The following is a 47064-nucleotide window of genomic DNA, read 5'->3' on the forward strand; positions in this document are numbered from 1 at the left end:
GCGCCTGTTTTCTCGCTCATGAGTTGAATTCCCATATTAGATCTCCGGGGTTTTCGATTCGATCCCAAAATATGAAGTTGTCACCACTTGAATTTCTTTCGCACATGGATGCGCAGCAGAATGGACGTCAGCGCAATCAGCATCACGATGAATAAAAAGACAAACGCCGAGCCATATTGCACTTTTTCGGTGTATTCGTTTTGCGGTACGCGGGCGCTGACCACGAAAATATGGTAGGGCAGCGCCATGACTCCGCTGAAGAAAAAGTCCGTCCATTTGTCCACTTCCCACGGGAGCTTGTCCCGCACCACATACGCCGCGGTGAACATGATGGCCGCCGTTTCCCCCGCAATCCGCGCCACACCCATAATGGACGAGGTCAGGATGCCCGGCAACGCGTAGGGGAGCACGTTCTCATAAATGGTCTGCCATTTCGTAGCGCCCAACGCGAGGGATCCTTCACGAAAGCCCTGGGGCACCGCCCGCAGCGATTCCTCGCTGCCGGTGATCACGATGGGCAACACCATGAAGGCCAGGGTAAACCAGCCCGAAAGCAGCGAGACATTCCATTTGAAGAGAAGGACAAACATCGCATAGCCCCACATGCCAAAAACAATCGATGGCACGCCCGCCAGATTCATGATTGAGAGGCGGATCAGTACAATCGCCCGTCCGCCGCGGCTGTATTCGCTCAGATAGGTTGCGGTAATGACGCCCAAAGTCATGGCGATGACCATGGAACCCGCAACCAGCAGCACCGTGCCGACAATCGCCGGGAAAATGCCGCCGGCGGCATAGACTTGCGACTTTTCATCCGCAATGGAGTCGCTGCCGTTTTTATTCAAATAGTCGCGGTACGCCCTGTCTCCGAGCTGGAGAGTTTCGCCATTCTTCAGGGTCAGGACATGGAGGGATTCAGGCGATTCGGTCAGGAACGGCACATTGACAAAGGGGGCGGTGCTTTGAAACACCACGCGTCCGCCCTTCCATCCAATTTCCAAAAAGATAAGCCCGGCAAAAGCGATGATCAGATAGGTTGCGAGGCGGAACACCCAGAAGGAAGCCGCTTCGAACCTTTTGCTCAAAGTGGCCCGCTTGATAAATGGATTGGCTGCGGTATGCATAGGTTAGCCCACCGAAATCTTGAATTTACGAACGAAAACCTGCGCGATGTAATTGATCAGCAATGAAATCAAGAACAGCATGATGGCCAGCATGAACAAGGCGCGGTATTGCAGGCTGTTTTTCACCACTTCCGGGATTTCCTGCGCCACAAGCCCTGTCATGGTATGCACCGGCTGGAAAATAAAACCCAGACCCTGGGTAAAGTCGGGGATTTGAATGCGGTTGCCCGCGCACAACAGCACCACCATCGTCTCTCCGATCACCCGGCCAAAGCCCAGCAGCACCGCGGATATGATTCCGGAAAGGCTGGCGGGAATCAGAATGCGCAGGATGGTTTGAAGCCGGTTTGCCCCCAGCGCGAAGGAGGCCTCCTTGTACGACTTGGGGACATTGTTCAGGGCGTCCTCCGAAAATGTAAAGATGGCCGGCACACCCATCAGAGCCAGCAGAATGCCGGCCGTGATGATGTTCAATCGCTCAGAAATCGGAAAAAAGGGAACCCAGGATGTTAGCGTCCTTGCGGCTGCATTCAAGCCGGACGGCAGCCATTGGATGAATGCCGGAAGATGCGCCACCCAGGCCGGATCGAAAAGGATGCCGTTTGAAAAGTCGCGTATGGCTGTTCCAAGAATCGCAACCCCGAAAAACCCCAACACCACGGATGGGATAACCGCGATAAACTCAATGAACGGCTTGATCAGGTTCTGTTCGTGAATATTGGCGACCTGGTTGATATACACCGCCGCCCCTACCCCCAGCGGCACGGCGATGACCAGAGCCACAACGCTTACGGCCAGTGATCCGACAAACAGGGGAACCATTCCATACCAGTCCTGCCAGAAACTCTGCGTCACCCATTGCGGCCCGAAAAGAAAGCGGGTCAGGGTTTCATGGACCGGGATCGTCGTATCATAGCTCCAATTCGCGAGCTTTCGTTCGGTATCCGGGAAGGCATTGATGTATTTTCCGGCAGCGGCCTTAAAATGCACGGCCTGGCTTTTTAGCTTTGGATCGTCGGATGCTGGAAATTCCAAAAGCAATAAACCCAATCTCTTCTTCAATGTTTGGTTGATTTCCACAAGCCGGGGAATTTGGGCTTTCAGCGCTTCCGATTCCTTTCTGAAATCCACGGTTTCAACTTCCAATTTCGCAGCTTCATCCTTGGACCCGGCCTTGAGATACTGTTCCCTTGCAATGGAATTTTCCTTCGCCACACCCCAGCGCTCTTTTACGGCCGCCGCCTGCTGGGTTAACTCTCTAACGAAATCCTGAAGCGGAATGCTGGATTCATCAAAATCCTTCCGAAATTGCGCAAGCGGCGCGGTGGCTTCTGCGATTTTTCCCTCATCCATCCCGCCTTTCCTGAGCTCGCCGTTTTTACGGTCCAGCATTTTATCGAGGTATTGGGTGAGGGCGGAGTGCGCCTCCGCCTGATCCTTGATGATATCCACGAACTCCAGGCCACACTGGCGGTACATCTGGAGGTTTTCGTAATTTTGAGGAAAGAAACCCAGACCTTCTCGAAACAGTGAAAACGTGATCAGGCCCAGGACGAGGATGGCGATCCATGCGTTGCCAAAGAAAAAATAGTGGATGATCTGGTCCATCGACAGGCCCAGAATCCTGAATTTATTTTTCGACAGAACGGCCTCGTGCATGGGCCGTTGGTCGAGGCGCTTGATATCTGTTTTGGCGGACATAGGGGATCAAATTGAACCAGGTTCGCCGCAGAGAACACTGAGGAAAAGCAAATTTAAGTTTTAAGCTCCACGTCCTTTGCGATCTTCCTGTAATATCGTTTTACTTCATGCCTTAGTGTCTTCGTGTTTCCAGCTCAAGTTTCCACACAAAAAAGCCCGCCGAGTATCGAACTGCAGCGGGCTTCCTAATAATGGCCTTACCAATAGGGTTATTTCATGGGAACAAAACCAACCTGATCCACAATCTTGGAGCCGTCCGCTCCAAGAACAAAGTGGATGAAATCAGCCACGAGTCCGGTCGGAGCGCCTTTGGTGTAGAAGAAGGTCGGACGGGCCAGCGGATAGGAATGGCTCTGTACGCTGGCTTGGGTCGGAAGACCGCCATCGACAGAAACAGCCTTGATACCCGGGGCTTTCAGATAGGCCATCCCGACGTAGCCGATGCCACTCGGGTTTTTGCCCACTTCAGCCGCGATCTGTTCGTTGCCCGCCATTTTCTGGGCGCTGCCGGCATAATCATGCTTGCTCATCGCCAGTTCCTTGAAGTCAGCGTAGGTGCCGGAAGCGGTATTACGGGTGTAGATCGAAATCTTTCCCGCTTTGCCACCCACAGCGCTCCAGTCGGTGACCTCACCGGTGAATATCTGCTCAACCTGGCGTTTGCTCAGCGCGCTGATCGAATTGCTGGTGTTGACAATCACCCCAATGCCGTCCCACGCGACCACGGTGGGAAACATTTTGACGCCGTTTGCGCCGGCTGTCGCAACTTCAGTGGGCTTCGCGCGGCGGCTGGACATGCCGATATCAGCAGTGCCATCAATGATGGCGGCGATGCCGGTGGTGGAGCCTTCCGCTGCGATCTCAAACGTCACGCCGGGGTGCTGGGCTCTATAAGCTTCCGCCAACTGGGGAACCAGTTTGGCGCCGAGTGTATCCGAGCCTTTGAGCACCAGTTTTTCCGCTTTGACAGCGGGAAGCAGCGCCAGCGAGGCAAGGATCAGGGAGAGAATGGATTTTTTCATGGTTTTTGTAGGGTTATACTTTGGGGTTATCCCATCCCAGGAAGCCCCGCATAAACGGGGCTTCCATCGGATGAGAGATTAGAACTTAGAACTTCCATATCAAGTCAACTTGCACGAGATCGGTGTTGGAAAAGTCGCTTTTTGTGACACCAGCGGTCGGTAGAACCTGGGTAACATCGGTAACGTTGTTGTCAATCTGCCCACTGTGGCGCCAGTTCACGGAACCTGTGATGTTCTCAGTGAAGTTATAGCTGGCTTTCAAGCCGAAACCTGCGCCGTTGAGCGAGCCACCATTCCAGTCAGAGTCGATGAGAGCGCCGGTCCAGGAATAGGTTTCATAGTAGGCATATGTGCCGTCCAAAGCCCAGCCGCCTTTGCCTTTACCCTTGGTTCCACCGCCACTGATCTGGTAACCGAGCAGGAAGAACTGATTGCGCCCATCCTGGCCCACGCTGTTCGCGCCATCCGGGTTGCGGTAATGCGCCGCCATTTCCTGGCCCGTCAGATTGACGCCATATTCCCCGTAGAACCTGCCTTTGCTGTTATCGAGGAAGAAAGGCGTGTCCAGGCTCGCGTCCACCATAAACACATTCAGGTAGTTGATGTCAAACGCAGCCGGATCGCTCCAACCTGGGTTGACGTTGTTATTGGTTCTTACTGAGCTGTCGCCCGCTCCGTTTACGAAGGCGGGAGATACGCGCAGGTTCCAGCTCGGGCTGAACTTGTAAGCCATGTCCAACTGGTTGACAAACAAGAAAGGGTCGCTGGATGTGTTGAGGGCGTTACCGGAGATACTTGTAGAGGTATATGAGTTATCGGCCGTAGATTGATCACCCCAGACATAAATGCCATGTGTGGAACCAATGGTGAAATCCTTGCAGAAGGGATGGAAGTCGCCGATCTTGATCGAGCCGCCGTCCGGATTGATGTCGCTGTCCCAAGTCCAGCCGTTGACAATGTTGTGGGGCTGCAACTGGCGTCCTGCAGTCATGCTCAGCCAGTCCTGATCGAAGGCCTTTGTCCATGTCAGGTAAGCCAGATCCACAAACACGGTATTGTTGGCCGGCCAGGATTTTGCTCCCGTTCCAAAGTCGGCATTGGTACTGTTGTGATCGCCGCCGCCGCCGTTGGTGGCCAGACGGACTCCCGCCTTGAAGTTGTCGCTGAACAGATACTCGGCGCCCAAGCGGACCCGGAAACGATTGCGATTGCGCTCCTGAATGTCATTGACCACGCCGCCCGCACTAGAACCCGTCATGCCGGTATTGATGGCGCGTTTGTCCCATTCATAACGCAGACGCACATCTCCGTAGAGTTTGAGACCTTTGACCGCGCTCGAACCGACGCTTAGAAAACCGCCAGGCGTTGCCGTGTAATCAGACAACATTTCAGCGCGAATTTCTTCGCCTTCCTGAGCATTCAAGAGACCCTTTTTGACCAGTGCGTCCACCAAGGGACCACCGTCGCCACCATCAGCCCGAACCAGAGAAGCCGCGCCCATCAGCGCAACACCCATCGCGAGACTCCATTTCATGAGATGAAGTTTCATTTTTTGTATTCCTCCTTATTAAGAATAATCGTTTTTATTTTAGAATTTTCCTTTGCCGGAAACCTGTAAACCCGAGCCACAGCCCTTCCAGACCGCAAAAAGGTGAGCGTCAATTGTTACAAATAGGTGACGATAGGGTTACTTTTTGTATTTTTTAAAAACCGGTCAAGGGGGTCTATTTTACTGAAAATCGCGTAAGATGTGGCGAGTGCAGAAGCAATCTGGGCATGCCTTCTGCTCGTTCGCGCGACGAACAAGGGATCTGCAATAATATTAAAGGCGAAGCTTCCCCAACTTTACGGATGGGGTCTCTTCACATTCTTCGGCGCGAAACCACGCCGAAGCGTATCCGCCGCTGTCCGACGGCTTGCCGGACTATGGCGGGATAACCCAGTGATCTGTACGCCGTGAGATGATGGGTTGGCCGTGCTGGGATTTGCGCCGTTGGCAAGGCGCGAACGCAGTCCTCTTCTATGCAAAAAAAAACGGCCCCGTTCAACGGGGCCGTTTCGCAAGGCAATACTCGTTACGCTTGAGTCGATTAGGAGCCGCCGTTGGCGCCGAGCGTATTGGTAATCGTGTTGAAGATGTTCTTCAACTGATTGCCCAAGAGACCCAGGACAACGATGACAACGATGGAAACCAGCGCGAGAATCAGGCCGTATTCCACGAGGGTCTGGCCTTTTTTGCTCTTCAGGTATACCATGCGACTGGCAAGTTTGGTGTAGAGTTTAGTTAGCATTTTGTTTTCCTTTTTTTTGTTGGGGTTAAGAAGCAACTGGCCGAAGGGTATTTGTCACCGCATTGAAAAAGTTAGTGATATTGTTTCCCAAAACACTCAGCAGCACCAATACGACGATTACGACCCAAAACACGATAAGGGCATATTCCACCAAGGTTTGTCCCTTCTTCGAGCTCGCAATTGCGTTTATGTTGGCACATATGAGTCTGCTTTTGATCCAATTCGAGAGCCTCCCAATTCGAAACCTATACCCTTCGGCTCTCATCATGTAGTAAGAGTAGCCTAGACTGTGCCAAACTTGAAATCAGGCGAATCCAAGTGGTTCTTCAGAGTAAAGCCAAGAGAACAGGAGATATTAAAAATTTACGATAAGGCAAATTATGCCTAGTTGGGCAAAATTTACCTATGGCAAGGCAATGTTTTCAAGCGCGAAAGGAATCGTGACCTCCTGCGGATCGATCGCGATGAAAATCTTTGCAACCGTGTCGGGCGGCAATGGCGTGTCCGACTGCTTTGTAAAGTTTGCTGTCCTGCCCGCGCTAAACGAACTGGCGCGTGTGGGAATTGGCTTGTCGTCCGGAGTCTGAAGTTCAACGCCGCTGACTTTGTCCTTTTCGCCACTAATCTCGATGCAAACGGCCCTTTGGCGGAGAGATTCCGCTTCGTCATCGCTGGCTCCCGGCAAGGCTTGGCGCGGATCCACCACCCGAACGGCAAACTCATGCGCCTTGAAAAGCGGGTTATCGATGTTTTGGTTGATTTTTTTCAGGACATTATCAATCAAAACCACCTGGTGCCGGTAGGTGCGGATTTTAAGGGTCCCCGCCAGTTTTTTGATGGATTCCGCATTTCGTCCGGGAGCTCCCAGATCCAAATTCAAGGTGCCGCTGTCATCGCCAGTAAGCCGTTTCCCCAAGGGTGCAAATTGCTCATTGCTGGTCTTGACCGGCAGCTTGTTGCCGAGATTATCCACGGCCTCGGCAACTTCGATATCCCCCGCCTCCAGGGCAGTTTTAAGGGCTTCGCCCTTGAGACTCAACGTGACCGTAAGCGTGGAATCCCCCTTGCTGGCACCGTTGTCCCGCACCCGGTATTCAATCACACGGGCCACATCAACCGATGGGGAATCCCCGGCGAGTAAAATTCCCGTCCAACTCCACAACAGAAAAAAAGTAACGCAAGCGCGCTGGATCATGAAACAGCGTTAGCGTGAACTACCGCACTTTCCCATGATATTTTTTGGGAATTGGCGTCGATTGTCATAATACTGTAACAATTGCCATCCAACGTGCGCGGATTGCATGAAATTCCGCACTTGGACCCTCATCGCAGCGTTAGCCGGCCTGTCTGCTGCGGCTTATGCCGGCGACATGGTGCGGTTGTATGAGTTTGGGGCGGATGACGTGGCCTACCTGGCGTTGCCGAAGCAGGCACCGAAGGCTGCAATCCTGCTGGTTCCCGACTCCCTGGGCTCCCTTGAGATCGTCAGCAAACGCTGTGATCTGCTTGCCAAATTAGGTTACACGGCCATGGCCCTGGATCTTTACGGCGGCACGGAGGCCGCGAGTCCGACAGATGCGAAACAGATACAATCCAAAATTTCAAAGCAACTGGCCAAACAAACCGTGGCTGCGGGCTTGAAATTGTTGTGCGAAAGCCCCCGATACCGCGCTGAAAAGCTCATTCTGGCGGTCTGGGGCGATAATATGCCCGTTGTGCTGGAGGCCCTGAAGGACGCAGGCCCAGGAGTCCATTTGACGGCCGTCAGTTGGCTGGAAGCCGCTGGAGGCGGGCAACCCCGTGAGTTGGCTTCACTGCCGTGCGCCTTCCAGGTGATCTACGCCCCGGAACAAGCCCAGTCGGAGCTTGGGAAATATCTTCAGGCCCTGGGCGAACTCAGAGGAGGGAAAGATGATATTGAAAAAGTGGAATATGATGCCGGCTTTTTATTGAAGCCCGAGATCTCCGGCGCCTGTGCGGATGTCTGGTCCAATATCATCCGGTTCTGGGGAGTCCAGGCCCAGGGTTTGGCCCCGGGGCTGACTGACAAATCAGAATCGTTAACATCCGAGATGGCGGACGCCCGTCCCGTAAAAAATTCCTCTTACTCCGACAGGTTCGGGCGTTAGGAAAGTGATTTTTTCACGCGTTCGCGCAGATCGGCGGTGAGGCGGTTGACTTCATCAAAAGCCGCCAAATCAAATTTGGCCGGGGCCGACAGCAATTTGCCTTTTAATCGTTTGATTGCGTCCAGGGCCGGTTGGAGGCGGTCGGGCTCCATTTCGCAGAGCGTGTCCCAGGCGATCTCAACGCAAGCCGGATTATGGCAATAAAGCATCAGGTGTTCGCCGGCATCAATGGCCATTTTCGTGGCCTGCTTGCTGCCGTAGCGGTTGGCAATGGCCCCCATCTCAAGGTCGTCCGTCATGATGGCGCCTTTGTAACCCAGTTCCCTGACCAACAGACCGCTGACGATTTCGCGCGACATGGAGGCCGGGAACGGCTCCGGATGCCAGGCCGGGAAATGGCCATGCCCGATCATATAGCAATCCGCTAACGATAGAAAGGCGCGGAACGAACGCAGTTCGTCCTTTTCGATCTGCGCCCGGGTGCGGTCGATCCGCGGTAGTTCGCCGTGGGGATCGAGCCCGCAATGTGTGTAACCCGGAAAATGCTTGGCGGTGCCGAGTACGCCGCGGGATTTCATCCCTTCCAGAAACGCGCCGGCCTTGAGAATGACTTCCTCGGGCGTGGAACCGTAGCAGCGTCCGCGGAGGGAATTGTCGGCGTTTTCATCCAGGGAATAATCGACAACCGGGGCCAGGTTGAGATTGAAACCGAAGAGGGCCAGCAGCCGTCCGGTGAGTTCGCCGTGTTCGCGGCACCAATCCACGCGATTGGCCTGGCGCAGCATGAGGCCGCTCGGCGGTTCCTCCCCGACCATCTTCAGGCGGGAGACGCGCCCGCCTTCCTGGTCGATGGTGACGATCGGCGGCGACTGGCAAAGCTCGTTAAATTCATGGATCAGGTCGAAGACCTGCCGGGGGGATTCGAGGTTCCGCGCAAAAAGAATAAAGCCGCCCGGCTGTACCTTGCGAATAAGGCTGCGAAGCCCGTCGGTAAGCTGCGGGCCGGGTACGCCCATGATGATCGGCTGGCCGGAAGAGGAAGACGAATTTGCCATGCAGATAATCAACAGATTTTTTTGGGCAAAACAATCACAACATCGGGATAAAAATCAGGCTTCCATGGAATGGCTTGACTTCTGCGGTGACATTTCCACCATTGGACTGTCATTCACCCCGATGATTGCCGATCAAACCCGCCCGTTATTACCGTCAGCGTTTTATAACCCGCTGAATCTACTGTGGATATCGGTATTTCCCCTGCTGCTTCTGCTGCTGATCGATTTGCAATCAATCTGGCTGGCCTATGGGGAAATGCATCCAGAACAGCAAAGTTTCGCGAAATACGCCCTGTCGGCCAATGCCGGACTGCTCGCCTTTGTGGCGGCGCTGGCACTGGTACTGGGGTGGCGCAAAAAAAATCTGAACGGCGGATGGAGCCTGCTTATTTTTGTTTTGCATGCCGGGTTTATCTGGCTGCAGTTGTGTCTGTTGGCGAAGGCATTGCCTTTTTCCGTGCCAAACTGGATTTTGGACCGTGACACGCTGATTCTGGCGCAACTGGCCTGTGTGATGGGCGGCTGCTTTTATTCACTGCTGGGCATTGCCTGTTGTCCTTTGCGCATATCCCGAATGCGCGACTTTTTGTACAGCGGAGGCATGCTGCTGGGAGTGCCGTTGCTTTGGTATCTGATGATCCAGGTCATGTTCCATATTCATGGCTTTGATCCCAATGTTTATTTGATGGTGACTTTTCTCATCCTCAGCACCGCGGTCATGTGCATCGGGTTGCTGCGCCTGCTGGTTTATCTTCATGCCTGGCTGAGGCAATATGAGGCGGTGTTGGTGTTGTTGAGCGCCTTGATCATGCCTCTGGGCGGACTGTGCCTCAATCGCGCCATGCCGTTCCCGGTGAGTTTTCAGGTCACGGGCGTTTACGTATTGACGGTTGTGAATGCGGGCGTTCTATTGTTAGGTTGCCTGCCCCGCCTGCGCTCCAATCCCTGGCTCTGGCTGCTCCAGGCGGTGACATTTCCGTTTACGGTGTATTTTTTTGTGGTCTTTCTGCCTTTCCTGCCGCTGTTTCTCCCGGCCATGCTTGCTTGTGGCGCGGGATTTTTGATTCTGACACCAACGGTTTTGTTCATGGTTCACGGCCAGCGGTTGATTGGGGGGTTCCACGGCGCCCGCAAACAATGGGGACCGGTCGCTGCAGCCTGCGGACTATTGGCGGCCCTGTTCCTGATGCCCGGTTGGTTTGTGACACAGGCCATGCTGGACAGGGCATCGCTCCGCCAGGGGCTGGATTATGTGTACAGCCCGCAACTCCAGCCGCGTCAGGCCTTTTCAGGCAATCCCAAGCGCGTTTGCCATACCTTGGAAAATTTGCAGACGTTCAAGCAAAGTTTTTATCTGCCGATATTATCCAACCTCTACAATTGGGCCGTATTCGACAACCTGAGCCTGCCTGATGCCAGGATCGACGAGGTTTATGAAACCTTTTCCGGAACCAAAGCGCCACCCCCGGCCGTGGATCGGGCCAATGGCCTCGCAACAGGCTTTTTCGAAACCAACCGCCAGGCAAACCGCGGCATGGGACGCCGTCCCCTAAAACTTCCATGGGATCAGGTCTCGGTAACATCGCATGCCACCACCGAAACCGCTGACGGCGATTGCGTGCGCGCAGACGCGGTGATCTGCATGAAAAACAGCGCCACGGTTGCCAACGAATTTATCGGTACATTTGAAATTCCGGATGATGTGCTGGTTTCCGGGTATTGGCTCCACATCGGGAACGAACGGGCGCCGGGCAGGCTGTTTGAAAAAAAGACCGCCCTCTGGGTTTACGAACAAATCCGGGAGACGAGGCGCGACCCGGGAATATTGCGCTATATCGGTCCGAACACGGTGGAGATGCGCGTGTATCCGATTGCGCAAAACGAAACCAGGACGGCGGAAATCCAATTCCTATATCCCCGGACATCGCATCCGCAAATCCTGCTAAACAAGGAACCCCTGTTGCAGGCGGCGCAGGAAAAACCCGCCGCAGTGTCCGAGGCGGTTTTGCCGCCCGGGAAAAGTGTATTGCTGGTGAACGGCGCTGCGGAGGGGCTTCCAAGAACAGGGCAAAAAGCGTATTTGCATTTTATCGTTGACCGGTCTGTCAGATCGAAAGAGCAAACCCCATCGGAACTGGTTGCGCGCTTGAAGAAGCTGGCGGCTTCGCCCGAATTCGCGGGCATTACGCAATACAAGGTGTCCGTGGCCAATTATGAGTGCCTGCTTTTGACCCCAAAACCGGTTTCCTGGGCCGGCGTCGAGCAGGCAATTTCCGCGGGCGCTTTGTCAGCAGTGCCGGCACGGGGAGGCTTCGCCGCGGTAAAGTCATTGAAGGAGGAAATTCTGGAGTATGAGTCCGGCATGGATTGCGCGAAACCGGAAACATTTTCCAGCTATCCGGTCTTTGCAATGGTTGATGACGGCGTTGACATGCCGCATGCGGATGAAGCGCTGCCGTTTTTGTTGAGGGCGGGGACTTATCCTGTGTACCGCTCATCTCCGGACGGCAAGCTGCAGGCATTGTGGAGCGGCAACAACGAAAAACAATCCGCGCGCAAGGCAGTGGTATTGGCTGCGGGCAGGAATGTGCGCGTGTTCCCGGATATTTCCCCGGTCCATGTCTGGCTGGAGTTTGTGCCGGACACTTCTCCGATCCGGGTGTTTGATCCGGGTTCCGGGACGTTTCCCGTGGAAGTTCAAACAGCCCATGTGGGGAACCCGGCATACCAGGCGGGCTTGGAAGCCCTGGCGTTGCAGCGGGACATGGACCGCAATCCATCCAAGACTCCGAAGCTTCTGCCGCTGATCACGCGGCAAAGCAGGGATTCGGGCATTCTGGCGCCGTCAACCAGCTATATTGTGGTGGAAAACAGCGCCCAATGGAAAATCCTCCAATTGAAGGAACGCCAAAAGCTTGGGGCGCACGAGGCCTTGGAATTGGAAGACACGCCGGAACCTGCGACGTGGATGCTGTTGGCCGTATTTCTCCCATTCCTGTTCTTGTGGCGCCGGTGGCAGGCCAAAAGAATGGTGGCTTCTGAGCTGTGAGTGAAAAGTTTTAATGTTGCAAGAAGCGCACAAATATGTTCTTTTTGTGTCATGCCGCAAACAGCCATCCTTCGCACCCGGATTGACCCGCGCCGTAAGGCCCGTGTGGAAAAAATCCTCTGCCGCCTCGGCATGACACCCACCCAAGCTGTGAACATGCTTTTCGCGCAAATCGAAAACCACAAGCGCTTTCCCTTTTCCGTGAGCATTAAAGATAACAGCGACATCCTGCCGCCCATAGCGCAGATCGCAGCCACATGGGACAGTCTCGATCAGGAAAACTATTCCCACCTGGACAAACGGTGAATGCGAAGCCCGGCGAAATCCATCTGGTAGATCTCGGCATGATCGGCAAAGTACGGCCAGCCGTGGTGGTTTCGCGGTATGACGACAATGCCCCGCGAGCCATATCCATCTGTGTGCCGCTTACGTCCCAATATCGCGGATCGGCCTATGAAGTCATGCTGGGTAAATTGCGCTTTCTCGACAAGGAATCCTGGGCCAACGTTCAGGGCATTGCCGGCTTGGGAAATGACAAACTCCTGCGCCGGCTGGGCCAGGTGACACCGGAACAACTCAGCCGGATCAAGGTTGCCCTGCGTTACACGTTCGAACTGTAAAGCTTTGGATTCCTGGCGGGTTTTGAGCCCTTGTCGCGAAACGCGCTGAAAGCCAAACAACCCCTGATCCCATCGATTCGCGGCTTTACATCGAATCCCCGCTTCGGTTGTAATGAATGCAGCACTATGTTTCAGATTATTTTCACGCCGGTCAGTACGGCCGAGATGTCCGCGCTGCCCAAGCTCCTGCAACTGGAAATCCTGAGCGAGTTCCAGGTGTTGACGCCGGATTTTGTAAAAGAAAATCCCGAAAAATTCGGCGTCATCAAGCAGGAAGGCCGCGAGCTGTACCGCTATCGCACCCGCGAATACCGCCTCTATTTTGAGAAAAAAGACGAAGGCCTCCTGATTCACCGCGTCTTGAACAAAAATTCGTTGAAGGACTTTTTCTACCGCTCGCAATTGCCCGTGTCAGAGGACGAGGAACTGCAATCCAACCCGGCGTTTTGGGCCATGATCGATTCGCCGAATCAAAAGCCGCATTAGATGCCGGCCTGGATCGAATGGGCCAGGGGTGTTGCCGCTCACCCGTTTTTCAAGAAACATTCCACCGCCTTGATTTGGGCGGCATCGGTTGCCTTCCACTTGATTTTGTTGGCGATGCTCAGCAGGTTGGTGGTGCATTCCGGCGCGAGGCTCGGAGGCATCCAGGGCTTTCAATTGGCCAATGTGGATCCGAAATTTCTTGAGGGCCACTTCGCCAAAATCGAAAGCAAAGGCGAAAAACTTTACCTGGTGCCGACTGAAATTCTGGCCGCTGCACCTTCGGTACCGCCTGCTGCGCCCGACCCCCCGATCCCGGCATCCCAGCCTTTTGACGAAGAAAGCCCGGCCGCCATCGAGAAAATTTTGGCGCGGGGAGCCGGAAAAAAACTGAATTTTTTCGGCCTTCATCCCGCCGGACAGACGGTGATCTTTGTGATTGATGTCTCCGGCAGCATGTATGAAAAAACGGGGCCGGTGACGCGGTTGAAACGGACCTTTGACGAGATCAAGCAATCGGTGGCGACGCTCGCGCCGGAGCAGCGCTTTGACATTGTACTGTTCGCCAGCCGGGTTGCCTCTATGTCTGAAAAACCGCTGCCGGCCACGCAGGAAAACAAAATCCGGGCCATCCGATTTTTGAACAGCGACGTCGATGTGGGCGGGACGACGGACCTCGGGGCCGGGTTGTCAACCGCGCTTGGCATGTCGCCCGACATTGTTTTATTGCTGACCGACGGCGAGGCCAACACGGGCAGCACCACCATCCTGGCCGAGACACGGTATCTGCGCCGGAAATTTTGCCCCAATGTGGAGATAGATGCGGTGGGATTTTATCTCGAGACCGGCAGTGTGCCGGAAAAGCTTTTGCTATCCCTAACGAACGAGACGAAAGGGGCCTACACCAGGTATCTGCCTTGAAATGGCGACGACACGGCATTGCCCCAAATTCTGTGCATCCAGTTAAAAAATATTTTTCCCTTTCTCCCCGCTCTTCGCGATCTCTTTGTAAAGAATGCCTTTGTTTTATTTTTTGCGGACAACCTTCAATGTTTTTGTGGCGCCTTCGCGCGTTCGTGGTTACATAGCCCTATGTTGCCTGAGTTAATAACGGAAATACCCGGGCCGGAATCCCGGCGGCTGGCCGTCCGCCTCCGTGCGCACGAGTCGCGCAATGTGACGTACGTTTCCAAGGCATTCCCGATATTTTGGGAATCTGCCGAGGGCTCAAACGTCCGGGACGTGGACGGGAACCGCTACCTGGATTTTACAAGCGGGTTTGGCGTGGCGACCGCGGGTTTTGGCAACCCGAAGCTGAAAGAGGTTTTCCTGGATCAATCCAACCGGCTCTATCATGGAATGGGGGATGTGCATCCGACCGAATTAAAGGTACGGCTTTGCGAATTGCTGAGCTGGGCAACCTTTGAGCGCTGGGGCGCCGGCCCGGGCAAGGTTTTGTTAGGCAGCGCCGGGTTTGAAGCGGTGGAGGCGGCATTGAAGACCGCATTCCTCGCCACCCGGAAACGCGGCGTGATTTGTTTTGACGGGGCTTACCACGGTCTGGGTTATGGGGCCATGACCGTCACCGGCAGGGAGGAATTCCGTTCCCCGTTCCGTTCCCAGCTTTCGGACTTTGCTGTGCTTCTGCCGTATCCCGATTGCGCGCATTGCCCCTGGGACAAAGGCCCTGGAACCGCAACCCAGGCCGATGAGTCGTCACATTGCGACCCGGGTTGTTTGGTTCTTTTGGAAAAACAAATCCGGGAAGCGGTGTCGGCGCGGGAGATAGGAGCGATTCTCGTGGAACCGGCACAGGGACGGGGCGGGGAAATTTTTCCGCCGAAAACTTTTCTGCCGCTCTTGAGGCGCTTGGCGGATGAACTCGGTTTGGTTTTGATATTTGACGAAATCTATACGGGCTTTTACCGGACAGGCCCGCTTTTCGCCTGTGAATCCACCCGCACGGTCCCGGACCTGATTTGCCTGGGCAAGGCGCTGAGCGGCGCCTACCCGATATCCGCCTGTGTGGGGCGCGCGGATTTGATGGATGCCTGGCCGGAATCCCCTGGCGAGGCGTTGCATACGAGCACATTCCTAGGCAACCCCGTGGGCTGCGCCCTGGCTGTTGCGAGTGTGGAACGCTGGCTGGCAGAACCTCCGGATCTTCAAATTCAAGGCATCGCCGATTCCATGCGCCGGATGTTGGTGTCGTTGCAGGATGATTTTGAAATTTTCAAGCACGCGCGTGGATCGGGTTTGATGTGGGGCGTGGAACTGGTGGACAAAAAAGGAGTGCCGGACCCTGCCTTGACGGCGCGTTTGATTGAGCAAGGCCTGGCGCAGGGCGCAATCCTGTTGGGCGGAGGAAAACGGAACAATGTGTTGAGCCTTGCCCCAAACCTGGCGGTGCAGCCTGCTGAAATCGAGTGGCTGGGGAAGATGTTAAAGGCTATCTGCTCGGGTTTGTAAACAAGCTTACGAGTAGGTCACATCTTTGCCAGGTTCCATCTCGTAGTCGAGAACCGTGATGGCATCCACATGATGATCCAGAATCTTGTGCTTGAATTGAACGTAAATGGCGCTCTCTTGGACAATTTTCAGCTTGTTCAGGTTTTCGCAATCCATGGAAAAGAAAATGTCGTGCGGGTTGCCTTTGGTGTCGATTTTTTTTCCAACCCTCAAATTAATTACTTCAGGTATCTTAAGCAATCGAATCCGGGTCTCTACCATGAGGGTTTCGACCTGTTCCGCGCTGACCCCGTGCTTCAATTTTAAAAGGCAAATGTGATGGACCATATTTCCCTGTTCTTGGGTTCCAATAACAGAGATGCGCGGGCGCAGTGTCAAGCATGGGTTCGTTGCACACTTGCAAACATCGGTGTTCAAGAAAGCGGGTGGCTCGAAAAAAATGAATTTCGAGATCGAATGGTCTCGACATTATGCGCTGTTGGGTTTGAATCGGGGCATGTTATCGGACGTGTTCAAGCGGGTTGGTGAAGCAACCGGCACTGAAGAAAGAGTGACTCAACTCAAACCTTTGGAATATATGGAGCAGAATCGCAGTACAAAATCTTCCGGCAATGCCATCATATCCGAGGACGTGGAATTCAAGGGCACATTGTGTTCCTCCAGCCGCCTCGAAATTCACGGACGTTTCGAAGGTGAAATTTTCGCCGACGGCCCGTTGGTGATCGGGGAAAGCGCCGTTGTCAAAGCCGATATTGAATCCGAATCCAGCGTTACAGTGCGCGGCAAAGTCCAGGGCAACATCAATGCCAAGGAAAAAGTCGAAGTGTCCGGCAATGCGCAGCTCTACGGGGATGTCAGTGCGCCGCGCTTTGGCCTGGCTGAAACCGCCACGTTCGTCGGCAAGACCGATACCTTGGGTGGCAAACCTCCGGCAAACGATTTTTCCAATATTTTCACACGCCTGGACAAAAGCAAGTCGGCCAAATAACCCGTCAGATTTCGGGCTCGTCGGCAGCCGGCCCGGCCAGCGGATCTGTAATTGCCGTCTCCGATTGAAGCGTCAGGCAACGCGTGAGCAGTTTTCCGCCCGGCTCCACCACCAATCCGTTGACTTCCAGCAAATTCGCCGTCAGATGGCCGCCCGGATAAATGGCCAGTTGTTCGGTCACCCGGACTTGCCAGGCTTGCACATGCCCGCGAATTTCAGCGCTGCGAAACGCCAAAAGGCCTTCCGAGTAAAGTGATGCGGAGGCGGGAACCAATAAATGCCCGCCCGCGGCGCCTGCTCCAAGTTTGGCATGGCCCTGCACTACGAGGATGTTCCGCGAAACCAGCCTGCTGGTGGATCTCCCGGCGATCCGGATGTTCTCGGCCTCGGCTTTGCCCCCCGCAAAAACGCCCTTCGGGCCAATCGCGATGTCGCCATAAGTCAAAATCGCCGTGTTGAATTCCCGGTCGATTTCATGGTTCCGCAAATCGATAAAGGCGGAACAGGCATTGCATTGCCAGGTCATCGCCTCGGCATGGATCAACAGCTCATGGTGGCATTGCAAACAGCGGACCTGGCGTTGTTCAACCGGCGCCTTTTTCTTTGTGCGCGTTTTGGTTTTGGTTTGCAGCACAATGCGATGGCCGCATTTCTGGCAATAGGTGACGTTCGCGTTCGGGTAATCCCTCTGCTCATGGCCACAGGCCGTGCAGGTCACCAATTCTTTTGCGGGGCTTTTACGGGAAAATCGCATGGCATTCCTTAGCGTTTGCTTTTCAGGTTCAAGGCCAGTTCTTTTTCAGTGCCGCCGATGACAAGCTTGCCGCTGTATTCCACCCCGGATTCGGTCTCAAAGGAATGTGCCGTGATGTTGCCCTTGACCCGGGCCGGTTGTTTCAGGCGGACGCCGAGACTGGCTGCAATATTGCCCTGGACCATTCCCGCCACTGAAAAATCGAGCCCGTGCAGATTTCCTTCGATTTTGGCCGGAGCAAAAATGACAAGCTCCTGTTCGGCAAAAATGTCGCCGATCAATTCACCGGCAAAATTGCCGGCCCCTTTTGTGTGTAGGTTGCCTTTGAGCGTGGGACCGTGCGACACGAGATCGTGCAGCTTCTTTTTCGGAGCATGCGACTTGAGAAACGCAAAAAATTTGGCGGGCGACAGCATAGGGCTGGCTCAAAACATAACTGTTTCTCTGGCGAGCGAAATGCTAATTTGCGGTGTGTTTGAGAATTTCTTGAGTGCCATCCGGAGCGATTTGACGGATGCGGAATTTGACCGCACTGCCCTGTCGTTACTTCGTTTCCAATCGGAAGCCAACCCGGTTTACCGGCGTTTTGTGCTGGGACTGGGCCTTGACCCGGACCGGCTGGGCCAATGGCGGGAATTCCCCGCCCTGCCGGCTGCGGCCTTCCGTGACCAGGCCGTGGTCACGTTCCCCTCCGACCAAGCCACGCTGGTATTCGAGACCAGCGGGACCACCGCCGCTCAAACCGGGAAGCATTATGTAGCCGACCCCCGCTATTATGAGAAGGCCTTGCTGGAAGGGTTTCGTTTGTTCCTGCCCGACTTATGCGGTCATCGCTGGGTTTCCCTTATTCCGCGCTTTGAGGAACTGCCGCATTCGTCCCTGGCCTATATGATCCGGCATTTGGGCCGGAACATTCCCCAAACGGAACCGGAATATTTTTGTGATGGAAAATATCGGATGGATTGGGATGGACTGCGGCAGAGCCTGTCGTGCGACATGGACCGGCCGGTCGCATTGTTCGGGACTTCGTTTGCCCTGGCATCGGCTGCAGAGCATTTTTTGGAACAAACAATGCAATGGCAATTGCCGGAGGAAAGCGTGGTGTTTGACACGGGCGGTTACAAAGGGCGCCGCAAGGAGCTGGCTTGTGAAGATTTAGCCGATCTTATCGGGCGTGCCTTTGGCATACACCCACAAAGGATTTACAATGAGTATGGCATGACGGAGCTTTCGTCGCAGGGCTATGCCTGTTTGGATGAAGGAATCCATCGCTTCCCGCCGTGGCTGAAAGCGGTGATCCGGGATCCGCGAACCGGAAAGGCCTGCGAGCCCGGTGAAATGGGATTGGTACAATTCTATGACCTCGCCAATGTGGGAAGCGTAATGGCGCTCGGAACACTCGATCTGGCGGTTGAAAAAGGCAACGGCATTCGTCTCATGGGCCGGATGCCGGCTTCCGAATTGCGCGGGTGTTCGCTCCCGTACGAGGCATGAACACGGCTGAACGCATTCAAATGATCGGCCAGGCCTTTACAGGCCGGGCAGACCTTGGCTTCAAATCGGAACAGGATTTGTGGGCATTGGTGGAAGGCGAACTGGGAAGCCGCTACATTCTGGATTGCCCCGTCCGCTTGGGCGGGGCTGTTTTTCACGCGCGTGCGCCGGAGCGGATTTATCATGTCTGCGCTTCAAATCTCGCCGTCTCAGCCGAGACCAGTCTGATGTTAGGATTGTTGCTCGGAAGCAAATTGGATTTTAAATTGCCGTCGTCCGGGTTGCCTGCCTTTGAAAAAAGTTTCAGCCTGCTGCCGCAACCCTTGCGCGAAACGGTTTCCATTTTTCATGAGCATGACATCCAGCGGATGGCCGGAGCGGATGCGGTGGTGGTTTACGGCAGTGATGAAACCATTTCGGAAATCCGAAAACAAACCGGTGCGCGCCAGCGTTTTCTGGGCTACGGACATAAAATCAGCCTGGGCGTGGTTTTGGACCGTGATCTTTCACAGTCCCTGGCCTCGAAGGCCGCGCATGAAATTCTGGCCTACGAACAATTGGGCTGCCTTTCTCCGCAGGCTTATTTCTGTGAAACCCCGGAAAGCGCTGCGCAATTCGCCAGGCTGTTGTCTGATGAACTCGGCTTGCTTCGCAATCACGATAGGCAGCCGCTTCCAGAGCAAAGCCTGGAGCAGGCGGCGTTGCGGCGGAATTATTTGGAACGCACTCTCGCACGGGGCGAACAGGTTTTACAGCGCAGCCAGGAGGATTACATGGTGGTTTCAGGTGCCAATGTGCTGGAGACAGGGCCCGGTCACGGTTGCGTGCAGGTTCTAAGCGGTTTCAATTTGATCGACCCCGCGCGGTGGAAAGGCAGGATTTCATCCGTCTCGTTCAGTTCCGAACCTGACAGGTCCTTGATCGAACAATTCTGCTCACTGGGCGCCAGCCGCTTTTGCAAAATCGGCGAGCTTCAAAATCCGCCCCTGCTCTGGCGCCATGACGGAAGGCCACGGCTCGGCGACCTCGTGACCTGGGTCACGTTTGAGTTTTAAAACCAAAACAAAATTTGCTGAAGTGTCCCCTGCCCTTGTGTAATCTGCGGTTAAGCCTTACCGTTCTTTGCGAACTTCCTGTAATAATGTTCTGGTTTTACACCGTTATTCTCTGTGCCCTTGTTTTTTATCATCATCCGATGCACACTACCGGGCATGAAAGTTTCTCCAGAGCCCGGAAGGATTTCAGACCTGCGCCGTGAATACACGGATCGCGGGCTTCACCGCGCGGACCTGGACCCCGACCCCGTTGCCCAGTTCCGTAAGTGGTTCCAGGAGGCCCGGGCTGCCGATTTGCTGGAGCCAAATGCCATGGCGCTGGCCACGGCGGACGCCAAGGGCCGCGTCACGGCACGCACGGTTCTGCTGAAGGCTTTCGACCAAAAGGGGTTCGTGTTCTTCACCAACTACAACAGCTTGAAAGCGGCTCAAATCGCGGAAAACCCACAGTCGGCACTTTTGTTCAACTGGTTGCCCCTCGAACGCCAGGTGTCGATTAGCGGACCGGTGGAAAAAATCTCAGCCGCCGAATCTCTTGCCTACTTTGCGAGCCGCCCGTTCGGCAGCCGCTTGGGCGCCTGGGTCTCACAGCAGAGCCGCGTCATTCCGACCCGGAAATGGCTGGAGATCAAGTTCGAGGAAATGCGGAAAAAATTTGCGAGTGGCGAAGTACCGTTGCCGGATTTTTGGGGCGGCTACCGCGTCGCGCCGGAAACCCTCGAATTCTGGCAGGGTGCCGCCAGCCGCCTGCATGACCGCTTTCTATACAGCCGCGCGGGCGCGGAATGGAAGATCGAGCGACTGTCGCCTTAATCTTCACGGAGTCTCGTGAAGGCCAAAAGGGTTGAGAAACCTTTGGCCCAAAACCCGTTTCGCGCTAAGAACGCCACGGACGCAAAGGAAAACCAAAACACACTTTTTGTGTTCTTCGCGCTCTTCCTGTAAAACTGCATTTCCTTTTGTGCTTCCTAACCCGGATGTTTCACACGCTTCAGAAAACCGCTTCAAAGTGTCCTGCTCCAAAGTATGGCGGGAACAGGGGTGCTGGAACATCCGGGTTACATAGCCTGCATATGCCCAGCTCGTGTCTTTCCGCTGTTACGTCCCGGCGCTAACAGGTTGACCATTGAAATGAGTATGAAATATGCAGGCTAAACCCAGTGCTTGTTTCTATGCGCTTCGTGTCTTGGCACCTTCGTGGTTAAAAACTCTTTGTCTTCCCCGCCATGTGGGCTTCCATGGCTTCGCGGGTGACCTTGTAGCGCGCGCCGCAGCGCGGGCAACTGATGCGCAACAGTTCCTCCCCGCCGAAAAGCCCCTGTTCCCCGTCCTTCATCACCGGCGCGAGCAGTTCCATGATGCGCCCCTGGTTGCAGCCGCAGTGCCAGCGATATCTTCGCGTTTCGAGCAGGCTCAGCTCTTCCTTGCGATCGAGGACCCGGATGTCGGCATCGGTCAGCGACTCCAGCCATTTCGAATCGCAATCGGGCTGGGAGCTGATCAGCACAAAGTCTTCCTCGCTGAATTCGAAATAGCGCCCGGCGCGCTGCTCGCTCTGCAGGTAATATTTTTCCACCGCGCGGAACACGCTGCGGCCCTCAAACTCGACGACGCTGCGGCGCAGGGGCTCCTGCCCGCGGATCACATCCGCAAAAAGCAGGTTGGAGCGGTTTTCCTTCACATGCTGCGTGAACAATTGTCCCGCCACGCCGCCGCTGCTGTTGTCGCCGCCTACGAAGAGATTGACCAGCGGTTCCTGGAAATTCAGGGTCCAGGCGACGGTCTCGTTGCGGGGCCTTGAAGCGCAATGAAGTGTGAGAGCGGCAAGCGCTTCCTTGAACAGGCGGTCATGCGAACCGGCGTATTGCATGCCGTTTTCCGCGAGGTGCAGATAGTAATCGACGTAGAGTTCGTCAAAAGCCGCGCGCGCCAGCAGGGCATTGCGTTTGCGCACAAAATAGGTGCGCAGCTCCAGGCCCGTTGTGTCCGATTGGGGCGCCGCTTCGTCTTCCATCTGAAAAAGCTAGAATCTCCCCGTGTCCGGTGCAAGACCTGCGGAAGTATTCTTCACATACGGCATCACATTCTAGGAATTCATATAACGACGTTCTGCTTTTCTGGAGCGCAGGGCATAGATGTAAAATATTTGAATTTTATTCGGGCTGCCGGGATTTGAACCCGGGGCCTCTTGAACCCCATTCAAGCGCACTACCAAGCTGTGCTACAGCCCGAGAAAGAGGAGATGATGCCTTTGCGGCACAGATTGGACAACTAAAAAACGGGGTCTGTTACTGCAAGCTACGTCAGCGGCTTTTTTCACCTGTAAAAAAACCCGGGTTGGGAACTTTCACTCAAAAGTCCCAACCCGGGCCGCACTACTCGGGAACGTGGCTATCGGGAAGCCACGAAAGTGTTTTCATCAAGATTTTGCGCCGCACGGCTGGCCACGGAGTCGGCAACGTTCGTGCCCATGTCCATACCGGCGAAAAACTGGCTCCATTCACTCGGAGAATCGCCCTGCAGCCAGACCGGCCTGAGCGCCAAGTTGTCCATGCCGTAATAGCGGCCATGGGAATCCTTGAAGACCACAAACATGTGGGCCCCACTGCGGGTGCGGGCACCGACATTGTAGCTCTCCCAGTCGAAGGTCACCTTGTAGGCCTCGATGCCTGCAGCATCCAGGCGATTGAAAAGTTCATCGGCAAAGCGCTGGCATTGGTCGGTGTGATGTTTGCCGGGAATATCCAAAGCTTTTGCGATTTTGATGGGATCGGCGTTAGTGGCGGCTTGAGCCATGGGTGCCAGAGAAAGGAAAGCAAGCAAGCCCAATGCCCCTGTTGCCAGAAGGGCGCCCCGATATTTGAATGTGCGGTTCAGAGTTTTCATAGTGATTTAGTACATTGCAGGGGCCGTGCCAGGTCTTGGCCGATCCTGTAACCCATTGATGCAAAGTGGCTTGTATATTTCAGGCTCGGAAAATCGGCAGAAAACGGGCCGAATTTCGGAAAGAGATTTTCAAAATAGAAAAAAGTTTTTCAACTTGTACCCGGTTTAACCCGCGCGAAGGTCGAAACCAGGGATTTTGGATGCCAGGAGCGGCAATTTTTCTCGCTGGACTCCCCGTAAGATTCCTATTTACTTTTGGGTTCTGGCGGCGGAATATTCGCCCAGCCCAAATGGCTTAAATGAAGATCGAGAAATAACGATTCAACATTCACTCCCGGTTGGTTTTTTTGCCGGTATCAAACACCACTTTCCCCCTTAATTTTTTGTAAAGTCAGAAGGACAGTTGTATCCCTGTGTCCCCATTCAGACCCAACCCCTTTCAAGTAATTTCGGCCACCCGGTGTGGCCGGAAGCTTGATGTGTTAACCTCAACAAAGTTGAAGAAATGAAGAGTATATTCGTCGGCAACCTGCCGTTTAAAGCAACTGAAGATGAAATTGAGCAACTGTTTGCCGCCCATGGCAAGGTTCTCTCCGTCAAACTTCTGACAGACCGTGAAACCGGGAAACCCCGCGGTTTTGGTTTTGTCGAGATGGAAGATGGGGAAGCCGCAACCGCGATTGCTGCCCTGGACGGCCAGGATTTTCAGGGACGCCCCCTGCGAATCAATGAAGCCCGCCCCCGGGAAGAAAATGCCCGCCCGCCCCGCAAGTTCTAATCCGCGCAGCTTGGCTGTGTGGGATAGTCTTTGCATCCGGGCGATTTGAGGACAAGGGAAACCTGCTTGAAATTTCCCCTCCTAGGATGGGAGGGCAGGCAGCATCGTGTGCAAAACCGCTTTAAAAACATCCGGGTTAGCCCGGATGTTTCACACGCTTCTGAAATCCCGGGCAAAGTGTCCTGCTCCAAAGTGTGGCAATAACCTGCATATGCCCAGCACATGTCCTTCCGCTGTTGGGTCCCGGTGCCAACAGGTTGACCATTGAAATGAGTATAAAATATGCAGGTTAGCGGAACACGATTTTCTGGATATTCAGGTTCAGTAATTTTCCCAGCCGGACAGCCAGGTCGCTCTTGCGCTGCAGGGAATAGCGTCTGGCGGAACTGAGTGTTTTGCAATAAGCGAGGCCTCTGGAGGCATCCACTTTCTCCAGAACGGTTTCCATGGCGGCTTCAGTGCCAACCAGCGAAGCCCAGGCCTGCTGTAAATGGTTGGGGCTTTGGCCCTGCGCTCTCCGGATCTTGTCCAATACCGAATTCAGCCAAAGGCTGCGGGTGGCATTGGCTGCAACCCGCACCGGGGGCGCTCCCAATTTCATGGCTCCCGCATAGAGTTCCTGTTCCCGGGCGGTCATGGCCCGGCCATGACCCTTTTCAAACTGGCGGTTGAGCCGCGCCAATTCCTCCGATTTGGCGGAAAGCCGACAATAAACCTCCCGTTCAATTTGAACCCGCAACAGATTGAAGCAATCCGCTGGGTCCAGCCTGGACTTTTCAAGCTTTTCAACCATCTCGAAGGCTATTTGCTGCCAGGTGAGAACATAGTCGGTCTTGAGCACTTTCAAGTAAGGCCGGTCCGGAGTGTCGCCCCCGATGGCAACGAAAAGCCCCTTCCCCGCCAGGGCCTCGCGCTTGGCTCGGCTTTTGAACTGGCGATGGAGATGGAGTTTGAAATAGGTCGCCCACTCGCGTTTCTTTTCGTTGTTCATGCGATCCCCGCCTGTTCCAACAAATCCTGGCAAACAACGCGCGCGTCGAGAAATTTTTCCGCAAAGGCGCGGGCTGCGCGGCGGTGCCCGGTGTAGTCCCGGTTGATCCGGGCCAGACCCTCAACGCAGTCTTCCATTGTCGTGAACGGCAGCAAGCCCATGCCGTGTGGCAGGTGATTGCCCCAGCCGGTGTCCTGCACTACGGCAGGGCGTCCAAGCGCGAGGTAGCAGGCCGTCCGGCAACTGAACCAGCCGGTGTGGCCCGCAACATAGCCGTGCTTGGCAATGCTCCATTCGCCGCGTGAATTTTTTAAAAAATCGCGGTAGGTGATATGGTCCGGAAGCGCCTGGTCGGGTTCGAGAATGGTCCAGCCGATGGATTCCAGTTCCGCGGTGGGCCGTTTCTTTCCGATTCCCTGACCCATTGCAATCACCAACTTCTGCGGGGTGCGGCGCGGCAACTCCCTGAAGCGGTTGAATTCCAAATCCTTCTGGCCGTATTCCTTCCCCTCCCAAAGCTTGGGTTTGTAACTGCACCAGTTCATGACGGTGGTGAAAGGTTCCACCGTGTCGTCCTCCGCATAGGGCCAGTATTCGAGCGCGACGGGCTGGAGCGTCTTTTTCCATTGAATTCCCGTTTCCGGCGCCAGACAGCCGGGGCCGTTCAGGTTGAGTCCGAAACTGAAATGGCTGTCATGCGCCTTCAGCCGCGCGGTGTAACTCGTCTTCTCCGGGTCCAGCAGCCCGATCTGGGTGAACATGGGGTCGCCGTCGAGGAACATTTGATGTTTGATGCCAACCTCATAGTCCTCGAACCAACTGGCGGTGGAAACATTGACCAGCAGGTCTCCGTGCTTCAACAGGTCGCGCGCCGCAGTTTCGCCCGCGCCGTAAAATTTTCCATCAGCAGCATTTCGGTAGATCCAACGGTCGCCCAAATCAAACCAGGCCATGATGCGGGCCAGCGCCTCGACCTGGTAACTGCAATCGTCCGTGATGGTTTCCTTGATGGGGTCATACGGCCAGACTCCGGTGTCTTCCAGGTAATACACCTCATGCCCGAGCGCCTGGAAGCCGAGGATGTATTGGACATAATCCCAGATCACGCCGCCGAATGGATACTGGCCGACCAGCCCGGTGACAACAATGCGCATACCCCGTTATAGGTGGCCGTCCGCAGCCCGCGATGCCAAAATTATTTTGGGCGGCCTGCAGAATCGATGTCCAGGCGATAGCCGACCCCATGTACGGTTTTTAAATGCCTGGGGTTGGCGGGGTCTGACTCGATTTTTTGGCGGATTTTGACAATCACCTGATCCAGCGTCCGAGTGCTGCCGTAATATTCCAGCCCCCAGACCTTGTTGAGGATTTCGTCGCGCGACACGACTTCGCCCGCGCGGGAATAAAGCAGTGCCAAGACCTTCAGTTCGCGCGGGGAAATCTCAATTTTGGATTTTCCGCAGGTGCCGCGCAGGCTGGAGGTTTGAATGGAAACCTGGCCGAACCGGATTTCCTTTGGGACTTCAGGGCTGTTGTTGTCGGAGGGAGATTCGGAACGGCGGAGCAGCGCGTGGATGCGCGCCAGAAGTTCGCGAATGCCAAAGGGCTTGGTTACATAATCGTCGGCGCCCAGTTCCAGCCCGACCACCTTGTCCACTTCCTGTCCCTTGGCCGTCAGCATCAGGATGGGGAAGGCGTATTTGGAAGCGCGGATTTCCCTGCAAAGATCAAACCCGCTTTTTCCCGGCAGCATGATATCGAGGATGACCAGGCCGGGCTGCGTTTGCTTCAGAAACGGCATCACCTCTCCGCCGTGCGAAATTTCCGAGACCTTGTATCCCTCGCCCGTCAACGCATCCGCCAGTCCGAGACGGATGTGCGGGTCATCTTCAACAATTAAAATATGGTTTTTCATGGAAGTAACGAAACCCCCTTTTCTTCCCCCTTATCAGGGGGATGGTTATGGGGAGAGGCGCTCTTTTCGTCTCTCACTCGGAATGGGTGACCTAATGCCATCTTTCCAGCATCCCCCTGATAAGGGGGAAGAAAAGGAGGTTTGTGCTTTGCCAGCTTCATACTAACGGATGTTCCTGACTTTTTTCTAGAGGCAGGGCAAACGTGAAAATGCTCCCGCCCCCGTTTCTTGCTTGGTAGGTGATGGTCCCGCCGTGGTCTTCCGCGATGCGTTTTGCCAGGGTCAATCCCAGACCCGATCCCTGGATGCCGCTGGAAAGCGAATCGTGGGCGCGGTAAAAGTGCTCGAAAATTTTCTGTTCTTCACCCTTGGGCACTCCAAGCCCCCGGTCCAGCACCGAAGCCTCCAGCCGCTCGTTGCTGATGCTGGTGTGGAGTTCGATTTCCTTCCGTTCCGGGGAATATTTCTCGGCATTGGAAAGCAGATTGACCAGCACCTGCGCCAGCGCGTCTTCGTCGCCATAAACCGGATAGGGTGGAGGGGCGGCGTGCCAGACCGTGTTAAACCCCAGATTTTGCAAATGCAGCTCATGGCTTTCCCAGACGCGTTGAATCACGGGATACAGATCCAGCGATTTGCGGCTGTAACGCTTTTGGTTCCTGTCCATCCGCGCAAAATCCAGAACGTTGTTGATCAAGCGGCTGAGGCGTTCGGCCTCCAGCGTGATGATCTGGAGGTAATGCGCGGTTTTCTCGCTGTCGAGAACCCGCCCCTGCTGCAGCAATTCGGCGAACATGCGGATGGAAGTCAGCGGTGTTTTGAGTTCGTGTGAAACGTTGGAAACGAAATCAGTCTTCTTTTGCGCAAGCGCGAGTTGGCGCCGTGTGTCCGCCCAAATGAGATAAGCGCCAAAGGCAATCGCGCCGAGCGAGAAAGCGGAGAGGGCCATCAGGCTGCGGCTGACAAGGGTTGCCGAGCGCGACAGGCGTTGCGCATCCACCGGGTAAATGGCCGCCTCCCAGTGAGGCAGCACTTCGCCGACTTCGGCGGCAACAAAGGGGCTTTTCCAACGGGTTTTGAAGCCCGGCACAGACTGCAGGATCGGGCGCGCATGATCGTCGAGGATGGCCAGGCAAAAGGCGGGTTGTTTGGAAGATTCCGGTTCGCCCATGCCTGTGCGGATCAGGTCCTTGAGGTCTTCGGGTTTAAGACGCGCGGCGAAAACCAGATCGGGATGAGAAGCGGGGCGCATCCAGAAAAAGATTTCCAGTTCGTCCTGAACATAGCGCGCGAGGATGCCTTGATAATCCTGCCGCACAATCTGGGCAAAACGGCTGGTGGCGACATTAAGCTGCGAAACCGGATTGCTCATCGGTTCAGCAGCTTTGAGTTTCTGGGGCATGACACTTCTTAGTCTGGAGTTGAAAACTGCCGATTGGTCGGCCTGTTTTAACATGGCATCAGCACCGTTCTGATTTGCGGCTAGAGATTGGTTTTTGTCATTCACTTCCAGTTTACCCGCAGCTTCCGACATGAGGCTGGCTGCGGCCTGGTTTTCTCTTCGTGATTTGCTTTCTTCTTCCGGCTTGTTGGCTGCGGTATCTGACTTAAAACTGGCTCCGCCCTGGGACTGGGCTGCTGTGGCCGTCGTGGAATCGGGTGGCGCCTGGGGCGCGGGAGCCAAGGCCGGTTGCTGGGCAGTGGCGGGCGATTCACCATTTTGTTCAGGTGTACTGGAGATGGAGTTCTTATTGAGGGCGCGTTGTAGATCCTGGGTGACTTTGGCGGCGGTTGTTTGAACCTTGTCGAGAGCAGCAAGAGAATCGGACGAGTATTGTTTCTTTCTGTCCTCCGCTTGATATCGACTGGAGGAATCAACTAATTCATTCGCGGCAAAATTCTGGGCTTGATAGACCTGCGCGGTGATTTCGTTGCCCAGAAACGCGCTGTTGTCGCGGAGGAACCGGGCGGATTCGGCGTCGCGTTGTTTGGACTGCATTGAGGAAGGGGAGAGAATGGCACCGCCGGTTGTCACCGCAAAACCGAGCGCCGGACGCTTCCAGTTCTTGCGGAGTTCCTCGGTAAAATCCCGGGCCAGAACATCCGCAGATGTTCCTCCCTGTTGCATTGTGCCTTTCGCGGATTCGGCCAGCATGCGATTCGTCAGATCGACAAAGCTTTGCTGTTCCCGTGAAATGGCGAGAGTGATTTGCTGGGCAACCAGATCCACTTCCTTCTGGCGCAACTCGGTTTCCTGCTGTTCCAGGAGGATGCGTTGTTGTCCTGCCGTGCGGACGGCCAGGACACCCAAAACCAGCGCCGGAAGAAAGATCGCGAGCAGGAAAATGGCGGCTGTTTTTTTCACGGTTGTGTCCCGGGAGATGGCGACCCATGCGACGCGCCTCGTGACGCGTTATCACGAGAACCCAAACCTTTCAAAAAGGCTGTTTTGAGCGGGAATGAACGGAAGCGAAGACCACTGATTTTAACCATGTAGATCATGAAGTTCATGGGGAGCACATTTTAGACAGGATTTACAGGATTATCAGGATGAGGAATACGAAACTCTATTTTCTGCGATTTTATCCTGTACATCCTGTCATCCTGTCTAAAAACCTTCATGCTCTCAATACGCTTCATGGTAAAAATAATTTTCTTATAACATTCCGGGGCCGGACTGTTTCCGGCCCCGGAGGGAATGATTACGGCTTCTGGTTTTTTTGGCGATAGTTTTCAAACTGAAATGATTTACGGTCTGTGCTGTCAAAAGTGCCGTTCTGCTCCAGTTTGTCCGCAGCTCCTGTGAGCGAGGAAGTTGCCGCGCTAAGTTCGGGACTTTGTGCTGGAGCAGGAAGGGACTTGTTCACGGCCGCCTGGTTTCGGAGCAGGTCTGACGCGTCCTTGGCTTTTCCCGCATCCGCCAGTGCCAGCGCCTGCTCGCGGGTTTCAGCATTCCGGCTTAGGGCCGCTTCCTTCAGAACCTCGGCGTTCAGACTTTTGTCCGAGGCTTCGCGCTTGTCGGTTAGTTGAACCGACGCCTTCTGCCGAACATTCTGTACTTCCTTGAAGTCGGGGTCCTGGAAGTTGATTTGTACATCAGCCAGTTGTTGGGTGTCGCGGGACGGCTTGTCGAGGCGGCAGCGGATGAGAAAACTGCGTTGCTGCGCGCTGTAGAGCTCTGAGAGCGGAATTTCAGCCCGGCGATTCTCGAAACTGATTTCCGGATGGCCAATGATCGAGATGGGAGTCACGCCGTCGGGCAGTTCGATGATGATCCGGATGTTGCGCGCCACGATGTTTTTGATGCAGCCGAGTTCCTCGGCAAAAATACCCGGCAGCTTTTCGCTGTCCTGCACATAATAATAATTGGCGTGGCTGGCTTCCGCCAGGGCGACCATCAGATTTTCATTATAATCATCGCCCAGTCCAATCGTGGTGACCTGGATGCCGTCTTCGTGGAGGGAGCGGCCCAACTCCGCCAGGCTGGCGGGAGAACTGGGTCCGACGTTGGCCAAGCCGTCCGACATCAGAATGACGCGGTTGACTTGATCGTCGGAAAGGAATTTCCTCAACTGGCTCGCTCCGGCTTGGACGCCGGCATAGAGGGCCGTGCTGCCGCCGGGACTGATTCTCCGGACGATCCGTTTGAGTGCTTCCGGATTTCTGACTTTTTGCGGGGGAATGAGCACCTCCACGCTGTCGTCAAAGATGACAAGCGAAAAGATGTCGTCGGCTGAAAGCTGGCTGATCGCGACACAGGCCGCCTGCCGGGCTTTTTCGATCTTGGCGCCTTCCATGGAACCGGAATGGTCGAGGACGAGCGCGAGGTTGATGGGCATGCGGCGTTCCGTTCGAGAGGAGCGGGCGTGGAGATCCACTTTCAAGACCACTTCGCCGCCCGGTTCCTTGAAAACCAGATTGCGGTCCGGAATGAGTTTGAGGGTTACGGATTCGGAGGGTTTCCCCTGAGCACAGGAAGCCAGGCTGAGGGCCGACAGGAGGAGCAAACACAAGGCTGTTTTCATGGGGCCAGTGTGGCGGAAAGCGGGGGCCGGGTTGTCAGAGGAAAATGAAAGTATTGTAAAAAAATTGTAAAAAAGCGATGGGAACAAAAACCGTTTTAACCACGGATAAACACGGATGGAAACCATTTGAACCACGAACTTCACGAAAAGCACGAAAGGAGGACAACACTATTTTATCCGCTGATAAACGCAGATATTGGGAGGCTTCAAACTAACCATCCCCCTGACAAGGGGGAAGAAAAGGGGGTTTGTTGGCCGCGAAGATTTGGAAGATAACAGGCTTGAAACTTACAAAATCTGCCGCCAGAAATGAAGACTATTTTGCGCTACTTCATAGGAACACTTTTTATTATTCCGGGAGCATGGCTTTTAATTTTCGATCTCGAGCATTTATGGAAGCTTTATTCTCCGTTTTATACCGAGTTATATTCGTTCGGCGTCAACCTTCAGTATGGTAAATTGAGGATAGGGGATCCGTGGTCAGACATATATCTCCTCTTATGCGGAGTTTTACTGGTGTGTGCCGGCTGTGCCATTATCAAAAATTGGAAGAAGAAAATTCATTTGGCTGTCGCAGCTGCCTGCGTTACTGCCTTTTTTGTTTTCGGATTCCTCTCGTAAATCAGAAATGGCTTAGAGAACAGAAGCGTAGAGACTTAAAATGAAACATTCAAAGTTCCATGTTTTTGCCCTAGGCGCTTTAATCTTGTTGGCGGCCATGGTTTTGTTCCGGGCTTCTGTTCTCGGTCCTAATGAAATCGTTGGCAACTACATATCACCAGATTGCGATGATAAAAGGGGTCCATTTAAAATGTGGTTTTCACTAGATGAAGATGGAACCGGAGAGTTTTGGCTTGAGGCAACAATGCAGCTTTGGGTGAGTGGATCCACCGAGATACGTTGGAAGATAACAGATTGGAATAAAATTTTGATTGCTTATCCGGGCGGGGTGACGGCCAAATATATCTACAGCGGTGATTTTCTGGAAGCCGTGCAACCTCTGCAACGTGTCAATGGTTATCCCTGTAAAGTGCTTACTAGAATATCGCCGTACAGCATAACATCGCCGCGCAGGCGCTGGGTCATTCACCCTCGCATTCTGGAAAAGGAGGTAGGGCTTGCTGCCAGGGATGCCAAGTCCCTGAAGGCGCCAATTAAAGCCAAGCTTATCGAAAAACTTTTGGATAATACCATACTGGAGGAAGTTCCCTACAAAGATATTACGGTTTCCCAATGTTTTGAGCATCTGCATGAAATGGCGTGCAAAAAGGACCCAGCTTTCAAAAATATTTTGTTCCGGGTCTATGATGAAACGTGTTTCCCCGATTTCCCTGTAAAAAATGGGGTTTTACTGTCCCAAACGAAAGTAAATCAGGATCTATATAAAAATCTGAAAAATATTTCGCTGTCTTCTGTTCTTGGTTATCTGGGCAATATAGAAATAGACACACATGTTACAATTGAGGACGGTGTGGTTGGAATTATGCCTTCGAATGCATCGCTAAAGTCTTTCCAGAAAACTGCCGTTCCTGATGTCCCTCTGTCAATTTTTGCCAATAGGACACGACGCATAAGCGCTGAAACGTCTTTGTTGGATGTTTCGGAATATTTTGTGATTCGCGGCGTCAAATTTTGGTATTCATCAAGCGCCGTGTATGATCCCAAAACTTCCACGCTCACGCTGCATATGTCCGAGGATAATATGAACCTTGCGCTTATTTTGCTGAATGATGATTTGGCTGAAAAATGATCGCGGAATGCGTCTCATCTGGGTAAATCAGCGTTTATCTGCTCCTTCGCGTCTCTGCGCGAGGCCCTGTGTTAGGGCGCCCTTTCAGGGCTTGGATTATATTCTCACATTGTGATTCCTGGGGTTTCACCCCAGGCTGGTATGGGGATACGCGCCTTCAGCGCTCAGGGAATCCGAACATCCGCCGTTCCATTCAAGCTTTAAGCCTCTACCCTTCCATCTGCGTTTATCCGTGTGCATCCGTGGTTCAATTCAAGCTTTAAGCCTTCGTCTTTAGTTTTGCGCATTTCGTGTGTTTTGCGGGCAAAACAACCCCCTTTCTTCCCCCTTGTCAGGGGGATGGATGCAGCTTGTCCCAACCACCAAAAATGCCTTTTATTTTTCTCCGTGTCTTTGCTCACCACGGCGAGTCCGTCCTTTGGCGGACGTGCGCCGCAGGCGCATTGCGCCTTGGCGTTAAAGTCTCTGTTCTCTTGGGGTTAAAATGGGTTTGATTCCACGGCAACTTGCTTCAATCTCATCGGCTAAGCCGTACGTTTTCAGAGGCGCCTTTTATCATGTCCGACACCTTAACCCCCATGATGCAGCAGTATCGCCGGATCAAAGGCGAGATCCCCGCGGACGCCCTGCTGCTCTTCCGGCTGGGCGATTTTTACGAGATGTTTTTCGAGGACGCAAAGACGGCGGCCGGAATCCTGAACCTGACGCTGACCAAGCGGAACGGAACGCCGATGTGCGGCGTTCCATATCATGCCGCTGAGAATTATATCGGGAAATTGATCCAGACCGGCAGGCGCGTGGCGGTTTGCGACCAGATTTCAGAGCCGCGCCCCGGCCAGATTGTGGAGCGGCGGGTAACTCAAATCCTGACGCCTGGCAGCGTGTTCAACCTGGACCTGACCCAACCCAAGGAAAACCGCTTCCTCGCCGCCGTGCTGCCCGGCAAGGACGCGTTTGGCTTTGCCTTCCTGGATATGACCACGGGCGAATTTCGCGCGACGGAAATGGGCTCCCTGCGTGAATGGCAGGACGAGATGCTGCGCCTCCAGCCGAAAGAGCTGATCTATCCCTCGGAACAGCCTGCGCCTGAATTGCCGTCGGAATCCGGACTCGCTCTTGTGGGTTGTGAGGACTGGACTTTCGAACCCGGCACCGCCGAACTGGAGCTCAAGGAACATTTCAAAGTGCATTCGCTGGACGGCTTTGGCTGCCAGCATCTGCCGTCCGGAATCGGGGCTGCAGGCGCGCTGTTGCATTATGTGACCAAAGACCTGCGAGCCAACGCGGCGCATGTCTTGAAAATCCTGCCCTATTCCGGTTCGGATTATCTGGTCGTGGACGCGATCACGCAGCGGAACCTGGAACTGGTTGCCGGCATATCCAATGCCGCGAAGGATACGAGCCTGCTCAAAGCGCTGGACCAGACGGTGACCGCAATGGGCGGACGGGAATTGCGGCGCTGGCTGCTCCAGCCTTTGCGCGAAAAAGCCCGGATCGAAGCCCGCCAAAAAGTGGTCGAGCAATGGCTGGATGACGTGGGGCGGCTGGAGGAATTCCGGCAGTTGTTGCAGGAAGTGCGCGACCTGGAGCGTTTGATCGGGCGGTTGGCGCAGGGCTCCGGCAATGCCCGCGATTTGCTGGGCTTGCGTTTGTCGCTGGAAGCCCTGCCCAAGGTGGCGCGGCAAAGTGCCGGGCTCGAAGCGGCGCTTGCGATGGAACTGGCCTCAAAGATCGAGCCGTTGCCGGAACTGATCGATCTGATTGGACGCGCCATTGTCGATGAACCTCCGCTGGCGCTAAAAGACGGCGGTCTGATCCGCGACGGCTTTCACGCCGAGGTTGATGAGTTGAAGGCGGCGATGCGCGATGGCAAGAGCTGGATCGCGGAACTCCAGGCGCGCGAGCAGGAACGAACCGGGATCAAATCGCTCAAGATCCGCTTCAACTCGGTTTTTGGATACTACATCGAGATCACCAAAACGAATCTGGACCAGGTGCCTGCCGATTACATGCGCAAGCAGACACTGGTGAATGCGGAACGTTACATCACGCCCGAACTGAAGGAAATGGAATCCAAAATCCTGGGCGCCGAGGAACGGGTGCGTCAGCTTGAGTATGAGATTTTCCAGCAGGTGCGCGAAAAAGTGTCAGCCCACACGGCCTCGATCCAGGACACGGCGCGGGCCATCGCGCAACTGGATGTGCTGGCGGGTTTTGCGGTTGTGTCGAGACTTTTCAATTATTCACGCCCCGTTATCACCACGAACGGAAGGCTGGAGATCATCGAAGGCCGCCATCCGGTCCTTGAGCAGCTCAACAAAGGGGAGCGCTTTGTGCCGAACGACACCCTGTTAAGCGATGAGGACTGCCGGCTCGTCATCCTGACCGGGCCTAACATGGCGGGCAAAAGCACCTATATCCGGCAGGTGGCGTTGATTGCGCTGATGGCGCATGTCGGCTCCTATGTGCCCGCGCAAAGCGCGACGGTGCCCGTGCTGGACCGCGTGTTCACGCGGGTTGGCGCCAGTGATGATTTGTCGCGCGGACAGAGCACGTTCATGGTGGAGATGAACGAGACCTCCAATATTTTGAACAATGCGACGCAGCAAAGCCTGGTCATCCTGGATGAGATCGGGCGCGGCACCAGCACCTTTGACGGACTGAGCATCGCGTGGGCGGTTGCGGAGCATTTGCACAACACGGTGAAGGCGAAGACCCTGTTCGCCACGCATTACCATGAGTTGACCGAACTGGCGGTGTTTCTCAACGGGGTGAAGAATTACAATGTCGCGGTACGGGAATGGCACGAGCAGATCATCTTTTTAAGAAAGATTGTCCCGGGCGGAACCGACAAAAGTTACGGCATTCAAGTGGCGCGTCTGGCGGGCCTGCCGAAGGAAGTGGTGGACCGGGCCAAGGAAATCCTGCGCAACCTGGAAGAGCATGAGCTCGATGCCACGGGCAAGCCGCATCTGGCGGCGCATCGTCCGCCCGGGGAAAAGAAACCCAAGAAGAGCCGCCTGGAAGATCCGGACCTGCCGCAGTTCGATTTGTTCAAGCACAAGCAGTAGTCTTTGTGGAAAGGCGAAAAGAACACATTTTAACGCAAAGGCGCAGTTGCGCCTGCGGCGCACGTCCGCCAAAGGACGGATTCGTCCGGTGTGCGAACAATGCGCGTGCCTTCCGGGATCAAGGTAAAGCAAGTCGTTGTCAATATGGGGAAATGCGTTCAATATGGCTTATGAGTGAAACATCTCCTGCAAACATTGGTCCGAGCAGCGCAAGATGAGGATATTCCCTTTCTCGTGGTCGGCGGTAATGCTGTGATTCTGCTCGGTGTTCCGCGATTCACGCGCGACATCGACCTGCTCATCACCGATGTGCACCGCGATGCCTGGCAGCGTTTGATGGAGAAACATGGCTATCGACTGTTTCATCGTGTCGATGCCTTTGACCAATATGAGCCGCTCATAAGGGAGGGAGGGGCAACTCCGGGGGTTGATTTTATGCTCGTGGAAGATGCAGTTTGGCGGAAGCTCGAAGAGTCCTCCCGTTCGGTGGAGCTTGTTCCGGGACTTTTGGTTCCGGTTCCCGATCCGCTTCATTTGATCGCCATGAAGCTTCAGGCCGCCCGCGCACCGCATCGGAAGCGGGACGCGCAGGACTATTCGGATGTCGCGGCACTTTTGAAGATTTTTAGGATGGAGTTGAGCCAGCCTCTGATTCGTGATACTGTTCTGAAATATGGGGGCGAACAATCGCTGGCCCGTTTGCAAAGCATGTTATGAATCCGCCGCGCACACGCGTTCAAGAGGTTCCCAATTTGGTGTTTCCCGAATTGGAAGCACCGCTCAGGAGCCATTCGGATTCGATCTCATGGCTGCAATGGATGGAGGAGATGGAAGATGTTCTCAATTTCCACCTGACGCACCATGATTCTCCAGAAAGCAGGATGGAAACCAAGATTCATGAACGTTTTAGGCTGTAAAAGGATGTTCTCCTACGGCCTAAAGATGGACCTCCTAATGAACAGATGAGGCAAGATGTTGAGCCAGAAAGACGCAACCGCGTGGCGGTAGTCGAAAGTCGGAATTAAGAATTCAGGAAAACCCAACACGCTCAATACGAATACGTGGCGCCGATGGTGGAGGTCCAATCCTGATCGTAGTTTTCGCTCAGCACCACGTAGTCGAAGGCGGTGCTGATCTGCCATTTGTCGGAGGGATTGTAGTTGAATTTGACGCCGGCGGTGCCCCAGTGATGTTCGTTGTGCTCGCCCGATGAAACATTGTTGACAACGTTCGTGTGCAGAATCTGGTTGAACTTGAACATGCCCGTGACGTCAAACTTGTCGTTGATGTAATAGGTGCCTTTGTTGATCCAGCTCAGCATGCCCGGGCTTTGATTGAAGTCCGAGGTTGCGGTTCCGTTCGCATTGTTGGTCAGGTTGTCCTCGTCGTAAATATAGGAGGCGGTGGAGGAAAAGCCCCATTCCTTCCAACTGTGGGCCACACCGATGTAAACGGAGGGAGCCAGCGTGAAGATGTCGCGGTCGTTCCGGAAGGTCAGGGATTTGGAGGTTTCATTCGCAATGCCTGTCGTGAATGTGGCGCCGACGTTCAGCCAGTCAAAAAAGTTTTTGCCGGCGTAGAGCGTGAAGAGATGGGTGTTGGTGAACAGATGGGTCGATGTTTCGCTGATCGTGCCCCACTCGTCCCCTTGATTGTACATGATGCCGAACACAATGTCCGCAACGGTTTGAAAATCCATGCCCAGGCGAAATACGAAACGGTCGGAAGCAATGCCGTTGACGCGGGTGTCGTTGGAACCGCCGCCTTCCAGCTCCGCGAAAAAAGCGGGGTGACGGAACCATTCAGACGAAGTGGCGGCCGGTTTGACCACGGACTTACTGGTGTCAACGGAGTCCACACCCAGGCCGTTTGGAGAGCCATTCGAGAAACTGACCTGCTGCTGGCTGCCGTCCTCACCGGCCTCGACTGGCAGATAGTTGGGGTTGAAAGGCGTGAAATTGGAATTGTTGTCGGTGTTGGCAGGCTGCGGGGGGCGGGCACGGGCATCGGCAGGCCGATTTCCGATGGCCAAAAACGCCAGGACACAAAGGGTGGTCAGTAGTTTATAATTCATAAAATTAACCCGGATTTTGCCATAGCCGACAGCTGGAATGAGGCTACCGGGAGCACGCCCGAGGCAACAAGTACAATTTCTCGGAGCGTGGACAGCCTTGAGAAACAATGCTAAGGTTCGCTTATCCGCACGATGTCTGCTCCAACCAACCGTCTGATCCGGGAAAAATCGCCCTACCTGCTCCAGCATGCCCGCAATCCCGTGGACTGGTATCCGTGGGGCGAGGCAGCCTTTTCCACAGCGCGCTCGGAAAACAAGCCCATCTTTCTTTCGGTGGGCTATTCCACCTGCCATTGGTGCCATGTGATGGAACGGGAATCGTTCGAGAACGAGGCGGTTGCGGAGCTGATGAACCGGCATTTTGTGAATATCAAGGTGGACCGGGAGGAGCGGCCCGATGTGGATCGTGTCTATATGGCGTTTGTGCAGGCCACAACCGGACAGGGCGGCTGGCCGATGAGTGTCTGGCTGACGCCGGATCTGAAGCCGTTTGCCGGGGGAACATATTTTCCGCCGGAAGACAACTATGGAAGGAGCGGGTTCAAGGCGGTTTTGAAAGGCATTGCGCAGGCTTGGGAACAGAAACAGGATTCCATATTGGAACAGAGTCGGCGCGTGGCCGAGTACCTCAGCCAAGCCGGGGAAACATCGGCGATTGCGGAAACAGACTTGAAGGAAAATTGGATTGCAGACGGCGCGCGGAGCCTTCTTTCGTCGTTCGACTCCAGGCATGGCGGTTTTGGAGGCGCCCCCAAATTTCCACGGCCGGTGCTGCTGAACTTTTTGTTTCGCGCAGGGATGCGTCTGGGCTTGCATCACGAAGAGGGACGCCGGGCGGTGGAAGCAGCGCTGTTCACCCTGCGCCAGATGGCGGGCGGCGGCATGCGCGACCATGTGGGCGGGGGGTTTCACAGGTACTCGGTGGATGCGTTCTGGCATGTGCCGCATTTTGAAAAGATGTTGTACGACCAGGCGCAACTGGCGCTTTCGTATCTGGACGGTTTTCAAATCACCCGGGATTCCAAGCTTGCCGATGTGGCGCGCGGGATATTGGGCTATGTGGCCCGGGATTTGCGCAATCCAAACGGCGGTTTTTATTCGGCTGAAGATGCCGACAGTTTGCCCGAACCGGGCGCCCGGGAAAAATGCGAGGGCGCATTTTATGTCTGGACGGCGGGGGAATTGAAGGAGGCGTTGGGTGGGGAATTATTTGAGCTTTTTGCAGCGGCCTATGGCGTGGAGGAAGCGGGCAACTGCGCGCCCGCCAGTGATCCGCACGGGGAGTTGCGCGGAAAAAATGTGTTGATCCGCCGAAAGGACGATGCGGCATTGGCGTCGGGCAGCGGCCTTTCCGTCGAACAGGTTTCGGAAAAGCTCAAGGGAGCGCTGAAGATTTTATTTGAGCGCCGCGCGCGGCGGCCCCGTCCTCATTTGGATGACAAGGTGATCACGGCCTGGAACGGGCTGATGATCAGCGCGTATGCGCGGGCGGCGGCGCTGGGTGAAAGCGAATGGCTGGAGCATGCGCGGCAAGCGGCTGCCTTTTTGCGGGAAAACCTGACAGTGTCGAAACAACCCGTCGAACTTCTGCGCAGTTGGCGCGAGGGAGCGGGTGATATCCGGGGTTTTGCGGACGATTATGCTTTTCTGATCCAGGGTTTGCTCGATCTGTATGAAGCGGGCGGCGGCATCGAATGGTTGCAGTGGGCGGAGCAATTGCAATTACGCCAGGACGAATTGTTTTGGGACCCGGCGGCGGGCTGCTACGACAGCTCCCGCAAAGGCGATCCCCATCTGATTGCGCGGATGAAGGAAGATCACGATGGCGCGGAGCCCGCGGCCAATTCCATCAGCATCCCAAATCTGCTGAGATTGGAAGCGATGACGGGGCGCCGGGATTTTCGGGATCGCGCAGGCCGAATTTTGAGCGTTTACGGAGAACGGATGGCGTCCGCGCCTGCTGCGTTGCCGCAGATGCTGTCGGGATTGGATTTGTATTTGTCGAAGCCGGTCCAGGTTGTGTTGGCGGGCAGTGCCGCTCAGGTCCGGGTTTTTGCCGGTGTCTTACGGGAAAAGTTCCGTCCGGCGCTTGTACTTTTGTATGCGGACGGCGGGGACGGCCAGGCATGGCTCGCGGAAAAGCTGCCGCATTTGCGCGGGATCCAGGCGGGCGCGGAAGGACGGCCGGCGGCGCATGTCTGCCGCGATTACGCCTGCCAACTCCCGGTTTATGATGTAAAAGATTTGTTAGATTTATTGAAAGATGCGGGCTAGAACCGGATTCAAGATCATGGAAAAGAATTATCGTGTCCTCATACTTTCCGCTAGTGCTGGGACAGGCCATCTCAGGGCCGCCGAAGCCCTGGAAATAGCCTGCCGCCGCCATCCCGAAATCGGCGAGGTGCGGAATGTGGACGCCCTGACTTACACCAACAAGCTGTTCCGGGACTTTTATTCGAAGTTCTATATCAGCCTGGTCCGCAACGCCCCCACCTTTCTCGGCTGGTGGTATGAGACCAGTGACGAACCATGGAAGACGGACCGCATGCGCTTCATGCTCGACCGCATGAATACCGGGCCGGTGATCCGGATGATCAAGAAGTTCAAGCCGGACATGACGATTTGCACCCATTTTCTCCCGGCGGAAATCATGTCGCACCTGATCAGCCGCGGAGCCGTTGAGGCCCGGCTTTCAATCGTGGTGACGGACCTGGATTTTCACGCCATGTGGCTTTCGCGGCTGTTCCACCATTATTTTGTGGCCCTGGACGAAACGAAGGCCCATTTGACCATGTTAGGGCTTCCGGAAGACCGCATCACGGTTTCGGGGATCCCGGTCGATCCGGTGTTTGCCGAGCAAAAGGACAAAACCGAAATGCGCCTCAAGCACGGCCTCGATGCCGCGCGGCCCGTGCTGCTTTTGAGCGCGGGAGCCTACGGCGTCGGCCCGGCTGCGGCGGTTGTCAAGGTGCTGACGCTGTTGAAGGCGCCCGCGCAGATCGTTGTGATCTGCGGCAAAAACGAGGAATTGCGCCAGCAGGTGCAGTCCATGTCGCCCCAGATCCCCCCGCATCTCGCGCTGAAAGTGCTCGGCTTTACCCATGAGATGGATGAGTGGATGGCTGCGGCCGATTTATACATCGGCAAGCCCGGAGGATTGACAACGGCGGAAACGCTCTGCAAATCCCTGCCGATGGTTATTTTCTCGCCGATCCCCGGGCAGGAGGAGCGCAACAGCGACCACTTGCTCGAGAAGGGGGCCGCCATCAAATGCAACGATATCGTGACGATGGCGTATAAGATCGACCGCTTGCTGGCCTCGCCGGAACGGCTGGAAGCCATGCGACGGGCCTCCCGGATGATGTCGCGACCCGACGCGGCGGAACGGGTCGTGGAAACACTGGTGGATCAATTCCACCGCGAACCGCACCAAATGGTGATGCCGGACAAGTCCTGATTTTATCCGGGATTGAACCTATGCCACGCGCTGATTTTCTTTGGGGTGTTTCCACGTCCGCCTATCAACATGAAGGCGGCTTTAATGCGCCCGGTTGTCCCTTGAACAACTGGTATGAATGGGAGCGTTCCGGACGGGTGCAGGCTTCGGGCCGCGCGGTGGATTTTTGGAACCGCCATGCGGATGATTTCAAGCTCGCCCGCGGGCTGGGCTTGAATGCCTTTCGATTGGGAATCAGTTGGAGTCGTGTGCAGCCGGCGCAGGATCCGGCGCAAAAAACCGCCCCTCCCTTTGACCGCGCGGCTTTGGACGCCTATGGACGGATGCTGGCCGAGGCGCGGGAAGCCGGTTTGGAACCGCTGGTGACGCTGCATCATTTTACACATCCGCATTGGCTCGGGACGGATGTCTGGCTGGAGCCGGGAACCATCGACCTCTATCTGGATTATGTCCGTGAAACGGTGACAAGCGTGAACCAGTCGCTTGTAGCGCGCGGCCTGCCCGCGGTGCGCTGGTGGATCACGCTGAATGAGCCCAACATGCTGATGGGCTGCAGCCATCTGCTGGGCACGTTCCCTTCGAACAAACGCCACAGCATGTCATCCGCGGTGGCTGCATTTCAAAACCTCCTGATCGCGCATGTGAAAGCCTATCGCTTGATTCACCGGCTGTATGAGGAATCGCCCGGCTGGGGCAAGCCCATGGTTTCGTTCAACAACTACAGCAGCGACTTGTACTGGTTGGATCATGTGGCGGTGGATGCGCTCGCCGCGCCATCCTTCGGGGTCTCGCGCAGGGATTTGCGCGACTGGCTGTATGAACAATCCCAGGATTTCCAGGAGGAAATGTGGCATGCGGACATCCCGTTCCGGCAAACGCCGCCGTACTGGCTGGGGCAGGCGCTGAAGGGCCTGCAGCAATTGATCGGGCCCTGGCAAATCAAAAAATATAATGCAGTCGCGCTGACCTCCCTTTTGTATGAGCGCCCCGCCGAAAGGCCGTTTGATTTCATTGCGCTGGATTATTACGACCCCTTCATCGGCCATGCGTTCCGCTTCCCGCGCTGGGAGGAATTTTTCATGCCTAACAAAAACCTGCGTTCCTGGCTGCTGAACACCATGACCTCGAAATGGTGGGATTGGGCCGTCATACCGCAGGGGCTCCGCTTTTTCGTCCGGCATTATGGGCGGCGCCATCCCACGGCCCCGATTATCCTCGCGGAAAACGGCATTGCGCAGCTTCGCAACCGCTTTCAGGACAAGCCCTGGCGGTACGATGGAATGAAGCGAAGCGATTTTTTGAAAATGCACCTGGACGAGGTCCGCCGGCTTTGTGATGAAGGATGGAACCTGCACGGGTATTTTCACTGGTCGCTAACCGACAATTACGAATGGGGCACGTACGATGCGCGCTTCGGATTGTATGAGGTGGATTTTGCCGACCCCGCGCTGGAACGCCATGAGCTGAATTCCCTCGGCGACCGCCCGGCGCGGACCTTTGGGCAGTTGATCGGTTGAGCATAAAAATCCTGCTCTTACTCTTACTCCTGCTCTTACTCTATCTCAAACTCCTAAAAACTAACACACGGTCTCGCGCGAAACAAATGCCTGGATCTGAAAGCCGCGCGCCGCACTCGGCCCCTCCAATCGCGTCTTGCCTGAATCTAAAATCCATACATGCTGGTGGCATGCGCTTGGCGCTTCTGTTCGATGAGGAAATGAATAAAACAATGCCATGTCCAGTCAGTGGTGGATCGATAGGGATCCGGGCTCTGATGATCGCTCCTACTCCAACTAAGTATCGATGTCCACAATGCAAAAAAAGGCTACAGCTTCAAGGAAGTAAATGGTCTTTAAAAGCGATCGGACTTCTTTACGGAGCCATCGTGACAGCACCGATTTCGTTCGTCGCACTTGGTATTGCTTATAATTATTTTGGGGTTGGGGCGGCTTTTGTTTTTGCCATTATTGCTTTTATTCTTTCATTAGCAGCCTGTGAAGTGCCCATATCGATTTACATTTTGAATTGTAGAAAACTAGAAAAAATCGAACCAGCCGGTCATCACGAACCTTCGATGAAATAAAATTGTCAATCCACATCCAATTGGGGCACTTTGATTATGAAGGTGAGAGATGTCCTTGGGAGACTGCATGATGAGGGCTGGGTCATGGCTCGGCAGAAGGGGAGTCATCAACAGTTTGTCCACCCACAAAAACCGGGCAGGAGAGTCACGGTGGCAGGTCACCCAAAATTGGACGTGCCTAAAGGCACTTTAAACAGTATATTCAAACAAGCTGGATGGAAATAAGGAGAAATTATGCGCTACGCGATTTTAATTGAAAAATCCGAGACCGGATATGGTGCTTATGTTCCCGATCTTCCCGGATGCGTCGCTGTGGGAGAAACCATTGCAGAAACTGAAAAACTGATTAAGGAGGCAGTCGAGTTTCATCTTGAAGGCCTCAGGGAAGACGGAATTGATATTCCATCACCATCCTCGGTTGCTGAATACGTTGAAGTATAAAACACCGAACCAGGTCGTTGACCGAACTCTCTAAGGCTCTCCAGTCACAACAACGTTTGCATACGAGATATGTTAGGTGAATCAGGTCTATTCTTTGATTGGTGTCTTGCTGCTACGGCAGGATGGCGATTCCTCTTTTCTCCTTCATACCGTCATAAGATCATTCAGGGGTGGCAGACAGAGCGATGGTATTATGTCACTTGGGATATTGTCTGCGGCCTTGCAGGCATTGCATTTTCCGTTATTATCGTATTTGCATTGGTTTACATCATTCGAGACTAAGTACACCATGAATAAATACCGAACCATGCCGTTCAGGTTCTTAATCAATGATAAAATGCGGGCTCTTATCACCGCCTCTTATCCTGTCCAAAAATATTTTAAGTTTTAAGCGGAAGTCGGTCCGCTTTCAGCTCTCAGCCGTCAGCTTTCGGCTTCTGAATTCAACATTCCGCATTCGTCATCCAAATGGTTTTCTCAGTGTCCTCTGTGGCCTTGCCGTTTGCGGTATTGAATTTTCGCTCCGGATATCCAAAATCCGCCAATGACTCAAACCCGTTATTCCCGGCGTGAGGCTTTCCAACTGGCGGGGGTCGGCGCGCTCGGCGCGATGGCGCTGCCCCCGCTCGCCGGTTGCTCGGCGCTATCCCGCATCGGACTGCCGCGCAATATCATCTTCATGGTTTCGGATGGAATGAGCGCGGGAGTGCCCGGCCTGGCCCAGGCGTTGTCCAGGCAGTTGCGCCAAAAAAATACCCACTGGCACGGCTTGTTGCAAAACCAGGCGGTGGCCTTGGGCCAGTTCGACATGGCGTCGCTCAGCTCGATGGTCACCGATTCCGCCGCGGCCATCACATCCTGGTGCAGCGGCTCGCGTGTGGACAACATCAGCATCAACATGCTGCCGGATGGAACGGAGTTGCTGCCCATCGGACGGATCGCCAGACAAACTGGTCGCAAGGTGGGCATGGTGACGACCACACGGATCACCCATGCGACCCCCGCCGGCTTTCTGGCGCGGGTACGCCACCGGGACCAGGAGGAAATCATCGCGCGCCAGTACCTGGGCGAAGGAGACGTGCTCCTGGGTGGCGGGCGTTATTATTTCACGCCTGAAGGAAGAGACGATAGCGACGATCTCGAGGCGCGGTACCGTGAAAAGGGATACCGCGTTTTAAATAAGCGTTCCGAGTTGTCAGGCATATCAGGTTCCGGACCGGTCCTGGGCACATTTGGTTTCGACCACCTGCCGTACACGATTGATTGCAACCGGGAGAGCAGGCTGCGCGAGCAGACGCCTTCCCTGCCGGAGATGGCCCGGGCCGCATTGCGCCTGTTGTCCGACAAGCCGTTTCTCCTGCAAATCGAAGGCGGGCGGGTGGACCATGCCGCCCATTCAAATGACGCGGGGGCGATTGTCTGGGAGCAATTGATGTTCGACGACGCCATCGGCGAGGTGTTGGAATTTTGCCGGGATCGGAACGATACGCTTGTGATCATCACGACCGACCATGGGAACAGCAACCCCGGCTTGAACGGAATGGGGAACGAGTACGGCGAAAGCAATGCATGCTTTGCGCGCCTGGCAGACTGCAAGGAATCATTTGCAAGCATGCGCGAAGGCCTGGCTTCGGCCATTCGCCGCAAGCTGCCGATGAACGCGCGGGCTGTGGCGGACCGTATTGCAAACGGGACGGGAATCCAATTGCGCGATGAAGAAGGGCAGGCCCTGCTGGATGTGTTGCAGGGCAAACCGGTGATTGCCTTTAACAGCCAGCATGCGGGATTCGAGGGGTTATTGGGCGACATGCTGTCGAACCATTTAGGCATCGGTTGGACGGGGACGACGCATACGGCGGACTGGGTCACCGTGATGGCCCTGGGGCCGGGGAGTGAGCTGTTTCGCGGGTTGTTGCGCAACACGGACGCGTTCCCGCGCCTGGTTCATCTGCTGGGCGCCGAGCATGTTAATCCCAAAGACCCGCATGATATTATTTGAAAAGCCATAAAATAGTATTTCACACGAAGGCACGAAGAAGACTTTTAAGCCACGGATAGGCGAAGATAGAAAATGTGTTGGTTTTAAGAGTTAGCCCGGATGGAAGCACGCCCATGTTCTGCACAGCTCTTGGGGATGTACACTTTACAGGTTTTTTCAGAAGCAGATGTAACGTCCGGGTTAAACAAAAGTATTGCCTCTTTGCGCCGGGTATGAATCCTTATCCGCTTTATGAAAATTGCTGTCTTGAGCGGTGACGGGATCGGGCCGGAAGTGATGTCGGTCGCCCTGGAGGTCCTGAAAACGGTTTCCCAAAAATTCGGGTTTACCTACGACTATAAGGAGGCGCTGGTCGGAGGCGCGGCCATCGACGCCACCGGGCGCGCCTTGCCGGACGAGACCGTACAGCTTTGCCGGGAAAGCGACGCCATTTTGTTCGGATCCGTCGGCGGGCCGAAGTGGGAGTCGCTGCCTCCCAATGAACAGCCGGAACGCGCCGCGTTGCTGCCCTTGCGCAAAATCTTCGGCCTCTATGCCAACCTGCGACCTGCCGTTTGTTACCCGGAACTGATCTCGGCCTCGCCGATCAAATCGGAGATCATTCCCAACGGCTTCGACATGCTGGTCATGCGCGAGCTGACCGGGGGCATTTATTTCGGCCAACCCAAGAAAACGGAAAAGACCGAGCGCGGCGAGCGGGCCATCGACACCCTGGTGTATGAAACACCGGAAATCGAGCGGATCACGCATGCGGCTTTCAAGGCGGCCCGGAACCGGCGCAAGCATGTGACGTTGATCGATAAGGCGAACGTTCTGGAAAGCAGCCTGCTCTGGCGGAAAATTTTCAAACAAATTGCGGCGCAGTATTCCGACGTAAAAACAGCGCTCATGTATGTCGATAATGCGGCGATGCAGGTCTTGAAAAATCCGGCGCAATTCGACGTCATGCTCTGCGAAAACATGTTCGGAGATATTTTGAGCGATGAAGTCGCCGCGGCGACAGGATCACTGGGCCTGCTGCCAAGCGCCTCGCTGGCGGAAGGGAGCTTCGGGCTCTACGAACCGAGCGGCGGCTCGGCGCCGGACATTGCCAGCAAGGGTGTGGCGAATCCGATTGCGCAGATTTTAAGTGTGGCCTTAATGTTGGAATACAGCTTTGAAAAACTCGAAGCAGCCAGGGCCATCCGCGACGCCGTCCAACGCGTCATTCGCAAGGGCATCCGCACCGCCGATATTTACACCGAAGGCTGCCGCAAAGTGGGCTCTGCCGAAATGGGCCGGGCCATTCTCTCGGAATTGAATCCCCTCTAAAAAGAGGGGCAGAAAGGTCGCTGCGGCGAGCGCTCCGGGGGGTGTGGCC

The 47064-nt window shown here is 55.0% G+C and carries 40 protein-coding genes and 1 tRNA gene; 22 read left to right on the forward strand and 19 right to left on the reverse strand.

Annotation, left to right across the window (positions count from 1 at the left end; translation table 11 throughout):
- Positions 1-80 precede the first annotated feature (80 nt).
- From pstA to PHD76_03370, 6 genes are all read right to left on the reverse strand, one after another.
- Positions 81-1085: a phosphate ABC transporter permease PstA gene (gene pstA / locus PHD76_03345; GenBank protein ID MDD5260863.1), complete on the reverse strand. Its 1005-nt coding sequence runs from the start codon at positions 1083-1085 to the stop codon at positions 81-83.
- Positions 1086-1127: 42 nt separating this feature from the next.
- Positions 1128-2825, reverse strand: coding sequence for a phosphate ABC transporter permease subunit PstC (gene pstC / locus PHD76_03350; protein ID MDD5260864.1), 1698 nt, complete (start codon positions 2823-2825; stop codon positions 1128-1130).
- Positions 2826-3034: 209 nt separating this feature from the next.
- A complete protein-coding gene (locus PHD76_03355; GenBank protein MDD5260865.1) occupies positions 3035-3847 on the reverse strand; it encodes a phosphate ABC transporter substrate-binding protein in 813 nt (270 codons plus the stop codon).
- Between the two features lie 85 nt (positions 3848-3932).
- Positions 3933-5396: a putative porin gene (locus PHD76_03360; GenBank protein ID MDD5260866.1), complete on the reverse strand. Its 1464-nt coding sequence runs from the start codon at positions 5394-5396 to the stop codon at positions 3933-3935.
- Between the two features lie 541 nt (positions 5397-5937).
- Entirely contained in the window at positions 5938-6138 is a 201-nt protein-coding gene (locus PHD76_03365) for a Flp family type IVb pilin (protein MDD5260867.1), read from the reverse strand.
- A 403-nt stretch (positions 6139-6541) separates the two neighbouring features.
- The gene (locus PHD76_03370) at positions 6542-7333 is read right to left on the reverse strand and encodes a hypothetical protein (protein ID MDD5260868.1); all 792 of its coding nucleotides are present in this window, start codon (positions 7331-7333) and stop codon (positions 6542-6544) included.
- Between the two features lie 106 nt (positions 7334-7439).
- Here PHD76_03370 and PHD76_03375 point away from each other — a divergent pair, with 106 nt between their 5' ends.
- The gene (locus PHD76_03375) at positions 7440-8267 is read left to right on the forward strand and encodes a dienelactone hydrolase family protein (protein ID MDD5260869.1); all 828 of its coding nucleotides are present in this window, start codon (positions 7440-7442) and stop codon (positions 8265-8267) included.
- Here PHD76_03375 and PHD76_03380 read toward each other — a convergent pair.
- Positions 8264-9322, reverse strand: coding sequence for a glycoside hydrolase family 3 N-terminal domain-containing protein (locus PHD76_03380; GenBank protein ID MDD5260870.1), 1059 nt, complete (start codon positions 9320-9322; stop codon positions 8264-8266). The two genes, PHD76_03375 and PHD76_03380, sit on opposite strands and share 4 nt — an antisense overlap.
- Before the next feature lie 64 nt (positions 9323-9386).
- On the opposite strand from PHD76_03380, the gene PHD76_03385 reads away from it, so the two are divergent.
- From PHD76_03385 to PHD76_03410, 6 genes are all read left to right on the forward strand, one after another.
- Entirely contained in the window at positions 9387-12371 is a 2985-nt protein-coding gene (locus tag PHD76_03385) for an MSEP-CTERM sorting domain-containing protein (GenBank protein ID MDD5260871.1), read from the forward strand.
- A 51-nt stretch (positions 12372-12422) separates the two neighbouring features.
- Complete coding sequence (locus PHD76_03390; protein ID MDD5260872.1) at positions 12423-12677, forward strand: type II toxin-antitoxin system RelB/DinJ family antitoxin; 255 nt, start codon at positions 12423-12425, stop codon at positions 12675-12677.
- Positions 12674-12991, forward strand: coding sequence for a type II toxin-antitoxin system PemK/MazF family toxin (locus PHD76_03395; GenBank protein MDD5260873.1), 318 nt, complete (start codon positions 12674-12676; stop codon positions 12989-12991). Before PHD76_03390 ends, PHD76_03395 begins: the two co-directional genes overlap by 4 nt.
- A 126-nt stretch (positions 12992-13117) precedes the next feature.
- Positions 13118-13477: an addiction module toxin RelE gene (locus tag PHD76_03400; GenBank protein MDD5260874.1), complete on the forward strand. Its 360-nt coding sequence runs from the start codon at positions 13118-13120 to the stop codon at positions 13475-13477.
- The gene (locus tag PHD76_03405; protein MDD5260875.1) at positions 13478-14395 is read left to right on the forward strand and encodes a VWA domain-containing protein; all 918 of its coding nucleotides are present in this window, start codon (positions 13478-13480) and stop codon (positions 14393-14395) included.
- Positions 14396-14566: 171 nt separating this feature from the next.
- Positions 14567-15943 (forward strand): aspartate aminotransferase family protein, encoded by a 1377-nt coding sequence (locus PHD76_03410; GenBank protein MDD5260876.1) that lies wholly within the window; start codon positions 14567-14569, stop codon positions 15941-15943.
- Between the two features lie 6 nt (positions 15944-15949).
- Here PHD76_03410 and PHD76_03415 read toward each other — a convergent pair whose 3' ends face one another.
- Positions 15950-16270, reverse strand: a complete 321-nt coding sequence (locus PHD76_03415) for a Dabb family protein (protein ID MDD5260877.1) — start codon at positions 16268-16270, stop codon at positions 15950-15952.
- Between the two features lie 112 nt (positions 16271-16382).
- Here PHD76_03415 and PHD76_03420 point away from each other — a divergent pair, with 112 nt between their 5' ends.
- Positions 16383-16931 (forward strand): polymer-forming cytoskeletal protein, encoded by a 549-nt coding sequence (locus PHD76_03420; protein MDD5260878.1) that lies wholly within the window; start codon positions 16383-16385, stop codon positions 16929-16931.
- A gap of 4 nt (positions 16932-16935) precedes the next feature.
- On the opposite strand, the gene PHD76_03425 is transcribed toward PHD76_03420, so the two are convergent.
- Complete coding sequence (locus PHD76_03425; GenBank protein ID MDD5260879.1) at positions 16936-17685, reverse strand: hypothetical protein; 750 nt, start codon at positions 17683-17685, stop codon at positions 16936-16938.
- A gap of 8 nt (positions 17686-17693) precedes the next feature.
- Complete coding sequence (locus tag PHD76_03430) at positions 17694-18101, reverse strand: polymer-forming cytoskeletal protein (GenBank protein MDD5260880.1); 408 nt, start codon at positions 18099-18101, stop codon at positions 17694-17696.
- Between the two features lie 70 nt (positions 18102-18171).
- On the opposite strand from PHD76_03430, the gene PHD76_03435 reads away from it, so the two are divergent.
- The 3 genes from PHD76_03435 to pdxH all read left to right on the forward strand — a co-directional run bounded on the left by PHD76_03435 (position 18172) and on the right by pdxH (position 21047).
- Complete coding sequence (locus PHD76_03435) at positions 18172-19179, forward strand: hypothetical protein (protein MDD5260881.1); 1008 nt, start codon at positions 18172-18174, stop codon at positions 19177-19179.
- A complete protein-coding gene (locus PHD76_03440; protein ID MDD5260882.1) occupies positions 19176-20234 on the forward strand; it encodes an acyl-CoA reductase in 1059 nt (352 codons plus the stop codon). Before PHD76_03435 ends, PHD76_03440 begins: the two co-directional genes overlap by 4 nt.
- 156 nt (positions 20235-20390) lie before the next feature.
- Positions 20391-21047, forward strand: a complete 657-nt coding sequence (gene pdxH / locus PHD76_03445) for a pyridoxamine 5'-phosphate oxidase (protein MDD5260883.1) — start codon at positions 20391-20393, stop codon at positions 21045-21047.
- A 388-nt stretch (positions 21048-21435) separates the two neighbouring features.
- Here the strand turns inward: pdxH and PHD76_03450 are convergent, their stop codons facing one another.
- From PHD76_03450 to PHD76_03460, 3 genes are all read right to left on the reverse strand, one after another.
- Positions 21436-22248 carry an Hsp33 family molecular chaperone HslO gene (locus PHD76_03450; protein ID MDD5260884.1) on the reverse strand — a complete coding sequence of 271 codons (813 nt, stop codon included), beginning with the start codon at positions 22246-22248 and terminating at the stop codon, positions 21436-21438.
- Positions 22249-22391: 143 nt separating this feature from the next.
- Positions 22392-22465: transfer RNA gene (locus PHD76_03455), tRNA-Pro, on the reverse strand.
- A gap of 160 nt (positions 22466-22625) precedes the next feature.
- A complete protein-coding gene (locus PHD76_03460) occupies positions 22626-23120 on the reverse strand; it encodes a hypothetical protein (GenBank protein ID MDD5260885.1) in 495 nt (164 codons plus the stop codon).
- Between the two features lie 505 nt (positions 23121-23625).
- Between PHD76_03460 and PHD76_03465 the strand changes: the two genes are divergently transcribed.
- Entirely contained in the window at positions 23626-23898 is a 273-nt protein-coding gene (locus PHD76_03465) for an RNA-binding protein (GenBank protein ID MDD5260886.1), read from the forward strand.
- A gap of 289 nt (positions 23899-24187) precedes the next feature.
- Here the strand turns inward: PHD76_03465 and PHD76_03470 are convergent, their stop codons facing one another.
- The 5 genes from PHD76_03470 to PHD76_03490 all read right to left on the reverse strand — a co-directional run bounded on the left by PHD76_03470 (position 24188) and on the right by PHD76_03490 (position 30829).
- Positions 24188-24889, reverse strand: a complete 702-nt coding sequence (locus tag PHD76_03470; GenBank protein MDD5260887.1) for a hypothetical protein — start codon at positions 24887-24889, stop codon at positions 24188-24190.
- Positions 24886-26043, reverse strand: coding sequence for a hypothetical protein (locus tag PHD76_03475; GenBank protein ID MDD5260888.1), 1158 nt, complete (start codon positions 26041-26043; stop codon positions 24886-24888). The genes PHD76_03470 and PHD76_03475 overlap by 4 nt, the downstream gene beginning before the upstream one ends.
- Positions 26044-26084: 41 nt before the next feature.
- Positions 26085-26804 carry a response regulator transcription factor gene (locus PHD76_03480; GenBank protein ID MDD5260889.1) on the reverse strand — a complete coding sequence of 240 codons (720 nt, stop codon included), beginning with the start codon at positions 26802-26804 and terminating at the stop codon, positions 26085-26087.
- 157 nt (positions 26805-26961) lie between these two features.
- Positions 26962-29169, reverse strand: a complete 2208-nt coding sequence (locus PHD76_03485; GenBank protein MDD5260890.1) for a HAMP domain-containing sensor histidine kinase — start codon at positions 29167-29169, stop codon at positions 26962-26964.
- A 337-nt stretch (positions 29170-29506) separates the two neighbouring features.
- A complete protein-coding gene (locus tag PHD76_03490) occupies positions 29507-30829 on the reverse strand; it encodes a VWA domain-containing protein (GenBank protein MDD5260891.1) in 1323 nt (440 codons plus the stop codon).
- Between the two features lie 661 nt (positions 30830-31490).
- Here PHD76_03490 and PHD76_03495 point away from each other — a divergent pair.
- The 3 genes from PHD76_03495 (at position 31491) to PHD76_03505 (ending at position 36367) form a co-directional block, all read left to right on the forward strand.
- Positions 31491-32579, forward strand: a complete 1089-nt coding sequence (locus PHD76_03495; GenBank protein MDD5260892.1) for a hypothetical protein — start codon at positions 31491-31493, stop codon at positions 32577-32579.
- A 557-nt stretch (positions 32580-33136) separates the two neighbouring features.
- The gene (mutS, locus tag PHD76_03500; protein MDD5260893.1) at positions 33137-35650 is read left to right on the forward strand and encodes a DNA mismatch repair protein MutS; all 2514 of its coding nucleotides are present in this window, start codon (positions 33137-33139) and stop codon (positions 35648-35650) included.
- A gap of 174 nt (positions 35651-35824) precedes the next feature.
- Positions 35825-36367 (forward strand): nucleotidyl transferase AbiEii/AbiGii toxin family protein, encoded by a 543-nt coding sequence (locus PHD76_03505; protein MDD5260894.1) that lies wholly within the window; start codon positions 35825-35827, stop codon positions 36365-36367.
- A 331-nt stretch (positions 36368-36698) separates the two neighbouring features.
- Here PHD76_03505 and PHD76_03510 read toward each other — a convergent pair whose 3' ends face one another.
- A complete protein-coding gene (locus PHD76_03510) occupies positions 36699-37724 on the reverse strand; it encodes a hypothetical protein (GenBank protein MDD5260895.1) in 1026 nt (341 codons plus the stop codon).
- A 132-nt stretch (positions 37725-37856) separates the two neighbouring features.
- On the opposite strand from PHD76_03510, the gene PHD76_03515 reads away from it, so the two are divergent.
- The 7 genes from PHD76_03515 to leuB all read left to right on the forward strand — a co-directional run bounded on the left by PHD76_03515 (position 37857) and on the right by leuB (position 47015).
- Positions 37857-39998, forward strand: a complete 2142-nt coding sequence (locus tag PHD76_03515; protein MDD5260896.1) for a thioredoxin domain-containing protein — start codon at positions 37857-37859, stop codon at positions 39996-39998.
- 16 nt (positions 39999-40014) lie between these two features.
- A complete protein-coding gene (locus PHD76_03520) occupies positions 40015-41181 on the forward strand; it encodes a glycosyltransferase (protein ID MDD5260897.1) in 1167 nt (388 codons plus the stop codon).
- A 20-nt stretch (positions 41182-41201) separates the two neighbouring features.
- A complete protein-coding gene (locus tag PHD76_03525; GenBank protein ID MDD5260898.1) occupies positions 41202-42698 on the forward strand; it encodes a family 1 glycosylhydrolase in 1497 nt (498 codons plus the stop codon).
- Between the two features lie 170 nt (positions 42699-42868).
- Positions 42869-43264 carry a hypothetical protein gene (locus PHD76_03530; GenBank protein MDD5260899.1) on the forward strand — a complete coding sequence of 132 codons (396 nt, stop codon included), beginning with the start codon at positions 42869-42871 and terminating at the stop codon, positions 43262-43264.
- A 234-nt stretch (positions 43265-43498) separates the two neighbouring features.
- Positions 43499-43705: a type II toxin-antitoxin system HicB family antitoxin gene (locus tag PHD76_03535; protein MDD5260900.1), complete on the forward strand. Its 207-nt coding sequence runs from the start codon at positions 43499-43501 to the stop codon at positions 43703-43705.
- A 544-nt stretch (positions 43706-44249) separates the two neighbouring features.
- Positions 44250-45704, forward strand: a complete 1455-nt coding sequence (locus tag PHD76_03540) for an alkaline phosphatase (GenBank protein ID MDD5260901.1) — start codon at positions 44250-44252, stop codon at positions 45702-45704.
- A 231-nt stretch (positions 45705-45935) separates the two neighbouring features.
- Positions 45936-47015, forward strand: a complete 1080-nt coding sequence (gene leuB / locus PHD76_03545) for a 3-isopropylmalate dehydrogenase (GenBank protein MDD5260902.1) — start codon at positions 45936-45938, stop codon at positions 47013-47015.
- Positions 47016-47064: the final 49 nt, after the last annotated feature.

The organism is Candidatus Methylacidiphilales bacterium (genome assembly GCA_028713655.1).
Taxonomy (GTDB): domain Bacteria; phylum Verrucomicrobiota; class Verrucomicrobiia; order Methylacidiphilales; family JAAUTS01; genus JAQTNW01.

Bases quoted from the DNA above. Each gene is read 5' to 3' on its own strand.
- pstC (MDD5260864.1), bottom strand. From the start codon at position 2,825: ATGTCCGCCAAAACAGATATCAAGCGCCTCGACCAACGGCCCATGCAC.
- PHD76_03355 (MDD5260865.1), bottom strand. From the start codon at position 3,847: ATGAAAAAATCCATTCTCTCCCTGATCCTTGCCTCGCTGGCGCTGCTT.
- PHD76_03360 (MDD5260866.1), bottom strand. From the start codon at position 5,396: ATGAAACTTCATCTCATGAAATGGAGTCTCGCGATGGGTGTTGCGCTG.
- PHD76_03365 (MDD5260867.1), bottom strand. From the start codon at position 6,138: ATGCTAACTAAACTCTACACCAAACTTGCCAGTCGCATGGTATACCTG.
- PHD76_03370 (MDD5260868.1), bottom strand. From the start codon at position 7,333: ATGATCCAGCGCGCTTGCGTTACTTTTTTTCTGTTGTGGAGTTGGACG.
- PHD76_03375 (MDD5260869.1), top strand. From the start codon at position 7,440: ATGAAATTCCGCACTTGGACCCTCATCGCAGCGTTAGCCGGCCTGTCT.
- PHD76_03380 (MDD5260870.1), bottom strand. From the start codon at position 9,322: ATGGCAAATTCGTCTTCCTCTTCCGGCCAGCCGATCATCATGGGCGTA.
- PHD76_03385 (MDD5260871.1), top strand. From the start codon at position 9,387: ATGGAATGGCTTGACTTCTGCGGTGACATTTCCACCATTGGACTGTCA.
- PHD76_03390 (MDD5260872.1), top strand. From the start codon at position 12,423: ATGCCGCAAACAGCCATCCTTCGCACCCGGATTGACCCGCGCCGTAAG.
- PHD76_03400 (MDD5260874.1), top strand. From the start codon at position 13,118: ATGTTTCAGATTATTTTCACGCCGGTCAGTACGGCCGAGATGTCCGCG.
- PHD76_03405 (MDD5260875.1), top strand. From the start codon at position 13,478: ATGCCGGCCTGGATCGAATGGGCCAGGGGTGTTGCCGCTCACCCGTTT.
- PHD76_03410 (MDD5260876.1), top strand. From the start codon at position 14,567: ATGTTGCCTGAGTTAATAACGGAAATACCCGGGCCGGAATCCCGGCGG.
- PHD76_03415 (MDD5260877.1), bottom strand. From the start codon at position 16,270: ATGGTCCATCACATTTGCCTTTTAAAATTGAAGCACGGGGTCAGCGCG.
- PHD76_03420 (MDD5260878.1), top strand. From the start codon at position 16,383: ATGAATTTCGAGATCGAATGGTCTCGACATTATGCGCTGTTGGGTTTG.
- PHD76_03425 (MDD5260879.1), bottom strand. From the start codon at position 17,685: ATGCGATTTTCCCGTAAAAGCCCCGCAAAAGAATTGGTGACCTGCACG.
- PHD76_03430 (MDD5260880.1), bottom strand. From the start codon at position 18,101: ATGCTGTCGCCCGCCAAATTTTTTGCGTTTCTCAAGTCGCATGCTCCG.
- PHD76_03440 (MDD5260882.1), top strand. From the start codon at position 19,176: ATGAACACGGCTGAACGCATTCAAATGATCGGCCAGGCCTTTACAGGC.
- pdxH (MDD5260883.1), top strand. From the start codon at position 20,391: ATGAAAGTTTCTCCAGAGCCCGGAAGGATTTCAGACCTGCGCCGTGAA.
- PHD76_03450 (MDD5260884.1), bottom strand. From the start codon at position 22,248: ATGGAAGACGAAGCGGCGCCCCAATCGGACACAACGGGCCTGGAGCTG.
- PHD76_03460 (MDD5260885.1), bottom strand. From the start codon at position 23,120: ATGAAAACTCTGAACCGCACATTCAAATATCGGGGCGCCCTTCTGGCA.
- PHD76_03465 (MDD5260886.1), top strand. From the start codon at position 23,626: ATGAAGAGTATATTCGTCGGCAACCTGCCGTTTAAAGCAACTGAAGAT.
- PHD76_03470 (MDD5260887.1), bottom strand. From the start codon at position 24,889: ATGAACAACGAAAAGAAACGCGAGTGGGCGACCTATTTCAAACTCCAT.
- PHD76_03475 (MDD5260888.1), bottom strand. From the start codon at position 26,043: ATGCGCATTGTTGTCACCGGGCTGGTCGGCCAGTATCCATTCGGCGGC.
- PHD76_03480 (MDD5260889.1), bottom strand. From the start codon at position 26,804: ATGAAAAACCATATTTTAATTGTTGAAGATGACCCGCACATCCGTCTC.
- PHD76_03490 (MDD5260891.1), bottom strand. From the start codon at position 30,829: ATGAAAACAGCCTTGTGTTTGCTCCTCCTGTCGGCCCTCAGCCTGGCT.
- PHD76_03495 (MDD5260892.1), top strand. From the start codon at position 31,491: ATGAAACATTCAAAGTTCCATGTTTTTGCCCTAGGCGCTTTAATCTTG.
- mutS (MDD5260893.1), top strand. From the start codon at position 33,137: ATGTCCGACACCTTAACCCCCATGATGCAGCAGTATCGCCGGATCAAA.
- PHD76_03510 (MDD5260895.1), bottom strand. From the start codon at position 37,724: ATGAATTATAAACTACTGACCACCCTTTGTGTCCTGGCGTTTTTGGCC.
- PHD76_03515 (MDD5260896.1), top strand. From the start codon at position 37,857: ATGTCTGCTCCAACCAACCGTCTGATCCGGGAAAAATCGCCCTACCTG.
- PHD76_03520 (MDD5260897.1), top strand. From the start codon at position 40,015: ATGGAAAAGAATTATCGTGTCCTCATACTTTCCGCTAGTGCTGGGACA.
- PHD76_03525 (MDD5260898.1), top strand. From the start codon at position 41,202: ATGCCACGCGCTGATTTTCTTTGGGGTGTTTCCACGTCCGCCTATCAA.
- PHD76_03530 (MDD5260899.1), top strand. From the start codon at position 42,869: ATGCGCTTGGCGCTTCTGTTCGATGAGGAAATGAATAAAACAATGCCA.
- PHD76_03535 (MDD5260900.1), top strand. From the start codon at position 43,499: ATGCGCTACGCGATTTTAATTGAAAAATCCGAGACCGGATATGGTGCT.
- PHD76_03540 (MDD5260901.1), top strand. From the start codon at position 44,250: ATGACTCAAACCCGTTATTCCCGGCGTGAGGCTTTCCAACTGGCGGGG.
- leuB (MDD5260902.1), top strand. From the start codon at position 45,936: ATGAAAATTGCTGTCTTGAGCGGTGACGGGATCGGGCCGGAAGTGATG.